This is a genomic window from Vibrio kyushuensis (assembly GCF_050337325.1).
In the GTDB taxonomy this organism is placed as follows: Bacteria; Pseudomonadota; Gammaproteobacteria; order Enterobacterales; family Vibrionaceae; genus Vibrio; species Vibrio kyushuensis.
Window position 1 is genome coordinate 57,672 of the sequence record NZ_JAKJSV010000013.1, and the last position, 44,741, is coordinate 102,412.

The following is a 44,741-nucleotide window of genomic DNA, read 5'->3' on the forward strand; positions in this document are numbered from 1 at the left end:
ACCACAGCCAAAATCTAACCCATGAGCGTTAGACGGGATTCTTTCTATTATAGGATTTGCAATTCGTGATAAAAATCGACGATACCCCTCATCACTCGGATCGTTCTCATGAAGATCATAGTGAGCTTTTTCTGCTTTTGCATCTAAGCGCTGAGTTGGGTCAACAAAAACCAATTCACATTCTCGACATTGTAAATAAGCTCGGCGCTTATCCTCAAAATAGTGTTGAGTGTCGTGATTGTGACATAAAGGACAGTTGTGCATGCGTTCATCCTCAAACAGGGATGCGAAACATACCAGAAAGTGAGATCCAAGTGGAGTGATATTGTGCAATTAAACGGCAGATCAGTGAAATAATGGGTTTTAAGAAGATAAAAAAGCGATAGGTTTCCCTATCGCTTTCAAAGTGCCAGTAAATGGCAAATTTGTCTGCACGCATATGGTGCTCAACTATCCTGTTGTTATTGATGCTTTCCCTGCAAAAATTTTGTTCTTCATCGTCCTGATGAATTTTAATAATCCTTTCGACATCCTGTATCTGGGCTATCCATTAGCCTGATCCTTTTCGACGTCTAATCCTAAGACAATTCAATCATCCTTATCTAGCCAGCTCCTAGCCCGCTACTATCCTTCGTCCAACTTTCAGGTATTCCTCACCTGCTTCCTTGGAGACCATCTTGGTCTAAGTTCCTATTCAGCTCCTTGCCGATGGGAGTAATTTACCGTGATTGGTAACAGAAACAACACCATAACTTCAAAGTTCACATCTAATATTCTGCAATAATTTACAATGTGCTAATTTTCAGCCACTTATAGCAACACTAGCTACAACTTCTGATTAAGGTATGGCAAATCTCTTACAAGACTCCGAGGAAAAAATGAATATAGCGCTTTTGTATAAGATCAGTATGGCTATCATTTAGATATGAAAAAGCCCTAGCATTTAGGCTAAGGCTTCTACGTACTGCTTTCTGTCAGCTAAAACAGATGCTCGAACAGGTGATCCGTTAGTGAAGACCACCGACGTATTGAGATAATACTTCAATATCGTCATCGGTAAGCTTTTTAGAGATATCACGCATCATCTCATTCATATCATTGTTACGTGTTCCATTACGGAACTTAATTAACTGAGCTTTAATATATTCTGCGTGTTGGCCAGAGACTTTTGGAAAGCCTGACAACTCAGTACCATTACCGCGAGGCCCGTGACATGCGATACAGGCAGTGATGCCTCGTTCGATATCTCCAGCGGCGTAAAGCGCCTTACCTTTTTCTACAACATTTTCAGGTGTTGTTTTCGCAGCAATAGGTAATGATGCATAGTAGGCAGACAAGTCAGCAATATCTTGATCGCTTAGAGCCATCGCCATACCACTCATCACAGGGTCCATACGACCTTGTTTACCACCACTAGTCATACCCAGTCGTAGATCTTTTAACTGCTTTTCTAGATACTTCGCATGTTGACCAGCAATACTTGGGTACATAGCTAGTTGGCTATTACCATCAGCGCCATGACAGGCACCACATGTTATTGATTTTGATTTACCAGCTTCGATGCTGCCTTGAGCCCATACTGTGCAGCTGGCTAAAAGACTCAAGATTAGCGCTAATTTTTTCATGACATTCCATTATAATTATAAAGCTTCCAGTACCACTCTGTGTTGCCACACGTGATATAATAGCCGATCATATGTCGAGCACAGTTATTTTACACAATTTCACAAAAAAGTAATCAATCGACTACACAAAGTCGAGATGGAGTTAACAGTGAGCGTAAAAATTCATTACCAAAACACGCATTTTATTACCAGTGCGCCAGATATTCGTCATTTACCAGAAGACGAAGGGATCGAAGTTGCGTTTGCAGGTCGCTCTAATGCTGGTAAATCTAGTTCCCTCAACACCTTAACGAATCAGAGAGGCTTAGCGAAAACAAGTAAAACGCCTGGTCGAACTCAGCTGATTAATTTATTTAAGGTTGATGAAGGTTGTCACATTGTTGATTTACCCGGCTATGGTTATGCTCAAGTTCCTCTGAAGTTGAAGGAGAAATGGCAGAAATCACTGGGTGAATACCTCCAATGCCGTAAGTCTCTCAAAGGCCTTGTGGTACTGATGGATATTCGTCATCCAATGAAAGATCTAGACCAACAGCTGATATATTGGGCAGTTGATAGCAATATTCCGGTGCAAGTACTACTGACAAAAGCTGATAAGCTAAAAAGTGGCGCTAGAAAAGCACAAGTGTTGAAGATACGTGAATCGTCTAAAGGATTTGGTGGCACGGTTAAAGTTGACGCATTTTCGTCACTAAAAGGGATCGGTGTTGACGTTCTACGTAGCACACTTGATGGCTGGTATGCCCCTGCTTTTGAAGTGACCGATGAAGAGCTTATCGACGTTGTCGATGAACAAGAGAGCGTCTCTGATAACGACTAAGTGAATCATTTAGTCGAAAAAACATCAAATTAAAGCCTTACTGTTGTGAGGCTTTTTTATGCTCGCTAATCAATGATACCTCGATTGAAGCAGACACAGCATCCGGAAAGAACCTTAAATTGCAGGCATAAAAATCCCCACCATCCTGGTGGGGCAACGGGAGAGAAAATATTACTCGTTATTATTATTCTATTAGCATCCTCTATCACTCGTCGTATTTCAACCACTTAACACCTGCCAACAGATGCACCTATGCATTCTCGCATGAAACATAAGCAGCTGATTTAAATCAATTAAAATGCAATAAGAAGCCAACAATATATGTCTTGTTTTTTTTGAGAAAATAATAGAAGTGTGAGTGGTATAAAATTACAACTAAGTTTAAAAAAATCAAAAGTAGATTGATTTATTTTAGGTAATTCAGTCACGGAAGAGGAAAATAAGTGCTGTTCAAAGAGAGATATATGGGTATTTAATTTTTTCTTTGCCACAAGAAAAAACGCCCCAGTCAAATACTGACTGGGGCGGCTGAATCAGCCTAATCCAATAACGTGAAACAAAAGGTCTGAAAGATAGAACATCTTACCTCTGTACCCTACGCAGACTAATGTACAACAATTGGTCAGAAATGAAAACTTTTTTTGTAGTTTATTTTCAGCTATTTTTGTTTTGCCTACAGTTTTAGAAATTGAATCATTTCTTTTTTTACTCGCACAAAAAAGCCAGCGTTTGTGCGCTGGCTCATATTATTGTTTGCTATTAGCTTAAAAAGTGTCTAATGAGCCTGATCCCAGTTGTCACCATGACCTGCTTCAGCGATTAACGGAACATCGAGATCCGCTGCTGATTCCATTAATTGTTGTACTTTACTTTCAATTTCGCCCAATACCGACTCTTCGACTTCAAGTACCAATTCATCGTGTACTTGCATCAGTAACTTAACGCGTCCTTCCCCATGAGACTCGATCCACTCATCGACAAGAAGCATCGCTTTCTTGATGATATCAGCAGCAGTACCTTGCATGGGTGCGTTAATCGCTGCGCGTTCAGCCGCTTTACGACGCATTCCATTACTCGACTTAATTTCCGGAAGATACAGACGACGCCCATAAATGGTTTCAACAAAGCCTTGTTCAGTCGCTGCGCTTCGCGTGTCTTCCATGTATTGCATCACACCAGGATAACGCTCGAAATAAGTATCCATATACTGCTGTGCTTCACCACGGGCAATGCCCAGTTGCTTAGCTAAGCCAAATGCGCTCATACCGTAGATAAGACCGAAGTTAACGGCTTTAGCTTGACGGCGCTGTTCGCCGCTGACTTCCTCAATAGGAACACCAATAATCTCTGCGGCAGTTGCTGCGTGGATATCTTTGCCTTGTTGGAAAGCTTCAAGTAGAGCCTTGTCACCAGAAAGATGCGCCATAATACGCAATTCAATTTGAGAGTAATCGACAGCAAGAATTTTGTAGCCATGCGGTGCCACAAATGCCTGACGAATGCGTCGGCCTTCCTCATTACGAATTGGGATATTCTGTAAGTTTGGATCAGTCGAAGACAAACGCCCTGTTGCTGTCACCGCTTGATGGTAAGACGTGTGGACACGACCTGTTTCTGCGTTAATCATCTTAGGCAGTTTATCGGTATACGTTGATTTGAGCTTCGCCAGACCGCGGTACTCCAAAATCAGTTTTGGCAATGGGTAATCCAGAGCTAGTTCTTGAAGTACTTCTTCATTGGTGGAAGCCGCCCCAGAAGGCGTTTTTTTAATAACGGGCAAGCCCATTTTTTCAAACAATATTGCTTGAAGCTGCTTTGGCGAACTTAAGTTAAATTCTTGTTCCGCAATTTCATACGCTTTTTTCTCTAGCTCATCGAGACGAGCCGCAATCTCTTGGGATTGAGTTCCAAGCATCATGTCATCGACTAATACGCCTGTTCTTTCAATGCGTGACAATACCGGTACTAGCGGCATCTCAATCTCTTCGTAGACTGTTTTAAATTGGCTATCTTTTGCTAACTGCTCCGCAAGGCGATTGTGCAAACGCAGCGTAACATCCGCATCTTCAGCAGCATAAGGCGAGGCTTGCTCAAGATCGATCTGATTAAAGGTTAACTGCTTTTTGCCTTTACCTGCAATTTGTTCAAACGAGATACAGCTATGCTGAAGAAAACGAAGTGCCAAGCTATCCATATTGTGCTTACCGCCTACGCTGTTAAATACGTAAGATGCGAGCATGGTATCGTGCTTGATACCTTTCATGTCAATATCATAACGAGCTAAAACACTAGCATCGTACTTTAGATTCTGGCCAACTTTTGCTTGATTGTTATCTTCTAAGATAGGTTTTAGCTGCTCTAGTACCCAGTCACGATCAAGCTGCTCTGGTGCATCTAAGTAATCGTGAGCTACAGGAACATAAGCGGCTACGCCTTCTTCAGTGGCAAACGATAAGCCAACCAAGTTAGCAACCATATAGTCTAAGCTGTCAGTCTCAGTATCAAAGGCAAATAGTTCTGCACCTTTTAACTTCTCTAGCCACGTTGAGAATGTCTCTTTATCTAAAATAGTTTCATAGAGACTGCGATCAATAGTGACTGCTGAAGTATCTAGCTCGCTTTCCGAAGATGTTGACGAAGTAGATTGACGCATTGCACCAGATTTTTCATCCGCTTGTACAACACCTGTTCCACCTTCTAGTAACTCATTTAACCAAGACTTAAAGACCATTTGTCCATATAGCTTAATTAGCTCATCAACATTAGGCTCAGACTTAACCAATGATTGCGGTGTCTCTTCTAATTCCACATCAAGCTTAATGGTTGCAAGCTTGTAAGACATGTCAGCGTTTTCTTTATTATCTACTAGCTTCTTAGCCATGGTTTTAGAACCACGGAAACCTAGAGCAGCAATGTCATCAAGATTGTCATAGATCTTTGTAATACTACCGAGACCTTGTAGTAGAGCCGTAGCTGTTTTGTCACCTACCCCAGGAACACCTGGAATGTTATCAACCTTGTCTCCCATTAGAGCCAAGTAATCGATGATCAACTCGGGTGGAATACCAAACTTTTCAATCACGCCTTCACGATCCATCACCACGTTCGTCATGGTATTGATCAGTGTGACATTCTCATCAACAAGTTGAGCCATATCTTTATCACCAGTACTGATCAGCACTGGCATGCCTGCGGCCGAAGCTTGAGACGACAACGTACCAATAACATCATCGGCTTCTACTCCGGGAATCGAGATCAGAGGCAAGCCCATTGCACGAATCATGTTATGCAGGGGCTCAATTTGGCAGCGCAGTTCATCCGGCATAGATGGACGATTTGCTTTGTACTCTGGATACATATCATCACGAAAAGTTTTACCTTTCGCATCAAAGATCACGGCAATACGCTCAGAAGAGAACTGACGCATCATACTGCGTAGCATGTTGACTACACCATAGATGGCATTAGTTGGAATATCTCCATTGGTCATCGAGTCTGGGTAAGCATGAAATGCGCGGTATAGATAAGAAGATCCATCAATAAGAATGAGCGGATTGTCGGGAATGCGAGCCATAGTCTTTTGTATCCAAAGAATTGCATTTAGTAAGATCTGCTTAGGATGCCATGACTATTAACATGAATCCATTTTAACTCTTCAATGGAGCTAACTCATTTTTAAAATTATTCAACTCAAAAACAACCAAACTGTGGATAACTCTGTTTATACTTTTATTTACCTCTTTGCTTACTTATAATAAAAAACACCATGCAACAAATTAAACCCTTGATTTAAAGTGAAATTTAAACAGATCGAATATTCCCACAACGATCCTCAAACGATCCAGCACTGTGGAAAAAAATAGCCAGTTTATTTTATTCACCGTAAATTGATCATAAATTGCAAGCAAAAAAAAGCGACATCTAAAAGATGTCGCCTAGCAAAACAAGGTTGAAGCTGAAAACAGAAATTCTGTTCAACTCTACCAGAAGCTATAAATTACACTGGAAGCAATGTGAGCAATGTCGTGTCAAAAAGAACTTGTGCAAGTTCGTCTCGTTCAATTCATTACCTTCAGCGTATTCGATTCTGGTAACGTCATGTCCTTATGAACTTTCTCTCATTCCCTAAGACAAGGTTAATAATAATGATTCTCATTTAATAATCAACACCTAAATGATAAAAATTCTCATTTAATTTATGTATGTCTTGAAAAACTCTCACTTTAGAGTAATGAAACCACTTATAAATCTCATAATTTCAACAAGATATGACCAAGTAGCCAAAATTCAAATACGAGAAGATTATTATTTTCGACTTCACTTTAATTGTTGAAACACTATGTACTGCTCTTTCTGATAGCAACAAAAAAGGCTAGCAAGTGCTAGCCCAGTTATTCGCTTCTTAAATCGTATTAGTCTTTATTAAGGTGTGTAGCCGCTTGAGCATTGTCAGACGCTAACCACTCAGCCACATCTTTAGCAAAGTAAGTTAAAATACCGTCTGCACCAGCGCGTTTAAAACACATTAATGACTCCAGTACCGTATCTCTTTCACTTAACCAGCCATTTTGAATTGCCGCTTTATGCATAGCGTACTCACCAGAAACTTGATACGCAAAGGTCGGCACTTGAAGTTCTGATTTAACACGGCGAACCACATCAAGATAAGGCATACCCGGCTTCACCATCACCATATCCGCACCTTCATTGATGTCCATCGCCACTTCTTGCAATGCTTCATCGCTGTTCGCAGGATCCATCTGGTAATTCTTTTTATTACCACCTTTCAGATTTGAAGATGATCCAACCGCGTCTCTAAATGGACCATAGTAGCTTGAAGCATACTTAGCAGAGTAAGCCATTATCTGAGTATGGATATACCCTGCTTCTTCTAATGCTTCGCGAATTTTACCAATGCGTCCATCCATCATATCTGAAGGAGCCACAACATCGGCGCCAGATTCTGCATGGGATAAGGCTTGTTTAATGAGAACCTCTGTCGTTTCATCATTAAGAACATAGCCGTCTTCATCAATAATGCCATCTTGACCATGCGTCGTGAACGGGTCTAAAGCAACATCAGTGATAACACCAATTTGTGGTATATGCTCTTTCAATAAACGAACCGCTCGTTGGACAAGCCCGTCTGAGCTGTAAGCTTCGGTAGCACATAAGCTTTTTGCATCTTGGTTAACAACAGGAAAAAGAGCAATTGCTGGAACGCCTAAATTAGCAAGGTACTGCGCTTCTTCAAGCATTAAATCGATCGAAAGGCGTTCAACACCCGGCATTGACTCAACACTCTCACGTCGATCTTTGCCCATCAGAATGAACATTGGATAGATCAAATCACTGACTGAAAGCTGATTTTCTGCCATTAAACGACGGCTAAATTCATGTTTACGCATACGGCGCATACGGCGGCCTGGGAACTGGCCTTGGATAGATACAGACACCTGATTCTCCTTGTCTGATGAAAATGCAAAGCAAAATCATATCACTCCTTGTGTCTGGCGCTAGCATCTATGAATAAAATTCCTAAAAATGACCAAAGGCTCACACTGCCGTATACTCAGAAAAATAATTCGGCACACAATCAAATGAGAAAATCATGATCGATACCCACGCCCACATTTACGCCAGCGAATTTGATGGTGACCGTGATGAAGTCGTGCAACGCGCTCTACAGCAAGGCATCAGAAATATTCTAATGCCCAATATCGACCTAGAGTCGATTGAGCCTATGCTAAAGACTCAAGCTGCTTATCCGGATATCTGTCGCTCTATGATGGGATTACACCCTTGCTATGTTGACGGCAATGTTAAAGAGACTTTAGCGACCATCCACTCTTGGTTTGAAAAACACAATTTTATCGCTGTCGGCGAAATAGGTATCGACCTCTACTGGGACAAAACCTTTAAAGCAGAGCAAGAGATGGCGTTTATAACCCAGCTAAACTGGGCTAAGGAGATGGATCTTCCGGTTGTTATCCACACGCGAGACTCAATAGAAGAGACACTTGGGCTGCTTAGCAAAGAACAAGATGGTTCTTTACGTGGTGTATTTCACTGTTTTGGCGGCAGTGTTGATGAAGCGAAAGCCATAAACGGCCTAGGCTTTCATTTGGGGTTAGGCGGCGTTTCAACATTTAAAAACGGCGGTATGGATAAAGTCATCCCACACCTAGACATGAACTATGTACTCCTTGAGACAGACTGCCCTTATCTAGCTCCTGTTCCACACCGAGGAAAACGTAATGAGCCTGCGTATACTCGGCTTGTTGGAGAAAGAGTCTCGCAACTTAGAGGCTTAGATTTAGAAGAAATAACAAGCATCACCAATAAAAACGCCAACTTACTGTTTTTACTGTGAATACTATCAATATAACACTTAAGAGTTACATACCACAAGTGTGATACTGATCCAAAGTATATGTTTAATGTGACATGACTTTCACATAAAATTGGGCGCATAATAACAAGTGAAGGCGTCAGTATGTGTAATCATAGTAATTATTATCAAAGGACTCACCGAACTTTTTGGCAAAAGTTATTTGGTGTTAAAGAAGTATATAAGTGCATCAATTGCGGTCATGTAATGACTGTAAGATAAAAAGCACGACTTCAAGGGCTTAAGTTAATAAGAAAAAAGGTTGGCAAATGCCAACCTTTTTCGTTTCATATTCAAACAGAATTAAGACTCTTCTTGCTCAGCCTCTTCTCTATCTTCATCCTTCTTCGTATAGAAACGAGCAAAGAAAAGACCGACTTCGAATAGTATACACATTGGAATCGCGAGTAACGTCTGAGAAATCAAATCAGGTGGGGTTAGCATCATGCCGACAACGAATGCACCAACTACAATATATGGGCGCTTTTCAGATAATGATTTCGGCGTTGTTGCCCCAGTCCAGCACAGTAAGATGATCGCGACAGGTACTTCAAACGCGATACCAAAAGCAAAGAACAGCGCGAGCACGAAATCTAGATAACTCGATATGTCTGTTGCGAACTCAACCCCACCCAATGAAATCGCGGTGAAGAAGCTGAATACTAACGGGAAAACCACAAAGTAAGCAAAAGCGACACCACAGTAAAAGAGCAATGAGCTTGAAAACAGCAAAGGCATAATCAAGCGTCGTTCATGCTTATACAAACCAGGTGCTACAAAAGCCCAAACTTGATACAAGATAAACGGTACTGCTATAAAAACAGAAGCAATCAGCGTCAGTTTTAGTGGAGTAAAGAACGGTGATGCAACGTCTGTTGCGATCATTGTTGCCCCTTCAGGAAGACGATCTACAAGGGGGGCGGAAACAAATTCGTAAATATAGTTAGAAAAATAGATCAAACCTAGAAAGATAATCAATATCGCAAGCATTGCTCGCAATAGGCGATTTCGTAATTCTAATAAGTGACTGATCAAAGGTTGAGTCTGCTCAACAGAAGCCATGTCAAACCTCTATGCTAAAACATCGAATAAACGATAAGATCAAAAAGGAGCCGCGCATAAGCAGCTCCTCGAATGCGAGACTATTCGGCTTTTTTATCTGCCGTGGTATCTTGTTTGTCAGTAACCGATTCAACAACCGCGTTATTTTGTGCGGGAGTTGCAGCTTTAACTGAATCAGAACTCTTTGTATTAGAGGCTTCTGACACTAAGCTTTCTGTACTCGTGCTACTGGCAAATGGTCGCTGGACGTCTTGCGCTGCTTGTTTAAGCTCTTCGACTGAAGATTTTAGCTCTGGAGAAAGATCTTCCATCCCCATCTGCTCTGCTTTTTTCAAGTTATCTTGCAACTCTTGAATCTTCAATTCATGAGTTAGCTCGTCTTTCACGCTGTTTGCCATGCTTTTCGCTGAACTAATAAATTTAGTAACACTACGAATCGCATGTGGCAAACGTTCAGGACCAAGAACAACAAGCCCTACAACAGATATCAATACCAGTTCCCAAAAACCGATATCAAACACTATCTATGCCTGCTCTTTGTCTTTCTTCGTTTCTGTAGATTGAGCATCAGCATTCACTGACTCTGCTTTGGTCTGCTCAATATTTTTTTGCTCAAAGTCTGCGTCTTTCTTCGCAGTCTCATCTTCGCTCATCGCTTTCTTAAAGCCTTTTACTGCACCGCCTAAATCACCACCAATGCCACGCAGTTTTTTTGTTCCAAATAACAATACAACGATCACAGCAATAATAAGAAGTTGCCAAATACTGATACCACCCATTCTATTTACCTCGGGTTATTATTTACGAAATTAATATAAGTTTACCGCCTATTGACGGTAAGCTCGCCAACTAAGCAACCAAAATGTGACACCACAAAGGCCGCTTGCTAAAGATAACTGCTCATACGGACTGTTAATTAAGATCGCTGAGCATACAATTAATGTTGCACCAACACCAAACAAAAACCGACCTGTTGCTTGCTGTCGCTTACTTTGACGGTACCCTTGATAAAAAGATTCCATCCTTTGATTCAGTGTATTTCCCTGCTTTAAGCTGTCATATAACAGTTCTGGTAACTCAGGTAGTTTCTCTGCCCAGAAAGGTGCACGATCTTTAACAGCGTTAATAACAGCTTGCGGGCCTACTTGCTGCATCATCCATTTTTCTAAAAATGGTTTCGCGGTTTCCCATAAATCCAACTGAGGGTAAAGCTGACGCCCTAACCCTTCGATGTACAATAATGTCTTTTGCAATAGAACCAGCTGAGGCTGTACTTCCATATTAAAACGACGCGCTGTATTGAATAGGTTAAGCAGCACATGACCAAAAGAGATTTCGCCCAAAGGCTTGGCAAAAATAGGCTCACACACAATACGAATGGCAAACTCAAATTCATCGACGTTGGTTTCACGTGGAACCCAACCTGAGTCGACGTGCAATTCTGCCACACGACGGTAGTCTCTATGGAAAAATGCCAGTAAATTTTCTGCAAGATATCGTTTGTCTTCGCTATTTAGCGTACCAACAATGCCACAATCTAACCCTATCCACTGTGGATTTTCAGGGTGATCATGTTGGACAAAAACATTGCCGGGGTGCATATCGGCGTGGAAGAAGCTATCGCGGAACACTTGTGTGAAGAAGACACTCACGCCACGTTCGGCCAATAGTTTCATATTGGTGCCATTCGCTTGCAGTGTTTCAATGTCTGAGACCTGAATACCATAAATACGCTCAGAAACCATGAGGCTTTCGCTACTAAAGTCAGGGATGACCTCCGGAACGTACAGCTCTTCACTACCTTCAAAATTTCGACGCAGTTGAATCGCATTCGCCGCTTCTCTGCGCAGATCGAGTTCGTCTAGGATGGTTTTTTCATATTCACGAACCACTTCAACAGGCTTTAATCGTCTTGCATCAGGTAGCGCTTTAGCAACAATACGAGCCATGCGATACATCAGCTTAATATCTGATTCAATTACGGCATGAATATCAGGACGAATGACCTTTAAGACAATTTCTCGGCCCGACTCTTTCAGCTTAGCAGTATGAACTTGAGCTATAGAGGCCGATGCGAGTGGCTCTATATCAAAATCAGTGAACCAATTCTCAATTGGACCACCAAGTGACTTCTCCATGTGGTGCTTTGCAAGAGCGCCATCAAATGGGGCAACTTGATCTTGCAGCAGCGCGAGCTGGTCAGCAATAAACGGAGGAAACAGATCACGACGTGTCGACATCATTTGACCAAACTTAATCCAAACAGGCCCAAGCTCTTGTAATGCCAAGCGAAGTCGTTCACCCAACTCTTTATCCGGGTGTTTATTCTTAATCCAAAACAACGCTTTTCTAGCAAGCAATGGCGTCTTAGTCAGCTTGTGTTCTGGCAGAAGTTCATCTAGGCCATATTCTAGCTGAACCTTAATAATTCGATATAAGCGCTTTAGCTCTGTTGGGGTCATGCTTTCTCTAACAATTTATTTAGTAGTGTTTCAATACGCTCAGCTTGAGAGGCAAGCTCTTCAACTTGGTCACAAAAGTAAGCAATCTCTAACGGTGGTGGCGTAATTTGCCACTCTTCCGTGATGACTTGAGCAAGATGAGACTGTTTTTTACACGCTTGTTTTTGAACAAAGCCAGAAAGGTCTTTTACGCTTTGTACCAAGCTATGCGCCACAACATCACCAGTTAAACGTGACAGCCACTCTTCAATGTCTGGCTTACAATCTTTCATCAGTTGGGCAAACTTTTGTGCCAGCTGGATATCACCTTGCAGATCGAGCTTATCTTGCTTAATCAGATCGGTGATGTTGGCTTGTTCTCGTAACTCAGGCAGGACAGAAAGATTAAGTGATAAATAACAATCCGCTTCACCTTCATAATCCGCCAACACATCAACTTGCTGACTGAATACAAAAGTCAGTGTTTTATTGAGCTCTTTAAGATGAACTTGGATCACCTGACCTTTTAAGCGCGTTAATCGACGGACGAGTTCAGGATCGTCTTGAATCAATCGATTAAACGAGGTTTCCACCACCGCTGTTACTAAGGGATCAAATGGCATAACTGTCCTTTCTTTATATCCGCTTTACCGTACTAAATGTATTGGCTGTAGTAACCGTTTTGATTAAAACTTATAGCCACGGTGTAGCGCGACGATGCCACCGGTCAAATTGTAGTAATTGGTTTTTTCAAACCCAGCGCCTTGCATCATCCCTTCTAATGTATCTTGATCAGGGTGCATACGAATAGACTCAGCTAAGTAACGGTAACTATCTGCATCGTTAGCGATCAACTCACCCATTTTTGGCAATAGGTGGAAAGAGTACGCATCATAAACTTTAGAGAGAGGCTCTAGAACAGGCTTTGAAAATTCAAGCACCAACAAACGACCGCCAGGTTTTAATACACGGTACATAGAGCGCAGTGCTTTGTCTTTATCGGTTACATTACGCAGGCAAAAGCTAATAGTAATGCAGTCGAAGTAGTCATCTGGGAACGGTAACTCTTCGGCATTGGCCTGTACATAGTGAACATTTCCAACGATACCGCTATCACGCAGCTTATCGCGACCAACGTTCAACATAGAGTTGTTGATATCAGCAAGAATGACATGACCTTTCTCACCGACAATACGAGAGAATTTAGCCGTTAAATCACCAGTACCACCACCAAGATCGAGAATACGCTGACCAGGACGAACGCCACTGCAATCAATCGTAAAGCGTTTCCATAATCGATGAACACCACCTGACATAAGGTCATTCATGATGTCGTACTTTGCCGCAACCGAATGGAATACTTCGGCAACCTTAGCCACTTTTTCTTCTTTGGCTACGGTTTCAAAACCAAAGTGAGTGGTTTCTGCGTCTTGTGTTGATGGATTTGATTCTAAAGCTGTATTTGATTGCACACTGGTGTCCGTCATTGTCATTCCTCATCTACAGTACTGTTAAATCGAGTACCGCGGGCGATTAGTTTACTTTATCCTCAAGCGGATGTCTTTCTACTAACGAGTCATTTTGTGCGACTTCCACCAAGTTACTTGAGATTGGCTTTTTAACCTCAACCCCTAGGGTTTTAAAGCTTTCAGCTTGCTTAATGACATTTCCTCGCCCTGTGGCTAATTTATTCATTGCCCCTTGATAACTTTGATTCGCTTTATCTAATGCAGCACCTAGCCCTTCCATGTCATCAACAAACAGACGAACCTTGTCATAAAGTTTACTGGCCCGATCAGCGATTAACTGTGCATTTTGGTTCTGCCTGTCATTGCGCCACAGATTGTCAATTGTGCGCAGTGCCACCAGCAGTGTCGTTGGGCTGACGATAATAATGTTTTGCTCCATCGCCTCTTTCACAAGGCTTGGGTCTGCTTGAATCGCGACTTGGAATGCCGGTTCGACAGGAATAAACATCAACACATAGTCGAGGCTCTGAATACCTTTGAGCTGATGGTAATCTTTTTGGCTTAATCCTTTTATATGCGCTCGAAGCGCGACAAGATGGTCGCTTAAGGCTTGAGCTTTATCTTGATCGTTTTCTGCATTGAAATAACGCTCAAATGCAATCAGCGCCATCTTCGAATCCACCACCACCTGTTTGTTGTGAGGTAAGTGAACAATCACATCCGGTTGGAATCGCTTACCCGCTTCATTTTGCAGGCTCACTTGAGTTTGGTATTCATGCCCTTCTCTTAAACCCGATTCGGCGAGTACTCGAGCAAGCACCACTTCACCCCAGTTACCTTGCTGTTTATTGTCGCCTTTCAGCGCTTGAGTCAGGTTCACCGCTTCTTTGGTCATCTGCTCATTAAGTCGCTGCAAGCTTTTAAGTTCATGCACAAGCGTATGACGCTCTTTGGCTTCCTGACTAAAGCTGTCATTGACCTGCTTCTTAAACCCTTCTAACTGCTCTTTCAGTGGTGACAGTAGCCCGTTCAAGCTCTGTTTATTTTGCTCATCAACCTTGGCGGTTTTGGCTTCAAACAGTTGGTTCGCTAAATGTTCAAACTGCTGCTTTAAACGCTCTTCAGCTTGCTCCAATAACTGAAGCTTTTCTGCACTGGCAATGTTTTGTTGCTCATGACGAGCTTCCTGCTCACGCAGCTGAGCTTCAAGTTGAGATTTCGCTTCTCTAACCTGAGTGACTTCATTAGCGTATTGCTGACGTTCTTGTTTCACTGTTTCAAAATGGCGTAGCTTCTCTAATACTGCCATCAACTTACCATGAGATTGTTTAAGCTCATGAGCAGACTGATCCCTAGCCACATCCATCTCATCAAGATCTTTTTGCGCTTGCTTTAGGGCACTGCTTAATTGGTTGTGTTGACTAAGGTGCAGCTGTTTTTCAGACTCGATCTGCTGCTCCAATCGCAAAGTGGTTAACTGCATCTTCTGTTTAACCCACCAACCGACAGCTGTTCCAGTGACGACTGCGCTCGATATTGAGCTAGCGAATAATGTTTGATGTTCAATAATCCATTGCATTAGATTGTGTTAACTCACTTTCTGACGATAAATATAATGGTATTTCGATACTGGATAAATGTCCAGTTTGTCGCTATTCGCATCCCCCGTTAGACTAAGCGCCTAAACCGCACGGATGTATCTATATTGTTCATAGATTAAAGAAGTGACGAACTGAATAAATGAAATAGGTAATGTATGAACGAACGTCGCGCCATTGGTTTTGGGTTATCTGCTGTTTTATTGTGGTCTACTGTTGCTACTGCTTTTAAGCTCACTCTCGCAGAGTTTACACCAATACAAATGCTCACCATTGCTAGTATGGTTTCTGCTCTCGCTTTAATCATGATCTGTTATTTCCAAGGTAAGCTTGGGCAACTCTCCACCACCTTTGTCTCAAATCCTTGGTACTACTTACTGCTTGGATTGATAAACCCACTCGCTTATTACCTAATCTTATTTAAAGCCTACGATTTGCTTCCAGCTTCTCAAGCGCAAGCGATCAACTACAGTTGGGCCATCACTCTGACCCTAATGGCTGCGGTTTTTCTAGGGCAAAAGATTCGTGGGAAAGATTGGATTGCTTGTGGCTTCAGTTACTTTGGCGTGATTGTCATTGCAACAAAGGGCGACCTATTAGGTTTAGACTTTGATAGCCCTATGGGTGTTGCTTTAGCTCTTTTATCAACACTACTTTGGGCAGGTTATTGGATTCTAAATGCCAAAAACAAAGCCGACCCTGTCGTGGGTGTCTTACTTGGATTTTTAGTCGCCATACCGTTTGCCATAGGTCTGAGTATTTATGAAGGCGAAAGCTGGAACCAAATAAGCCCCAAAGGTTGGTTAGCGGTTACTTACGTCGGTTTATTTGAAATGGGTATTACTTTTGTCCTGTGGCTTAGTGCTTTAAAGCTTACTGAAAATACAGCCAGAATCAGTAATCTAATTTTTGCTTCGCCTTTTATTTCACTGATGCTTCTTTCCACCATCATTGGCGAAGAGATTCATCCAACCACTCTAATTGGTTTGGTTTTGATTATTACTGGCTTGGTCATTCAACAAGTTAAGTGGGGAAAGAAGGCTCACCGTTCAGAGGCGTAGCCTTCAAATAAAAATTCACGTAATGAATCGTCTATAACCTAGCGTATTAGAACAACTGATACGCTAACTCACTTCCCTGTCCTCTAATTTCATCGACTTTATCTATTAGGTCTATATTTAGTGATAGAGCCTTACCTACAGGATGATTGGCGAGGTAGGCTTGTTTCTCATCAGCGCCTAGCATGGAATCCCATTTAAAATGAATATCACGAGCAAGATACAAAACACACGCTAACTTTTTAGAGTCAACCGCTTTCCCAGGGTGATTAACATTAGCAATCGCATCTATCATTTCGGGTGGGAACTGCCAAGCCTTAGCAAGTGCCGCGCCCAGTTGTTGCGAATCAGTCTCTAGTATCTCTCGTTGGACTTTAACAACGTTCTCACCCGCCTCAACTCGCGTGGTGATCTCCACTGCTTGTTCAGGGACCAGTGAGTGGATCATCAACTCTCCAATATTGTGCAGAACGCCTGTCGTGAAGGTTTCATTCGCATCCAATTTCACCGTTTTTGCAATGGCACTGGCAATGATGGAAACTTCAAATGTATTGGCCCAATAGTCTTTAAGGTTGAGTGTTTCGAGTTTCGGGAAGGTTGTCGATAAAATTGACGAGGATATTAATGTTCGAATAGCGCCGGCCCCAACTCGAACAATCGCATCATTGATGGTGGAAACCCCCTTAACACCGCCAAAGTGAGCAGAATTCGCCATTCTTAATACCCGCGCACTTAACACTTGGTCCATCGACATTTTGCGCGATAACTCCCCGAAATCGATCGTTTCTCGATTAACCATATCGAGTAGTTCTTGCAGCAAACTTTCAATTCGTGGAAGCTCGTTAATACGGGAAATCAGTGCGTGTTGGCCCATGAAGTCACTCCTTTGATCGACATTTGTCTTTCTTTAATATAGGTCAAAATCAGATGGTCAGAGCGACTTTGCTGCATAAGTTGAAATAATTCCCTCGCTATCCATAAGATTATCATCATCAATCATTCACATAACCAATATGGGTAGGCTACAAATTCATCAATAGTGATACACTGTGCAGATAACATTCGCGCTCATCTAAATAACAATAACTTACAACTGAGCAGTGATGGCCAATGAATATTCGAGAATAATTATGTTTCGCATTGCCTTACCTTTTTCTTATGTCGATCAGTGGAAAAACCTGTTAGAGCAACAAAGTGATACGTTTCATACCGCGCATCAACTTTACCAATACTCAACAAGTGACCAATGGAAGCCACTCTTCAATGACGAAACTAAATCGTACATTTTAAGTGATTGTTTAGAGATCTCAGAGAGCTTAAACCTTGAACGACTCAAGAGAAGTCACTCTCAATTAGGCTACCCAGACGCCACCAGCCTAAAACATCAAGTCGACCATAAGACATATTGGAGCACACCTGTCTGGCATACCGATGGAACTCTATTTGGCATTCTATTGACCACCAGTGTAAATAAGGTATCAGAGCAACTACCGCTTGATTTTTGGCTAAGTACACTCTCAGGAAAGGTGAGTCACGATCTAGCCTGCTTACAGCACTTGCATGGGCAACAGCTCCCCTCACTTCAAGAGTTTCTCGATGGGTTAGAAGATCATGCGTGGGTTAAAAACAACCAAGGTGAATACATTATTTGTAACCGTGCTGTTGAATCAGCATGGGGTCGGAATATCGAATCCATTATTGGGGCAGAAGACCACCAAATATTTGATAAAGAAATGGCAGAGAAGTTTCTTAGAGCGGATGATCACGTCATCAAAACAGGTCAGCAGCATATCGTAGAAGAGTGCTCAGGTATGAGCCAGACTAATGATGATATCTGGCTGGAAACAATCAAGTCTCCAGTAAAGAACCATCACGGTGAAATGCTCGGTGTGCTCGGGATGACCCGTAATGTAACTCGACGTAAAACAGTCGAAAATCAATTAAAAATCACGGCAAAAATATTCAACAACTCCTATGAAGGGATGATGATTACCGATCACCTTGGTAACCTCATTGAGGTCAATCGAGCATTTACCGAGATAACAGGTTACCACCCTGACGAAGTTCGTGGCAGAAACCCTCGATTATTGAAGTCAGGCCAGCAAGCCGCTCCCTTTTATAAACAGATGTGGCAGCACTTGAGCCAAACTGGGCAATGGAAAGGTGAGCTATCGAATAAGCGCAAAGACGGCACAATTTACCCACAAAAATCGACCATTACAGCGGTTCTGGGAAAAGATAACCAACCACTTAACTATCTTTGTGTCTTTGAAGATATCACCACACGCAAAGCGCATGAGCAGAAGCTTGAAAAGATGGCCTTTTATGATCTGCTAACAGACCTGCCAAATCGAACCCATTTAATCCAATTACTTGCACAACAGATTAAAAAATCTCAACCTTTCGCTACCCTATTTCTTGATATTGACCACTTCAAGCACATCAATGATAGTCTAGGTCACCATTGCGGTGATCAGGTTCTCATTGAGTTAGCACAACGATTGAAGTCTACAATGCACAGCAGTAATCACGTGGCACGAATTGGAGGCGATGAATTTGTCATTGTCGTGACAGACTTAAATCAGCCTCAATATTTAATGACCATGATTAATCAAACATTGAGCCTGTTTAATTCTCCTTTTTACCCTAATGATAGCCATCCGCTCCACCTATCCACCAGCATTGGTGTGTCGCGCTACCCGCAGGATGGTGAAGATACTGATACATTATTAAAGAACGCCGATACTGCAATGTACTTGGCGAAAAAGAATGGACGTAACGGATACGCGTTCTATTCACCAGAACTCACCGACGAATCAAAATCTCATGTGCGCTTTCATTCTGCCCTTCACCAAGCAATTAAAAATGAAGAGTTCCACTTGGCCTATCAGCCTCAATTCGATTTAACCAATGGACGCTTAACAGGGTTAGAAGCGTTACTGCGCTGGCATAACCCAGCCATAGGTAACGTACCACCCGATCAGTTTATTCCCATCGCGGAGAAGACGGGCCTTATCAATGAACTTGGTAACTGGGTAATCGAAACCGCCTGTAAACAAGGCAGGCAGTGGCTTGATAAGGGTTACCACTTCTCAAAGATCGCCGTTAATGTTTCAGCAATTCAATTGCAACAACGAGGCTTTACTCAAACCCTTCAAGCTATTTTGGAACGCACACAGTTTCCTGCTCAATATTTGGAAGTTGAAATTACAGAAGGCTTCTTAATGCGTGACCCAGCTCTTGCTACTCATGACTTGAATCAGCTAAAAGCACTCGGGATTGAAGTTTCATTGGATGACTTTGGAACCGGCTACTCTTCACTCTCTTATTTGAAAGGGCTTCCTTTGGATAAGATAAAAGTAGATCGCTCATTTATTCACGATATACCACAAGACAGTGATAGTGTTGCCATTGTCAGCGCTATTATTGCCATGGCAAAAAGCTTATCTTTGACGGTGATTGCTGAAGGGATTGAATGCCAACAACAGCAAAAGCAGTTATTGGATCTAGGGTGTTCTTTAGGTCAAGGGTTTCATTTAAGCCGCCCACTCAGCCCGCATTTAGCAGAGCATAACAGCACTCTAATCAATCACTTTACCAATATGAATACATCAATGGGTTAATACTCCTATAACGCTTTAACTAGCCTCATTTTGTGATAGCTCTTTCTTGATTTTGTAAAAGGTGGTTTTTCCGATTTCCACCTTTTCCATAATCTCTCTCGGTTTCTTACCATTGATGATCATCGCCTCTATTAGCGTTTTAGCTTCATTGCAAGTTGGCTTTCGCCCTTTATACTTACCCTCTGCTTTCGCTTTTGCAATGCCTTCTCGCTGACGACACCTAGTGATTTCACGTTCAAACCGGGCAATAGAATCAAACACGGATATCATTTCTAACCCCTGTGGTGTCGTAGTATCTAACCCAAGATCATTCACTCTCAATCCAACATTTTTCGCTTGGAGTTCTTTCTGAATCTGGCAAAAATCGGCAACTGAGTTCGCTAGGTGCTCTAGTTTGGTGACTAGAATCGCATCTCCATCCCCACAAAAGTCGATACATACTCTTAGCGTTTTTCTGCTAGATGCTGTCGCTATTTCCTCGACAAAAATGCTATCGCAACCCAAAGAGTCAAGATCTTCAGTCACCGTTTCCAGTTCTTCTTGCTGTGTGATAACCGATGCTCGCGCGTATCCAATTAGCATGGCTTTACCTTTGGTCAGCTAGGTTAGATACTTAAACATTAGTCGAGAACAGTTCATAGATACAAAAAACAGCTCTAAATGAACTGTTTTTTGCGTTGAATAGCATTTACCCCGGTTTATTTAGGGTGAGATTAAAGCGGAGATATTAGAGTAAAGAATCTAAAAATTAAACCCACTGTCCTGCTACGAAGCCACTCGACCACGCCCACTGGAAGTTATAACCACCCAACCAACCCGATACATCCATCACCTCTCCAACGAAATACAGCCCAGAAACGTTCTTACATTCCATCGTTTTTGAAGAAAGTTGATCGGTATCGACACCACCTAACGTTACTTCGGCCGTTCGATACCCTTCGGTTCCATTTGGTGCTACTTTCCACTGCTCTAGTAGAGCAACGACCGCTTCAAGTTCCTTTTGATTAAATTGCTTTAATGGTTTATCCGTCAGCTCTTTGCGATCAATAAGGACTTCAAGTAAACGCTTAGGCAGTACTTTAGCTAACGTGTTCTTTAAGCTCTGGTTAGGGTGTTGTTCTTTTGCTTGTTCTAGTAATTGCTCAACATCAGCGTTAGGAACTAGGTTGATGGAAACGCTTTGTCCTGCTTTCCAAAATGAAGACACTTGTAGAATTGACGGGCCCGAGAGACCACGGTGAGTAAACAAAAGAGCTTCTTTAAACAACGTACCATCTTGTGTCGTCACCTCAGCAGGAACCGCGATGCCTGATAGTGATGCCAAATCGTCTTTATCTTTATTGTGTAGCGTGAAGGGAACAAGTCCTGCCGATGTAGGTACAATAGACAATCCAAACTGCTCGGCAAGTTTATAACCAAATGGGGTTGCTCCCAGCTTTGGCATCGACAATCCACCTGTTGCAACCACCAACGATTGACACTCTATTGCATCGCCATTCACTTTGAGCGTAAATCCAGAATCTAGTTTCTCAATATCAGTAATTTCGCCTTGGTAGCGCTGAGTCACACTCTCTAACTTACACTCATCAAGCAGCATGCTAACAATTTGCTTAGCGCTGTCTTGGCAAAACAGTTGGCCATGCTCGCGCTCTTCAAAGTCGATACCGTATTTACTCACCAATGAGATAAAGTCCCAATTGGTGTATTGAGACAGTGCAGATTTTACGAAGTGTGGATTACGGCAAAGGAAGTTATTGGCCGTTACGTCGTAGTTAGTAAAGTTACAGCGACCACCACCAGAAATCAGGATCTTACGACCCGGCTTTTTTGCATGATCAACCAATAATACTTTTCGTCCTCTTTTGCCCGCTTCAGCAGCACACATTAATCCAGCTGCGCCCGCGCCAATAATAACGACATCAAATTGGTTACTCATGAAAATGCTCTTCTTTCTGTTACGTAAAAATAAAAAAGGATGCGCAAAAGCACATCCTTAGTGAAGGTATAGCATTCTAACTCCAAAAAGGCGCATTGCCAATTTGAAGCGATGAGTTCATTAAATAACGAGTCTAGTCCGCGGGATTAAACCATAAAGGCAATCAGCAACGTCACGCTTAATAAACCAGAAGAGAGGATAAATAGTTCCCTAACTCTGTCACACTTACCTGTAAACACAGGATCGTGGTGATGGTGATACTCTTTGGTTTTTAAATAACTATAAAGACGCACCTGCTTGGTCATATTTCCATGGGTGGTAAAGAACCCCCCACCATCGACCTGTTGATACAGCAGCGGATGAGCTTCTCGCATAATGTAGATTAATGAACGCAGCGCGGTTAGATATCGAGCCATATTGATGCACGTTACTAACAATAGCGCTAATAAAATAGTGTCTCCACTGATCATCTTCTCCTCCCTACACCTTCTACCAGAGCCCGGAAAGAAAAGACGATTCAGTGAACAGTCTTTTTGCTGATTTTACGCAGCAGGGGCGTCCATAATAGAAGATGAACCTTCTTTAGCTAGCACAGCTAGGTCTTTGTCGATAAAGAACAGTGCCTTACCATCTTCACCAACCAACTCAAGCTTATCTAAGATCCCTTTAAATAACTTCTCTTCCTCGTGCTGTTCCGCAACGTACCACTGCAAGAAGTTAAACGTTGAGTAATCTTGGTTTGTAAAAGCAACATGCGCGAGTTTGTTGATCTTTTGAGTAATCATTTGCTCATGTTCATAAGTCAAACGAAACACATCACCTAAACTTTCAAACTCGTGCTGTGGCGCTTCAATTGCACCTAGAATTGGCATTGAACCTGTTTCACTAACATAGGTAAAAAGGCGCTGCATATGTTGCATTTCTTCTACGGCATGAGCTCTAAGAAACTCAGCTGCACCTTCGAATCCTTTGTCTTCACACCAAGCACTCATTTGTAAGTATAGGTTGGATGAGAAAAATTCTAGATTTATTTGCTCATTCAATTGTTCAACCATGGCTTGTGGTAACATTTTTTTCTCCTAATTCAGTTATCTAACTGTTTTTACTAATCTGTCAAACAAACCATAACATGAACATTACTCAATGTGGATCTGAGATCACTCTGGCAAAAAAGCTCTCTGTCAGATGCTAAAGTAATACTATCTACCTCAATAAGGAGCGAGCCAAATGAGCTATCAACATATCTTAGTCGCGGTTGACCTCTCTGATGACAGTAAGTTGCTGGTCGATAAAGCTGTCGCACTTGCTAGGCCTCTGGAAGCTAACCTCTCTTTTATTCATATCGATGTAAATTATGCCGAGCTATACACTGGGCTTATCGATATCAATCTCGCAGAGACCCAACATCAAGCTATGGAAGCCTCTCAACAGCAACTACAACAGTTTGCCGATCACGCACAGTATCCAATCAAACATACTTTGGTTGGCAGCGGTGATTTAAGTAATGAACTGTGCGATACGATTAATGAACACAGCATTGATCTGGTTGTCTGTGGGCATCACCAAGACTTTTGGAGCAAACTGCTCTCTTCAACTCGTCAGCTAATCAATAGCTCTCCGGTTGATATGTTAGTCGTGCCGCTTAAAGAGTAATGAAGACATTTCGCTTAAAAGTGCGTTCCGTCGACATCTCTGTATAGGGACGGATAATTAGGTTAGACTGCGGTTACTTTATTGATAACGAATCTTATTTATGTTTTATCTATCCGCAGTTACCCTACTTTGGGCATTTTCATTTAGCTTGATCGGTGTTTATCTTGCCGGTCAGGTTGATTCGTGGTTTTCGGTGTTAATGCGTGTGGCATTGGCAAGCTTGGTCTTTATTCCTTTCACTAAGTTCCGTGGCGTTCCCAATAAACTGAAATTGAAGTTAATGATCATTGGCGGCATTCAGTTAGGTTTAATGTACTGCTTCTACTATCAATCCTTCTTGCTGCTTTCGGTTCCTGAAGTTTTGCTTTTCACCGTTTTTACACCCATTTATGTCACGCTTATCTACGATCTGTTAAAGCGTCGTTTTTCACCATGGTACTTAGTCACGGCAGCTATAGCGGTATCGGGAGCGGCATTTATTAAGTTTGCAGGGATAAATGAAAGCTTTCTCTTCGGGTTCTTAGTAGTGCAAGGCGCTAACCTCTGTTTTGCGATTGGCCAAGTTGGCTATAAATACCTAATGGAGCAGGAAGAGATAACGCTGCCACAGCACTCTATTTTCGGTTACTTCTATTTTGGTGCTCTTTGTGTCGCTACCGTTGCCTTCCTTTTAATGGGTAATATCGCCAATCTTCCGACCACGTCTCTGCAATGGGGTGTGTTGGTTTATCTTGGTATTATCGCATCCGGCGTCGGTTATTTTGCGTGGAACAAAGGCGCATGTCTCGTCAACGCTGGTGCACTCGCAGTGATGAATAATATCTTAGTTCCGGCAGGGCTTATCGTGAATCTTGTTATTTGGAATAGAGATGTAGACTTGATTAGCCTCTCTATTGGCGGAGCGATTATCTTACTGTCGCTCTGGGTCAATGAGACTTGGGTAAAAAATCGCGTAGCTCAGCAGTATCAGTCGAATACGTAATACTAGCGAAATCGACCTGAAGTCTATGTGCTGTAATCTATCCACAAAAATGCTCACTAACTAGTGAGCATTTTTATGTGGGTTAAACCTGTCGATTGATCATCAATATTAGTCACTCATTGATGCCAATACATACACATCAAATCGATTCTTCTTCGTTTCGATCGCCATGCTCGGTTTTTTCTCACCAAGCCACGGGGCATAATCCGGGCGCTTAACCACAACCCTTTTACTGGCAAGAGCTAACGCAGGTGTTATCAGATCATCGGCATCATTATCTGCCCCTACAAGTGATTGAAAAACTCGCATCTCTTTTTTAACCAGTGCCGACTTTTTCTTATTTTCAGGGTGCGGATACATTGGATCTAAGTAGACGATATCAGGTTGTTCAAAGCTCTCATCTTGGCTAAGTTTATCGAGCGCATCATGACTTGATGCATGGATAAGTGACATTCTTTCCCCCACCCACGATCCTATTTCAGGATCCTGTTTGGCTCTTACTAATCCATCATCAAGTAGTGCCGCGACCACAGGGTGACGTTCCACCATCTGAACGCGACAACCTAAGGATGCCAGTACAAACGCATCACGGCCAAGCCCTGCTGTTGCATCAAGAACGGTTGGGGTTACGCCTTTATTGAGCCCTGCTGCCTTGGCAATGGACTGCCCTTTACCACCACCAAACTTACGACGATGCCCGACAGCGCCACCAACCAGATCCACATATATCGCGCCAAGTTTAGGCTCGTCTAATTTACGTAGCTCTAAATGCTCTTCAGTGAGTACCAATGCAAAAACGCTAGTAGAGTCATGTGTTAGACCCCAACGTTTAGCAAGGTTATCGAGAGTATCTTGCTGTGACAGGGCTTCGCAAATCAATTGTAGCTGCAACGTGGGCTCCAGAAATAAGTTAGTTGGTATCAACGACGGCAGAAGTCTACCTGCTTTTGCTAGTGCATCCTAATTTTCTGAGCTTTCTCTGTTATCTAAGCACAGCAAGCAATATACGATTTATCAGCCATTAATATCATGGCTTTCTGATTTTAGTATTTGAGTAATGAATTCATCGAGTGGCATCGGTTTACCAATCGCATAGCCTTGGCCGTAATCAACACCAAGCTCTATCAAGCGATCGATGATGTTGTTGTTTTCGACAAATTCAGCGACCGTTTTTTTGCCCATTTGCTTGGCGAGATCGTTGATTGAACGAACCATCACATAGTCCATTTCATTTACGTCTATGTCACGTACAAATAGTCCATCAATTTTAACAATGTCCACTGGAAGTTTCTTCAAATAACCGAATGAAGATAGACCTGAGCCAAAGTCATCTAATGCGATCACGCAGCCTAACGCTTTTAACTTGGTAAAAACTTCAATGGATTGATCCATATTATTCATCGCAGCGGTTTCAGTTATTTCAAAGCAGAATTTTTCACAAGAGACAGGTGTGCGCTCCAATGCCGATAATAAGAAATCAACGAACTCGTGGTTACCTATAGATTGACCAGATAGGTTTATTGAACACGCGCTAACTTGGCTGCTCTCCTCCGGGTGCTCTTCCAACCAATTTAGTACTTGTGTGACTACCTGCTTATCAATGAGGTGAGCTATATTATAACGTTCAGATGCTGGGATAAATATTGCAGGAGAAATGTATTCACCTTCCTGGTTTCGAATACGACAGAGTATTTCAAAGTGCAGTTTAGAACTGGCACCATCAAACCCTAAAATTCTCTGTGCAAATAGTTCGATTCGGTCATGCTCGAGTGCTCCATGAACTAAATTAACACACTCCATCTCTAGCGCACGATGCTTCACTTCTTTGTCATCAATGAGATAAAGATTGTATCGATTCCGTCCTTCTTCCTTCGCAACATGGCAAGCGGTATCAGCCTGTGCATGAACCATTTGCGGCGAAGCAGCAGTATGATCGATTAATCGGATACCGATAGAACATGTTAATTTCAAACGGATGTGGTCCCATAAGAAGGCCTGCTCACCAAGTGTGCCTATGATGCTGCGACAAAGCTTTATTGCATCTAATTCAGTGCAATCCCTTAGTAAGATGGCAAACTCATCAGCCCCCATTCGAGCTAATATCGCGTTATAAGGCAATACATGCTCAAGCATACTCGCAGTAAACTGAATGGCAGCATCGCCCGCTTCATGCCCTGCAGTATCATTGAGTACTTTAAGTTGGTCTATATCGAGATAAAGCATCGCATGTGAACGTAGATGGCTTTCTACCTCTTTGAGCGCTTTTTCCAATTCTAATTCGAAGTGATTACGATTATAAGTATTGGTCAGCAGGTCGAATCGAGCTTGATACTCAAGTTGGTCAGCCAGTTTTCTCATCTCTGAAATATCCTCACCGACAATGAGCAGCAGCCCTGACTCAACCATAGAGCGAATATTTTCCCGCACACAAATAACCGAGCCATCTGCATGTTTATATTCAATTTCTCTACGCCAAACACCTTTCATTGCTTGGTTGGGTTGCAATAATACTTGCCTTGCTGAAAGCGAGTCCGACTTAAGGTAAAGCTTGCCTAATTTATGCCCGAGCAATTCATTTGATGAATACCCCAATAACTGCTCAGTAAAACGATTGACCTGCTGAACTCGGTTGTTTTCATCAAGCGTAATCATCATGACTGGTTGCTGGTCATAATAGTGGCTAAGCTTAGCTTCTCGTTGGAATAGCTTATCTTCAGTGATCTTTCGGGTTGTTATATCCCGAGCTTCAAGCAGGTATTTAGGGGCTTTATCTTCAAGCTTATTCAGCGGCTTCAATGATAACTCTAGAACCAAAACCCCATGATCTCGATGCCAGATTTCTCCTTCAATTCGCTTTGCCAACAAGCTCTTTTCATCAGTAAAGTACTGCTGGATTTGATCTGCCACGAGTGTGTGCCAGTGTTTGTGGTACCAGATTGGTTTATCAAGTTGGTAGGATTGATCGTAGATTAAACTTTGTAGTTTGCTGTTGCTTGAGATAAGCCGACCATGCGTATCCAAAATACCAATGTAGTGATAGCTTTGATCAAATATGGCCTCAAGCATCAGTTGACTCTCTTGAGCGCTCTGACGACTGGCTTTCAGTTTATTAAGGTAATAAACCAAAGATAGAATCACCGCGAGCATTCCAAGCAACAAAGAGACTAATAGCTTAAGCTCGCGATTATATAATTCGGTATTAAAGGTAGGATTATTAAGAGATGCTATTCTTTGCTCTGCAAATGTGGTCGGGTTACTGTCACTAACAACCGCTGCATCTAGTTTATCCAACCTAGGTTGAAAAAAATCAATATTATGAGGTGTCGATTTAAATGAACTAACCGAGTTCATTTCTACTGCTTGAACATAGCCTGACACAACCGCTACGAATGTTAGCAAAAAGAGATAGATACGCACTCAAGTTGTCTCATAATGTAAACTATTGCTTATAGTATCATCGCAGTTGATAAAATATACTAGCTTTCAAACCGTTTACTTTCTCTTAACTTAATAACCTACAAGGCAAATGCGTCATGCAACAAGCAAAACTTGATGACCTCGATAGAGCGATATTAAAAACCTTAATGGAAGATGCTCGTAAGCCTTATGCTGAGATGGCAAAGAGTTTTGACGTAAGCCCCGCCACCATTCATGTTCGAATTGAGAAGATGAAATCCGCTGAGATTATTCAAGGTACTGAGGTGATAGTAAACACTAAAAAGCTAGGCTACGACGTATGCTGCTTTATTGGAATTAACTTGAATGCCGCGAGAGATTATCACTCCGCCATTGCAAAGCTAAATGCGCTCGAAGAGGTTGTTGAAGCTTATTACACGACTGGGGCTTACAATATTTTCGTGAAGTTAATGTGTAAATCAATTGAAGAACTTCAGTTTGTTTTAATCGACAAGTTACAAGCGATTGATGAGGTTCAATCAACAGAAACACTTATCTCGCTACAAAACCCAATCAATCGAAACGTAAATCCATAATAAAAATGGCCTCATTGAATGAGGCCATTTTTATTCTAATATCGCGTTTAGAATCAGTTAACGATTCAAATACTCTTTTAGCTCTTCTGGTGAAATGCCCTGCTCTGCGAGCTGTTTCGCCAGTATATCAACCTGTTCACCTTTTCTTGATTCAATCACTTGTTGAAACTGAAAGATGATATCGCGCAATACATCAACAGGAACTTGCTTCGCGGCACTACGAATACGCTCACCACTTTGGTTACCCATCTCGTTGAGAAGTTTACCAAACATGACTTTTTCTGGTGCTTCTTCCAGCTGTTCTAGAATTCGCGCCATTTCGTACGTTGTCATCGACATTATTGTTGAGTATCCACTGCGTAATATTTTTAATATGAGAGGCTAAATATACACCTGTTTCATCTCTAATAATACACCATATTAAATATGTTATATCTACACCCGTATTTCATGCCATTTATAGCCAATCTTTGAGCATAGAACGACTAGACTAGGTGCTGTTAACCACATAAGTAAGGTGATTAGCATTTCAGGTTGAAGTGATAGTCTTTGCGTTACACCGACCACTAGTCCTGCTCCACTCATTTGAAATAGCCCGAGTAAAGCGGCGGCGGTTCCAGCTTTATCACCAAATGGAGCGAGAGCTTTGCCCGCTGCTGCACCTAACACCCAAGCAAAGCCAATTGAAGAAACAAAGATAGGTAACATGAAAGCTAATGCTGTTTGTTGACTTTGAAGTGCCAGCATCATCACACCAGCTACATTAAGCATAACGACACCAATAATGATCGTCATTCTAGTACCTAGTTTTTCCATACACTTTGGCGCGGTCATACATGCAATAATATTGAATACCGCATTGATACCAAACCAAAAAGTGAACTCGTCCATCGACAAGCCATAGCGGTCCATCAATACACCTGGTGCAGAAGTTACATACGCCAGTATCACCGCCATTGAAAACATACAAAGAGAAGCATGGAAAATGAACATCGGATTCTTTAATACTTGCGCATAGCGGCTAGGCTTAAACACCGCTTCCGTTGTTTTGGCAGGGTTCGTTTCTTTATGGTTGAAGAATAGAATGATCCACACGACCAATGCAAAGATAGCCATGAAAGAGAAGTTCGAACGCCAACCAAATTGTTGGGTAAGCCAGCTTCCCAGTATTGGAGCAAGTGCAGGAATAAAGCAGATGGCGCCATTGAGGTAGCTGATCATTTTCCCACTTTTTTGCGCTCCAAATAGATCGCGAACAGTCGCAAAGGCAGCTACTGCGGTCGCACATGCGCCCAAGCCTTGTAGTAGCCTTGCTATTAGCATCCACTCAATGGTTTGTGCAGCCCACGCCAAGCAAGCACTCAAACCGTAGATACCAACACCGACCAATGCAACTGTTCGACGCCCGTGTTTGTCTGCCAAAGGACCAGCGAATAACTGCCCAACACCCATAGCAAACAAGAACCAAGTAATGGTGTCTTGTACTCTAGTTTGTTCCACGTGAAACGTTTCAGACATGAGCGGTAAAGCAGGTAAATAGATATCGATGGCCAACGGACTAAACAGCACTAACATCGTTAGTATTGCCATTTGTAACTTACTTGGAGTATCGAGTTGGGATGTGTTCACTGCATGTACCGTTTCTATTCTAGAGTTGGCAAGAGTTTAGCGCACGCATGTTATTCGATATAATGGTATATACTCATAGCAGTTATTCTAATTTGGAAAATCACAGTGTCCGTAGAAGCTTTGTCTCGTATTGATTTGAATTTGTTGGTTTGTCTCAACGTGTTAATTGAAGAGCGCAGTGTGACGAGAACCGCGCATAGATTGTGTTTAAGCCAATCTGCCGTGAGTAAATCTCTGTCTAAACTAAGAGAGCAGTTTGATGACCCACTCTTTATCAGAACTTCTCATGGTTTAAAACCAACGCCCAAATCTACATTTCTAAAACCAAAGCTAGAAGTGTTGGTTAATCAACTTGAATTGATTACCCAGCCCGAAGAGTTTTCTCCAAGTTCGAGTGAGTACCGATTCCATATCGCAGCCGTTGAGAGTGTTTATCCACTGATATTACCTCATTTCCTTCCTGCTATATTTCAGCACGGGCCAAATTTGAATATCTCAACTCACCCTTGGACAGACCAAACATTCAAACGCTTACAACTCGGTGAACTCGACTTGGGGATCACAGGACGTGATATTGATATCAACGATGCCAAGTTAACAATGCTTCCGCCAGAAGATATTTGTGAACAAGAAATCTATCGTGATGCACAAATGTGTGTGCTTCGTAAAAACCACCCAGCACTCAAAAGTAATTGGACGCTTGAGAGTTATCTGTCTCTACGTCACGTACAAGTAAGGTGCGACGGGAATGATCGTTGGCTACTCGATTACCGATTGGCAGATATCGGTGCAGAACGAGACATCGCCATTACTGTCCCTGATTTTAATAGCGCCGCGAGCTTATGTACCTATACCGATTTTATTTTTACAGCACCTAGCCATTTTACTCATTTGGTTGCAAAGCAGATGGATTTGGTTGTGCTTCCCTTACCAATGGAGTTCCCTCCAATGGCTTATACCTTATTCTGGCACCGTGATAGAGAAAACGACCCCGCACTTACTTGGTTAAGAAATATAATAAAGCAGAAGACACTTCACCTGAGATAATTTGCAGGTAGAAGGTAAAAGGAGTAGCTTATTTAACTTTGCTACACAATGAGTAGCAGGCTGAAGCTGTAGGACAATACAATAAGGACAATTTGATGCATCAATCTATTTCAGAACGTGTTCAAGCCATTAGAGCTTGGCTGACCAAACATAATTATGACGCTATTATCATCCCTCACGAAGATGAATATCTTGGTGAGTATATCCCCGCTCATAATGAACGCCTACATTGGCTAACTGGATTTACTGGCTCTGCAGGTTGTGCTGTCGTCACCCAAACGAAAGCCGCTATATTCGTTGATGGTCGTTATACCGTTCAAGTTAGAAAACAGGTCCCTGAATCTGTTTTTGAATATCGCCATTTGATTGAAGAGCCTGCGCTTGATTGGGTATCACAAACCCTTCCTGCAAATAGTAAAGTCGCTTTTGACCCTCGTATGCATACAGGCTCGTGGTTAACCTCCGCGCAGGTAAAGTTATCAGCACGTTATGATTTATCTGCTATCACCTCTAACCCTATTGATGCGCTATGGAGTGACCGTCCGAATGCTGAACTATCTTCCGCCAGATTAATGGGGAATGACTTTGTCGGTCAGTCTAGTGCATCGAAACGAGATTTGGTTGCCCAACTAATCCACAACCAAAGTGCAGATTGTGCGTTGATTACCGCCCTTGATTCGATTGGTTGGCTGTTGAATATTCGTGGTCTTGATGTCTCTAGGTTGCCGGTTCTACTATCACATGCCATCTTACATACAGATTCTAGCGTCGACTTCTTTATCGACCCGACGAGACTGCCCGCAGAATTCGAGGCACATGTCGGCAATGATGTGAGAGTTCGCCATCCCGAGGAATTGGAAACGGTTCTATCAACGATGACCGGTAAAAAGATCATTGTTGACCCTGCCACGAGTAATGCTTGGTTCACTCTACAGCTACAAAATAATGGTGCGAGTTTGATCAGCTCAGCCGACCCATGCCTATTGCCTAAAGCACAAAAGAACACGACTGAAATTGCAGGAATGAAAGCAAGCCATGTTCGAGATGGTGTCGCTATGGTTAAGTTTTTGTCTTGGTTTGATAAACAAGTTGAACAAGGGTTATTACTTAATGAAGCAGAGTTGTCTGATCAACTTCAATTTTTTAGAGAGCAAGACCCGAGCTTAGTTGATTTAAGCTTTGACACTATTTCAGCGGCTGCGACTAATGCAGCGATGTGCCATTACAATCATGAAAATGAGCCACAACCGACTTCATTAGCGATGAACTCACTTTACTTAGTGGATTCAGGTGGTCAGTATCCAGATGGTACGACCGATATCACCAGAACGGTTGCCATTGGCCAACCATCTGATGAGATGATAAAACAATTTACTCTGGTACTAAAGGGGCATATTGGCATTGCTCGTGCTCGTTTCCCTGCTGGTACTTGCGGTTTCCAAATCGATGCTTTGGCTCGTCAACACCTATGGGCGGAAGGCTATGATTATGATCACGGAACCGGTCACGGTGTTGGGCACTTCCTAAGTGTTCACGAAGGTCCACAAAGTATCTCTAAAAGGCAGATCAACGTACCGCTTATGAAAGGAATGGTTCTATCTAACGAGCCAGGCTATTACCGTGCAGATGCTTTTGGCATTCGAATAGAGAACCTAGAGTTAGTGACTGAGATTGAAACTAACGGCGACTTCCCTGTACTTACATTTGAATCGTTAACGCGTTGTCCAATCGACTACCGAAATATTAATGTCGATATGCTTACTCGCCCTGAGCTTACTTGGCTAAACGAGTACCATCAGAAAGTTTGGGATGCACTAAGCCCTCTAGTCGAAGGCGATGTTAGGGATTGGTTGAAGAGCGCAACACAAGCTTTATCCCACACTTAGTACATTGAACTAGCTATAGCTGTTATACAAAAAGGGCTACGAAATCGTAGCCCTTTTTTATGTTTCACGTGAAACATCTATTTATAAAGTTCAATCTACCCTGAGTAGCCGCTGTGCCAATCCTTCCAAACCGGGTCGAAACCTTTTTGTTTAATCATATCGGCTACCATGGTTGCGCTTCGTTCATCACTAATTTCAAACTGTTCTAGTTCAACATCTTCCAGAGCATAGCCACCAGGCTGTGTTTTCGAAGCTGCTGACATCGTTGTAATTCCAAGTGGAAGGACATTATCTCTAAACAACGCTGATTCGCGAGTCGATAAGGAGAGTTCAACCTCAGGGTTTAATAATCGATAAGCACAGATAAGTTGGACCAATTGCCTATCTGACATAACCGACTTAGGTTGTAATCCCCCTTCACAAGGGCGTAAGCGTGGAAAAGATATCGAATAACGCGTTTTCCAATAAGTACGCTCTAGGTAATCAAGGTGACTAGCTGTAAAAAAACAGTCAGTACGCCAATCCTCCAACCCAATTAGTGCACCAATGCCAATTTTATCAATCCCGGCCTTCGCTAAACGATCTGGTGTCTCAAGTCGATAATTGAAATCCATCTTATTGCCACGAAGATGATGTTGAGCGTAGGTAGAAGGGTGATAGGTTTCTTGGTAAACCATAACCGCATCCAAGCCTAGCTCTTTTAGTTCTTGATACTCTTCTTGCTCTAATGGCTGAACTTCCATCGCTAAATAGCTGAACTTGCTTTTGATTGAAGGAAGCACTTGACGAAAATACCTCATCCCCACTTTTGTTTCGTGTTCGCCTGTAACCAACAATACGCTATCGAAACCCATCGACTTAATCGCAGAGACTTCCGCCGATATCTCATCATTGTTAAGCGTTCTTCTCTTAATCCGGTTTTCCATCGAAAAACCGCAATAAGTACATGCGTTAGCACAGAGGTTCGATAAATACAGCGGTATGTAAAGCCCAATCGTGTTCCCAAACCTTTGTCTAGTAAGTGCCAAAGATCGTTGCGCCATTTGCTCTAAGTAAGGTTCTGCTGCTGGCGAAATGAGTGCCTTAAAATCCTCTAGATTGAGCTTACTCTTTCTAAGCGAGCGCTCTACATCTGATGATGTTTTACTGTTGATCGATAGAGTAACATCATCCCAATCAAGACGATTGAAGGTGTTCAAAAAACTCATGACAACTCCTAATCGTTAAATAACATCATCAAGAAATGAAGTTAATGGGCTCGATGCTACTGCTTGAGAAGACGCTGTCGCTAAGCCAGATAGATAAGCTGTCCTACCCGCTTGTACTGCATACTTAAGTGCTATTGCCATATCTACAGGGTTTTGAGAGGAAGCTATAGCGGTGTTCACCAATACGGCATCTGCGCCAAGTTCCATTGCAAATGCAGCGTGTGATGGCGCACCAATGCCTGCATCAACTACTACGGGAACATTTGCTTGATCGATAATGATTTCTAGGAAGTCTTTACTCACTACGCCTTTGTTCGAGCCGATTGGGGCACCTAACGGCATTACTGCTGCACAGCCTACTTCTTCCAAGCGTTTACATAGAACAGGGTCCGCATGACAATATGGCAGTACAACAAATCCATCTTTTACTAGCTGTTCTGCCGCTAACAGTGTTTCAATCGGATCTGGCATTAGATATTTTGGATCAGGGTGAATCTCTAACTTCAACCAATTGGTTCCAATCGCTTCACGCGCCAAATGGGCAGCAAAAATTGCGTCCTTCGCGTTTTTAGCTCCGGAGGTATTTGGCAACAGGTTGACACCTGCGTGTATAATTGGAGCGAGTATATCGTCTTGCTCACTATTAACGTCGACACGCTTTAAAGCCATTGTCGCCAATTGAGAGCCGGATGCCTTAATCGACTCAATCATCGACTCTTTGTTAGAAAACTTTCCGGTGCCTGTAAATAGGCGAGAGTCAAAACTCTTACCGCCAATGACCAATTTGTCATTTGATCTCATCATTATTAACCTCCTGCAAATGCTTGGAACAGTGAAATAGAATCACCACTTTTGAGTGATGTTGTCGTCCACTTGCTTTTAGCCACAATGGTATTGTTAATCGAGAAAACACAGCCTTGCTCTGGAAGGCTAAGAACCTTGATCACGTCAATTAGGGTGGAGCCTGAAGCGATTTTTTGACTAGCACCATTAATTTCAATTTCTATTGAACTCACGAAGCTACCTCACTCTCTTTATTGTTAATTTTTTCGCTAGATAATTCATTCGGTTTGGAGCCACAAATCTTGCAAGTTGCGTCCCTCGATAGCGATAGGTTTTGCCACGTCATAGTACTTCCATCAAAAATTTGAAGTACTTCCGTTGCGCACTTGAATTCACCAAGCGCAAGCTTTTGGATGCTGGCTAATGCTTGAAGGTTTCCTATTGTTCCAACAACAGGTCCTATTATTCCCATATCAGCACAACGCTTAGATTCCGTGTGCTCATCTGCAGGATACAGACATTGATAACACGCACTTGAGTCATCGAAGCTAAATACGATGAACTGTCCCTGCCAACCAATAGCAGCACCAGAAACGAGAGGCTTTCTATTTACTGAACACACTCTATTGATCAGATGTCGACTCTCAAAGTTATCCGTACAATCCAGAACCAAATCGGCCAAGCTAACCTCTAATGCTAATTGTTCTTCCTTCAACTGATAGTCGATTGCCCTAACTCTGCAATCACTATTTAAAAAACCAATTTGATTACGCATAGAACGAGCTTTGTTAGAGCCTATATCTTCTTCACGGTAGATAACTTGCCTTTGAAGGTTACTACTTTCGACAACATCGTCATCAACAATAACTAAGCTCCCTACTCCTGCAGCAGCAAGAAATAATGAAACCGAACTACCTAAACCACCGCACCCTATGATGAGCACTTGGGACTTCAGTAAATTAGTTTGCCCCTCATCACCAAAATCGGGAAGGCATACTTGTCTTTGATAGCGAAGGAATTGCTTATCTGAAAGCATCTTCAGACTCCATTGATATATCATTAAGGCTAGGGTTTAAAGTTATCTCTGCTGGGCTCCAGAGATCTTTCATTAACTCGCTGAAAGGACGAATAGCAGCTTCAGTATCTTCAGCCAAAGTAATAGCACGTACGACAGCAAGACTTGAAACCCCACATTCCCAAACACGGTTTGCTGTGGAATGATCAATCCCCCCAATGGCAACCGTTGGATATCCATCTTTCAAATCGGTATAAGGAATGGTATCTATCAATGATTGGTACAATGCCAAACGCAACAAACCTTGAGGCTTAGATGGCATCTTTTTGGTGGTTGTTGGGAATATATGCCCTAGTGCAATGTAGCTAGGATTAACCTGCACGATACGCAAGAGTTCATAGTAACCGTGTGTTGATAGCCCAAGTTTAATATTTGCAGTTGAGAGCTGGTGTAAATTAGACTCCTCGATATCCTCTTGACCTAAGTGAACACCAAAAGCTTTATGTTTTATCGCTAGTTGCCAATAATCATTGATAAAAACTTGAGCCCCATACTGCTCACCCAGCGCGATTGACTCGATGATCTGTTTCTCAAGATCGGATTGTTTGGGGTTCTTAATACGCAATTGAATAGTGCTGATTCCAAGAGGAAGAAGCTTTCTAATCCAACGAACATCATCAACAACAGGGTAAAGACCTAAGCTACTCTTCTCCAACTCTGGAAATGAAATTTTAGAGTCCTGATTCAACCACCCAACTTTAATGTCCAGTCGAGAATCATCAAGAATTGGAATTGGGAAACAACGAAAATCTTTGGGCCATGTTTCACGTGAAACATCATTCGACACAGCTGCTCTCGCAATAACAAAGCTGTCTTCAACTGGAAAATCCAATGCTAATACAGTAAGAACCCAGGCTAAGTGAAGATGATTATCATCAACTTGGTCAACATAACGAATAGCCTTATTGTTACTAGATGGCAGATAAACACAAAGGGACGACCATGCATCAATAAATTGCTCGCCATCGATGATTCCAATAACAGCCAACGAAGAATCACGACCAAGGCCCTCACGCGCACTGGAAACTGTATTAGTGGTGCCATACTGAAGCGTAAGTTCACTAGGTTCTATATGAGCGACAGTACTCGTTAGCTGCTCTGAAGCACCACAAACATTAACCCGATATGGATTCGATTCACCGATGAGAACGAACTGCTGAGTTGTGCTTACGCCCAACTCAACATGATGAATGCCAAATCCCTCTTTTTTTGCTGCTAGTAAACAACGCTGAATCAAACCAGTCAGTTCAATATAGCTAGATGGGATAAGAATCTTCATTTTTAGCCTTCTGTTTCTACTTGTTTTTCACCAACAGCCGGATGGTACAACTCTGACCCGGTAGCCAGAAATTCTTGAGACTTCTTACGCATACCCTCTAGAGGATCATCTAGCATCTTAATTTCAATGGCCTGATCTGCTGCAACCTGTTCTGAGTTTTTCGCGTACTCACGAACTTCCTGAGAGATTTTCATTGAGCAGAATTTTGGACCACACATAGAACAAAAGTGCGCTACTTTACCAGATTCTTGAGGTAAAGTTTCATCGTGGAATGCTTTTGCTGTTTCTGGATCTAGTGATAAGTTGAACTGATCTTCCCATCGGAATTCGAAACGTGCTTTTGACAAAGCATTATCACGGATTTGAGATCCAGGGTGACCTTTCGCCAAGTCAGCAGCGTGAGCTGCCAACTTATAAGTGATAAGGCCGGTCTTTACATCTTCTTTGTTAGGAAGCCCCAAGTGCTCTTTTGGCGTAACGTAACAAAGCATCGCACAACCGTACCAACCGATCAGAGCCGCGCCAATACCAGATGTAATATGATCGTAACCAGGTGCTATATCTGTTGTTAATGGACCAAGGGTATAGAATGGTGCTTCATGACAATGCTCAAGTTGCTCATCCATGTTTTCTTTAATCATATGCATTGGTACGTGACCAGGGCCTTCAATGATTACTTGAACATCGTATTCCCAAGCGACTTTCGTTAATTCGCCAAGAGTACGAAGTTCAGCAAATTGAGCTTCATCGTTCGCATCAGCAATAGATCCTGGACGTAAGCCATCACCTAACGATAGTGCTACATCGTACTTTGCACAGATTTCACAGATTTCTCGGAAGTGTGTATATAAGAAGCTTTCTTGGTGATGAGCAAGACACCACTTAGCAATGATTGAACCACCACGAGAAACAATGCCAGTAACACGTTTAGCCGTCATTGGTACGTAACGGAGTAGTAAACCAGCGTGAATAGTAAAGTAATCTACGCCCTGTTCAGCTTGCTCAATTAGCGTATCGCGCATAACCTCCCAGTTCAGGTTCTCAGCGACACCATTCACTTTCTCTAGCGCTTGATACATTGGAACTGTACCGATAGGAACTGGACTATTACGAAGAATCCACTCTCGAGTTTCGTGAATGTTACGACCTGTTGAAAGGTCCATTACTGTATCGCCACCCCACCGAGTTGACCATACTAGTTTCTCTACTTCCTCTTCAATCGATGAGCTAACAGAAGAGTTTCCGATATTTGCATTCACTTTTACCAAAAAGTTACGGCCAATAATCATCGGCTCTGCTTCTGGGTGGTTTATATTTGAAGGGATAATTGCGCGCCCTTCAGCAACTTCTTTACGAACGAATTCAGGTGTTATCTCTTTCGGCAAGTTTGCACCGAAATTGTGGCCTGGGTGCTGGTGATTCAGTTGCTCGTCTGCAAATTTTTGGCGACCCATGTTCTCACGGATAGCGATGTACTCCATCTCAGGAGTGATAATGCCTTTACGTGCATAATGGAGCTGAGTAACGCAGCAGCCATCTTTCGCACGGCGGATTTCAGGTAAATTACCATAACGAAGATCGTCTAATGTATCGTCTTCTAGGCGTTCTTTAGAAAATGCTGAGCTCACTCCATCTAGTGGTTGAGTATCATTTCTTTCGACAATCCAGTCATGCCTTAGCTTTGGTAGGCCACTGTATAAATCGATTGTATGAGTAGGGTCAGTATAAACACCAGATGTATCGTAGACGTGAATTGGTTCGTTAGGCTCAAGTATTGGTGCATCTTTACTGCCACCGACCAAACTATCTGCCAATGAGATTTCACGCATTGGAACTCGAATGTCGCTTCGAGAGCCTTCAATATAAACTTTATTTGAATTTGGATATGGTTCGACAGACAAAGAATCAATGAAATTCTTGGCTTCGAGTCTTGATTGTTTACGGTTCGACATAGCATTCTTCCTTATTATAATCATGGATAAAAATGCTTGGCGGATAAGATGCTACAAGAGGAATCGACTCTATGGATAGAGACGATTGAAGGATAGAAAACGAGAATGGATCTGGTTTGATATCTTTCTCTTGTTTCCTTCGCAGGTATTAGCCTGATCAGGTTCAACGGATCCCGAATTAACGGTCTCAGCCTTATGGCACTCCGACAAGTAGAAAGTAGTATATGTAATCAGTTTGTTGAATCCAAGCTAAAGTGATTAATTTTTAGCTAGTATTAAATAAAACTAGTTTTTAATCATCAATTGGAAACCAATCCAAGCTGCGGTAATACTCAGAACAACATTGAGTAATACATTCAAGCCCATCTTAAAAAAAGCGCCCTGCTGCATCAGTAAAACGTTATCCATAGAGAAAGTTGAAAACGTAGTTAAGGCACCGAGAAATCCAAGACCGATTATTTGTCTCCAAGGTTCGGTCGGTAAACTCCCATTTTCGAATGCAGCAATTAACACACCCATCGCTAATGAGCCTACGATGTTAACGGTTAATGTTCCATACGGAAAACCACGACCAAACATAGCTGCACAAAACTCAGTGACGAGATAGCGTGAACAGGCACCGAACGCACCACCAAGTGCGATAAAACCGAGAATTGATAATTGTCCCATGACATGTCCTTTAAACCACAATGACGTAATTGTATGCTCTATTCTTCGAAAAACTAGATCTACTTGAATAAATTACCGAAATAACTAAGCAACTTAGCTTCCATTCTAATATGGATTCAAAATGTTACAGGAGTCACTTTTACTATAGATTACTGTTGTTGAGGAGCAATATGAAAGACTTTAGGACGTAACGACACTAATTAGTCTTCAACACTAAATGAATCACTTAGCGACTTATAGGAAGGGTTACGAAAGGTTATAGACCGAGATAGCACGATCTCCAACAAGCGCTATTTGAATATTGGGGGATTTAGTAGCTTGATTCTTAATCATATAAAGGCCAGAAAGCAAAAAGGCTCCAGCATTTCTGCTAGAGCCTTAATATGGCAGGGGTGGAGAGATTCGAACTCCCAACACGCGGATTTGGAATCCGCTGCTCTGCCAATTGGAGCTACACCCCTAAAATTTTTATACTTCAGATTCAAAAAAACCTCGCATTTGCGAGGTTCTCTGAATAAGTGGCGGAGTGGACGGGACTCGAACCCGCGACCCCCGGCGTGACAGGCCGGTATTCTAACCAACTGAACTACCACTCCGCAGTGGCATACTTGCAAAGCAAGTGTCCATCTGTTTTTAGGTCTTGACCTAAAAACGATATTTAAAGCCTGGCGATGTCCTACTCTCACATGGGGAAACCCCACACTACCATCGGCGCTACTGCGTTTCACTTCTGAGTTCGGCATGGRATCAGGTGGGTCCGCAACGCTATGGTCGCCAAGCAAATTCTAAAATTCGGAAAACTGATTAATAAAAGTTCTATCTACACATTCAAATATGTTCTTGCTTTGAGTCCAATCAAAACCCCTTGGGTGTTGTATGGTTAAGCCTCACGGGCAATTAGTACAGGTTAGCTCAATGCCTCACAGCACTTACACACCCTGCCTATCAACGTTCTAGTCTTGAACAACCCTTAAGGGCACTTAAAGTGCCAGGGAAGACTCATCTCAGGGCTCGCTTCGCGCTTAGATGCTTTCAGCGCTTATCGATTCCGAACTTAGCTACCGGGCAATGCCACTGGCGTGACAACCCGAACACCAGAGGTTCGTCCACTCCGGTCCTCTCGTACTAGGAGCAGCCCCCTTCAATCTTCCAACGCCCACGGCAGATAGGGACCGAACTGTCTCACGACGTTCTAAACCCAGCTCGCGTACCACTTTAAATGGCGAACAGCCATACCCTTGGGACCGACTTCAGCCCCAGGATGTGATGAGCCGACATCGAGGTGCCAAACACCGCCGTCGATATGAACTCTTGGGCGGTATCAGCCTGTTATCCCCGGAGTACCTTTTATCCGTTGAGCGATGGCCCTTCCATTCAGAACCACCGGATCACTATGACCTGCTTTCGCACCTGCTCGAATTGTCATTCTCGCAGTCAAGCGGGCTTATGCCATTGCACTAACCACACGATGTCCAACCGTGTTTAGCCCACCTTCGTGCTCCTCCGTTACTCTTTGGGAGGAGACCGCCCCAGTCAAACTACCCACCAGGCACTGTCCGCAAYCCCGATAAGGGRCCAACGTTAGAACATCAAACGTACAAGGGTGGTATTTCAAGGTTGACTCCACTCCATCTAGCGACGAAGTTTCAAAGTCTCCCACCTATCCTACACATGTAGGTTCAATGTTCAGTGCCAAGCTGTAGTAAAGGTTCACGGGGTCTTTCCGTCTAGCCGCGGGTACACTGCATCTTCACAGCGATTTCAATTTCACTGAGTCTCGGGTGGAGACAGCGTGGCCATCATTACGCCATTCGTGCAGGTCGGAACTTACCCGACAAGGAATTTCGCTACCTTAGGACCGTTATAGTTACGGCCGCCGTTTACCGGGGCTTCGATCAAGAGCTTCGACCGAAGTCTAACCCCATCAATTAACCTTCCGGCACCGGGCAGGCGTCACACCGTATACGTCATCTTACGATTTTGCACAGTGCTGTGTTTTTAATAAACAGTTGCAGCCACCTGGTATCTGCGACTCCTAGTAGCTCCATCCGCAAGGGACTTCACCGCCAAGAGCGTACCTTCTCCCGAAGTTACGGTACCATTTTGCCTAGTTCCTTCACCCGAGTTCTCTCAAGCGCCTTGGTATTCTCTACCCGACCACCTGTGTCGGTTTGGGGTACGATTTCTTATAATCTGAAGCTTAGAGGCTTTTCCTGGAAGCATGGCATCAATGACTTCACTACCGTAGTAGCTCGACATCGTATCTCAGCGTTGAATGAARRWCCGGATTTACCTAAWYYTTCCGCCTACGTACTTGAACCTGGACAACCGTCGCCAGGCCCATCTAGCCTTCTCCGTCCCCCCATCGCAATTATAAGAAGTACGGGAATATTAACCCGTTTCCCATCGACTACGCCTTTCGGCCTCGCCTTAGGGGTCGACTTACCCTGCCCCGATTAACGTTGGACAGGAACCCTTGGTCTTCCGGCGAGGGGGTTTTTCACCCCCTTTATCGTTACTCATGTCAGCATTCGCACTTCTGATACGTCCAGCAGCCCTTACAGACCACCTTCAACCGCTTACAGAACGCTCCCCTACCCCACATACTAAAAGTACGTAGCCGCAGCTTCGGTGTATAGCTTAGCCCCGTTACATCTTCCGCGCAGGCCGACTCGACTAGTGAGCTATTACGCTTTCTTTAAATGATGGCTGCTTCTAAGCCAACATCCTAGCTGTCTAAGCCTTCCCACATCGTTTCCCACTTAGCTATACTTTGGGACCTTAGCTGGCGGTCTGGGTTGTTTCCCTCTCCACGACGGACGTTAGCACCCGCCGTGTGTCTCCCGGATAGTACTTACTGGTATTCGGAGTTTGCAAAGGGTTGGTAAGTCGGGATGACCCCCTAGCCTTAACAGTGCTCTACCCCCAGTAGTATTCGTCCGAGGCGCTACCTAAATAGCTTTCGGGGAGAACCAGCTATCTCCAGGTTTGATTGGCCTTTCACCCCTAGCCACAAGTCATCCGCTAATTTTTCAACATTAGTCGGTTCGGTCCTCCAGTTGATGTTACTCAACCTTCAACCTGCCCATGGCTAGATCACCTGGTTTCGGGTCTAATCCTAGCAACTGTTCGCCCAGTTAAGACTCGGTTTCCCTACGGCTCCCCTAAAYGGTTAACCTTGCTACTAAAATTAAGTCGCTGACCCATTATACAAAAGGTACGCAGTCACAGAACAAGTCTGCTCCTACTGCTTGTACGTACACGGTTTCAGGTTCTATTTCACTCCCCTCACAGGGGTTCTTTTCGCCTTTCCCTCACGGTACTGGTTCACTATCGGTCAGTCAGTAGTATTTAGCCTTGGAGGATGGTCCCCCCATATTCAGACAGGATATCACGTGTCCCGCCCTACTCGATTTCACTGATTATGATGTGTCGGTTACGGGGCTATCACCCTGTATCGCGAGACTTTCCAGACTCTTCACCTGCATCATTAAAAGCTTAAGGGCTAATCCAATTTCGCTCGCCGCTACTTTCGGAATCTCGGTTGATTTCTACTCCTCCGGGTACTTAGATGTTTCAGTTCCCCGGGTTCGCCTCGTTRYGCTATGTATTCACRYAACGATACGTGCTTATGCACGTGGGTTTCCCCATTCAGAAATCCCAGACTCAAAAGGTTATTACTACCTAATCTGGGCTTATCGCAAGTTATTACGTCTTTCATCGCCTCTGACTGCCAAGGCATCCACCGTGTACGCTTAGTCACTTAACCATACAACCCCAAAAGGTTTCTGTATGGCAACTAACCAAGGTGTAAACTCGTTGTCTCATTATTTGAATGAGCGAGACAACATTTCGATTTTGCCGGACTCAAATATTAAACAATCACAACCGAAGTTRTGRTGTTTCCAAGAACACTTGAATGTGTGTTGGTACCTARWTGATTAAATCATCTAGGATTTGAGAACTTTTATTTTGAACAACAACCGATCAAAGTCGTTGTTCGTCAGCTTTCCAAATTGTTAAAGAGCGAGTGTTTACTTTTTCAAGTTAAATCACTTTCTAAAGACTTTCGTCGACAARAATCCGAACCAAATCCGCTATTGTGAATTGGTTTGGAAGTCAACATCCAAAAGTTTTTAGAGAGTGGTGGGCGATACCGGGCTCGAACCAGTGACCCCCTGCTTGTAAGGCAGGTGCTCTCCCAACTGAGCTAATCGCCCACATTTAGTTTTAATTCCTCTGTGGAGAAGAATGGTGGAGCTATGCGGGATCGAACCGCAGACCTCCTGCGTGCAAGGCAGGCGCTCTCCCAGCTGAGCTATAGCCCCAATTTTTTTTATTTCCTTGGGAGGAAATGGTGGGTCGTGCAGGATTCGAACCTGCGACCAATTGATTAAAAGTCAACTGCTCTACCAGCTGAGCTAACGACCCAATGGTATCCCGTAGGGGAGTCGAACCCCTGTTACCGCCGTGAAAGGGCGGTGTCCTAGGCCTCTAGACGAACGGGACACTGCATTTATTTTCACTTAAAAAGCGAAAGTAAACTGTCGAAACATCTTGGGA

Annotated in this window: 36 protein-coding genes, 6 tRNA genes, 2 rRNA genes, 1 pseudogene and 1 riboswitch (1 of these 46 only partly in view); of the genes and pseudogenes, 9 read left to right on the top strand and 36 right to left on the bottom strand. The window is 43.0% G+C overall.

What is annotated here, in order from left to right:
- A protein-coding gene (locus tag L4D20_RS21840) for a class I SAM-dependent methyltransferase (RefSeq protein ID WP_428803704.1) crosses the window boundary here: on the bottom strand, positions 1-264 show its beginning. It extends 375 nt beyond the left edge of the window; 264 of the gene's 639 nt are visible here — the first part of the coding sequence; the start codon lies at positions 262-264; its stop codon lies off the left edge, out of view.
- A 743-nt stretch (positions 265-1,007) separates the two neighbouring features.
- Complete coding sequence (locus L4D20_RS21845; RefSeq protein WP_428803705.1) at positions 1,008-1,625, bottom strand: c-type cytochrome; 618 nt, start codon at positions 1,623-1,625, stop codon at positions 1,008-1,010.
- 148 nt (positions 1,626-1,773) lie between these two features.
- Here L4D20_RS21845 and yihA point away from each other — a divergent pair, with 148 nt between their 5' ends.
- Positions 1,774-2,445 carry a ribosome biogenesis GTP-binding protein YihA/YsxC gene (yihA, locus tag L4D20_RS21850; RefSeq protein ID WP_428803706.1) on the top strand — a complete coding sequence of 224 codons (672 nt, stop codon included), beginning with the start codon at positions 1,774-1,776 and terminating at the stop codon, positions 2,443-2,445.
- A gap of 533 nt (positions 2,446-2,978) precedes the next feature.
- Here the strand turns inward: yihA and spfP are convergent.
- The 3 genes from spfP to hemB all read right to left on the bottom strand — a co-directional run bounded on the left by spfP (position 2,979) and on the right by hemB (position 7,901).
- Positions 2,979-3,026 (bottom strand): small protein SpfP, encoded by a 48-nt coding sequence (spfP, locus tag L4D20_RS24295; protein WP_438356636.1) that lies wholly within the window; start codon positions 3,024-3,026, stop codon positions 2,979-2,981.
- Positions 3,027-3,220: 194 nt separating this feature from the next.
- Positions 3,221-6,019 carry a DNA polymerase I gene (gene polA, locus L4D20_RS21855; protein ID WP_428803707.1) on the bottom strand — a complete coding sequence of 933 codons (2,799 nt, stop codon included), beginning with the start codon at positions 6,017-6,019 and terminating at the stop codon, positions 3,221-3,223.
- Between the two features lie 838 nt (positions 6,020-6,857).
- A complete protein-coding gene (hemB, locus tag L4D20_RS21860) occupies positions 6,858-7,901 on the bottom strand; it encodes a porphobilinogen synthase (RefSeq protein WP_428803708.1) in 1,044 nt (347 codons plus the stop codon).
- Positions 7,902-8,056: 155 nt separating this feature from the next.
- Between hemB and L4D20_RS21865 the strand changes: the two genes are divergently transcribed.
- The gene (locus tag L4D20_RS21865; RefSeq protein WP_428803709.1) at positions 8,057-8,818 is read left to right on the top strand and encodes a TatD family hydrolase; all 762 of its coding nucleotides are present in this window, start codon (positions 8,057-8,059) and stop codon (positions 8,816-8,818) included.
- A gap of 321 nt (positions 8,819-9,139) precedes the next feature.
- Here the strand turns inward: L4D20_RS21865 and tatC are convergent, their stop codons facing one another.
- The 7 genes from tatC to rmuC all read right to left on the bottom strand — a co-directional run bounded on the left by tatC (position 9,140) and on the right by rmuC (position 15,387).
- Entirely contained in the window at positions 9,140-9,898 is a 759-nt protein-coding gene (gene tatC, locus L4D20_RS21870; protein WP_428803710.1) for a twin-arginine translocase subunit TatC, read from the bottom strand.
- 80 nt (positions 9,899-9,978) lie between these two features.
- Positions 9,979-10,419: a Sec-independent protein translocase protein TatB gene (tatB, locus tag L4D20_RS21875; protein WP_428803711.1), complete on the bottom strand. Its 441-nt coding sequence runs from the start codon at positions 10,417-10,419 to the stop codon at positions 9,979-9,981.
- Between the two features lie 3 nt (positions 10,420-10,422).
- Entirely contained in the window at positions 10,423-10,677 is a 255-nt protein-coding gene (tatA, locus tag L4D20_RS21880) for a Sec-independent protein translocase subunit TatA (RefSeq protein WP_428803712.1), read from the bottom strand.
- A 48-nt stretch (positions 10,678-10,725) separates the two neighbouring features.
- Positions 10,726-12,360: a ubiquinone biosynthesis regulatory protein kinase UbiB gene (gene ubiB / locus L4D20_RS21885; RefSeq protein WP_428803713.1), complete on the bottom strand. Its 1,635-nt coding sequence runs from the start codon at positions 12,358-12,360 to the stop codon at positions 10,726-10,728.
- Positions 12,357-12,962 (bottom strand): ubiquinone biosynthesis accessory factor UbiJ, encoded by a 606-nt coding sequence (locus L4D20_RS21890; protein WP_428803714.1) that lies wholly within the window; start codon positions 12,960-12,962, stop codon positions 12,357-12,359. The genes ubiB and L4D20_RS21890 overlap by 4 nt, the downstream gene beginning before the upstream one ends.
- 63 nt (positions 12,963-13,025) lie before the next feature.
- A complete protein-coding gene (gene ubiE, locus L4D20_RS21895) occupies positions 13,026-13,826 on the bottom strand; it encodes a bifunctional demethylmenaquinone methyltransferase/2-methoxy-6-polyprenyl-1,4-benzoquinol methylase UbiE (protein WP_428803715.1) in 801 nt (266 codons plus the stop codon).
- Between the two features lie 46 nt (positions 13,827-13,872).
- The gene (rmuC, locus tag L4D20_RS21900) at positions 13,873-15,387 is read right to left on the bottom strand and encodes a DNA recombination protein RmuC (protein WP_428803716.1); all 1,515 of its coding nucleotides are present in this window, start codon (positions 15,385-15,387) and stop codon (positions 13,873-13,875) included.
- 177 nt (positions 15,388-15,564) lie between these two features.
- On the opposite strand from rmuC, the gene L4D20_RS21905 reads away from it, so the two are divergent.
- On the top strand, positions 15,565-16,467 hold the full coding sequence (locus L4D20_RS21905) for a DMT family transporter (protein ID WP_428803717.1): 903 nt from the start codon (positions 15,565-15,567) through the stop codon (positions 16,465-16,467).
- Between the two features lie 46 nt (positions 16,468-16,513).
- Here the strand turns inward: L4D20_RS21905 and L4D20_RS21910 are convergent, their stop codons facing one another.
- Entirely contained in the window at positions 16,514-17,338 is an 825-nt protein-coding gene (locus L4D20_RS21910) for an HDOD domain-containing protein (RefSeq protein WP_428803718.1), read from the bottom strand.
- A 256-nt stretch (positions 17,339-17,594) separates the two neighbouring features.
- On the opposite strand from L4D20_RS21910, the gene L4D20_RS21915 reads away from it, so the two are divergent.
- Complete coding sequence (locus L4D20_RS21915) at positions 17,595-20,087, top strand: putative bifunctional diguanylate cyclase/phosphodiesterase (protein ID WP_428803719.1); 2,493 nt, start codon at positions 17,595-17,597, stop codon at positions 20,085-20,087.
- Between the two features lie 15 nt (positions 20,088-20,102).
- Here the strand turns inward: L4D20_RS21915 and L4D20_RS21920 are convergent, their stop codons facing one another.
- The 4 genes from L4D20_RS21920 to ftnA form a co-directional block, all read right to left on the bottom strand.
- Positions 20,103-20,669, bottom strand: a complete 567-nt coding sequence (locus tag L4D20_RS21920; protein ID WP_428803720.1) for a recombinase family protein — start codon at positions 20,667-20,669, stop codon at positions 20,103-20,105.
- A 166-nt stretch (positions 20,670-20,835) separates the two neighbouring features.
- Positions 20,836-22,023, bottom strand: coding sequence for a BaiN/RdsA family NAD(P)/FAD-dependent oxidoreductase (locus L4D20_RS21925; protein ID WP_428803721.1), 1,188 nt, complete (start codon positions 22,021-22,023; stop codon positions 20,836-20,838).
- A 146-nt stretch (positions 22,024-22,169) separates the two neighbouring features.
- Positions 22,170-22,493: a universal stress protein UspB gene (gene uspB / locus L4D20_RS21930; protein ID WP_428803722.1), complete on the bottom strand. Its 324-nt coding sequence runs from the start codon at positions 22,491-22,493 to the stop codon at positions 22,170-22,172.
- Between the two features lie 72 nt (positions 22,494-22,565).
- Entirely contained in the window at positions 22,566-23,093 is a 528-nt protein-coding gene (gene ftnA / locus L4D20_RS21935) for a non-heme ferritin (RefSeq protein WP_428803723.1), read from the bottom strand.
- Between the two features lie 157 nt (positions 23,094-23,250).
- Here ftnA and uspA point away from each other — a divergent pair, with 157 nt between their 5' ends.
- Together uspA and L4D20_RS21945 are read left to right on the top strand one after the other, a co-directional pair.
- A complete protein-coding gene (uspA, locus tag L4D20_RS21940; RefSeq protein WP_428803724.1) occupies positions 23,251-23,676 on the top strand; it encodes a universal stress protein UspA in 426 nt (141 codons plus the stop codon).
- A gap of 100 nt (positions 23,677-23,776) precedes the next feature.
- Positions 23,777-24,658, top strand: a complete 882-nt coding sequence (locus L4D20_RS21945; protein ID WP_428803725.1) for a carboxylate/amino acid/amine transporter — start codon at positions 23,777-23,779, stop codon at positions 24,656-24,658.
- A 108-nt stretch (positions 24,659-24,766) separates the two neighbouring features.
- Here the strand turns inward: L4D20_RS21945 and L4D20_RS21950 are convergent, their stop codons facing one another.
- Entirely contained in the window at positions 24,767-25,549 is a 783-nt protein-coding gene (locus L4D20_RS21950; RefSeq protein ID WP_428803726.1) for a class I SAM-dependent methyltransferase, read from the bottom strand.
- Positions 25,550-25,672: 123 nt separating this feature from the next.
- Positions 25,673-27,943 (bottom strand): annotated as a pseudogene (locus tag L4D20_RS21955) (sensor domain-containing protein); the annotation flags it as partial.
- A gap of 248 nt (positions 27,944-28,191) precedes the next feature.
- Here L4D20_RS21955 and asnC point away from each other — a divergent pair.
- The gene (gene asnC, locus L4D20_RS21960; RefSeq protein WP_428803727.1) at positions 28,192-28,650 is read left to right on the top strand and encodes a transcriptional regulator AsnC; all 459 of its coding nucleotides are present in this window, start codon (positions 28,192-28,194) and stop codon (positions 28,648-28,650) included.
- Positions 28,651-28,707: 57 nt separating this feature from the next.
- Here the strand turns inward: asnC and tsrA are convergent, their stop codons facing one another.
- Both tsrA and L4D20_RS21970 read right to left on the bottom strand, forming a co-directional pair.
- Complete coding sequence (tsrA, locus tag L4D20_RS21965) at positions 28,708-28,989, bottom strand: H-NS-like global regulator TsrA (RefSeq protein ID WP_428803728.1); 282 nt, start codon at positions 28,987-28,989, stop codon at positions 28,708-28,710.
- 96 nt (positions 28,990-29,085) lie between these two features.
- Positions 29,086-30,240 (bottom strand): multidrug effflux MFS transporter, encoded by a 1,155-nt coding sequence (locus tag L4D20_RS21970; RefSeq protein WP_428803738.1) that lies wholly within the window; start codon positions 30,238-30,240, stop codon positions 29,086-29,088.
- Positions 30,241-30,384: 144 nt separating this feature from the next.
- On the opposite strand from L4D20_RS21970, the gene L4D20_RS21975 reads away from it, so the two are divergent.
- Both L4D20_RS21975 and L4D20_RS21980 read left to right on the top strand, forming a co-directional pair.
- A complete protein-coding gene (locus tag L4D20_RS21975) occupies positions 30,385-31,326 on the top strand; it encodes a LysR family transcriptional regulator (RefSeq protein ID WP_428803729.1) in 942 nt (313 codons plus the stop codon).
- 95 nt (positions 31,327-31,421) lie between these two features.
- A complete protein-coding gene (locus tag L4D20_RS21980) occupies positions 31,422-33,212 on the top strand; it encodes an aminopeptidase P family protein (protein ID WP_428803730.1) in 1,791 nt (596 codons plus the stop codon).
- Between the two features lie 95 nt (positions 33,213-33,307).
- On the opposite strand, the gene thiH is transcribed toward L4D20_RS21980, so the two are convergent.
- The 15 genes from thiH to L4D20_RS22055 form a co-directional block, all read right to left on the bottom strand.
- Positions 33,308-34,420: a 2-iminoacetate synthase ThiH gene (thiH, locus tag L4D20_RS21985; RefSeq protein WP_428803731.1), complete on the bottom strand. Its 1,113-nt coding sequence runs from the start codon at positions 34,418-34,420 to the stop codon at positions 33,308-33,310.
- Between the two features lie 15 nt (positions 34,421-34,435).
- Entirely contained in the window at positions 34,436-35,224 is a 789-nt protein-coding gene (locus L4D20_RS21990; RefSeq protein ID WP_428803732.1) for a thiazole synthase, read from the bottom strand.
- Between the two features lie 2 nt (positions 35,225-35,226).
- Positions 35,227-35,436: a sulfur carrier protein ThiS gene (thiS, locus tag L4D20_RS21995; RefSeq protein ID WP_428803733.1), complete on the bottom strand. Its 210-nt coding sequence runs from the start codon at positions 35,434-35,436 to the stop codon at positions 35,227-35,229.
- The gene (locus L4D20_RS22000) at positions 35,433-36,239 is read right to left on the bottom strand and encodes a HesA/MoeB/ThiF family protein (RefSeq protein WP_428803734.1); all 807 of its coding nucleotides are present in this window, start codon (positions 36,237-36,239) and stop codon (positions 35,433-35,435) included. The genes thiS and L4D20_RS22000 overlap by 4 nt, the downstream gene beginning before the upstream one ends.
- Entirely contained in the window at positions 36,226-37,557 is a 1,332-nt protein-coding gene (locus tag L4D20_RS22005; protein ID WP_428803735.1) for a thiamine phosphate synthase, read from the bottom strand. The genes L4D20_RS22000 and L4D20_RS22005 overlap by 14 nt, the downstream gene beginning before the upstream one ends.
- Positions 37,558-37,559: 2 nt before the next feature.
- Positions 37,560-39,509, bottom strand: a complete 1,950-nt coding sequence (thiC, locus tag L4D20_RS22010) for a phosphomethylpyrimidine synthase ThiC (protein WP_428803736.1) — start codon at positions 39,507-39,509, stop codon at positions 37,560-37,562.
- A gap of 117 nt (positions 39,510-39,626) precedes the next feature.
- A riboswitch (TPP riboswitch) is annotated at positions 39,627-39,725 on the bottom strand.
- 69 nt (positions 39,726-39,794) lie between these two features.
- Entirely contained in the window at positions 39,795-40,178 is a 384-nt protein-coding gene (gene crcB, locus L4D20_RS22015; RefSeq protein ID WP_428803737.1) for a fluoride efflux transporter CrcB, read from the bottom strand.
- A 384-nt stretch (positions 40,179-40,562) separates the two neighbouring features.
- A tRNA-Trp gene (locus L4D20_RS22020) sits at positions 40,563-40,639 on the bottom strand.
- Between the two features lie 58 nt (positions 40,640-40,697).
- Positions 40,698-40,774 (bottom strand) — tRNA-Asp (locus L4D20_RS22025).
- Positions 40,775-40,841: 67 nt separating this feature from the next.
- Positions 40,842-40,957, bottom strand: a 5S ribosomal RNA gene (gene rrf / locus L4D20_RS22030).
- A 97-nt stretch (positions 40,958-41,054) separates the two neighbouring features.
- Positions 41,055-43,947, bottom strand: a 23S ribosomal RNA gene (locus tag L4D20_RS22035).
- Positions 43,948-44,322: 375 nt separating this feature from the next.
- Positions 44,323-44,398, bottom strand: a tRNA-Val gene (locus L4D20_RS22040).
- Between the two features lie 32 nt (positions 44,399-44,430).
- Positions 44,431-44,506, bottom strand: a tRNA-Ala gene (locus L4D20_RS22045).
- A gap of 27 nt (positions 44,507-44,533) precedes the next feature.
- Positions 44,534-44,609: transfer RNA gene (locus L4D20_RS22050), tRNA-Lys, on the bottom strand.
- A gap of 2 nt (positions 44,610-44,611) precedes the next feature.
- Positions 44,612-44,687, bottom strand: a tRNA-Glu gene (locus L4D20_RS22055).
- Positions 44,688-44,741 lie beyond the last annotated feature (54 nt).

Bases quoted from the DNA above. Each gene is read 5' to 3' on its own strand.
- thiH (WP_428803731.1), bottom strand. From the start codon at position 34,420: ATGAGTTTTTTGAACACCTTCAATCGTCTTGATTGGGATGATGTTACT.
- uspA (WP_428803724.1), top strand. From the start codon at position 23,251: ATGAGCTATCAACATATCTTAGTCGCGGTTGACCTCTCTGATGACAGT.
- L4D20_RS21980 (WP_428803730.1), top strand. From the start codon at position 31,422: ATGCATCAATCTATTTCAGAACGTGTTCAAGCCATTAGAGCTTGGCTG.
- tatA (WP_428803712.1), bottom strand. From the start codon at position 10,677: ATGGGTGGTATCAGTATTTGGCAACTTCTTATTATTGCTGTGATCGTT.
- crcB (WP_428803737.1), bottom strand. From the start codon at position 40,178: ATGGGACAATTATCAATTCTCGGTTTTATCGCACTTGGTGGTGCGTTC.
- L4D20_RS21920 (WP_428803720.1), bottom strand. From the start codon at position 20,669: ATGCTAATTGGATACGCGCGAGCATCGGTTATCACACAGCAAGAAGAA.
- L4D20_RS21910 (WP_428803718.1), bottom strand. From the start codon at position 17,338: ATGGGCCAACACGCACTGATTTCCCGTATTAACGAGCTTCCACGAATT.
- L4D20_RS21945 (WP_428803725.1), top strand. From the start codon at position 23,777: ATGTTTTATCTATCCGCAGTTACCCTACTTTGGGCATTTTCATTTAGC.
- L4D20_RS22005 (WP_428803735.1), bottom strand. From the start codon at position 37,557: ATGAAGATTCTTATCCCATCTAGCTATATTGAACTGACTGGTTTGATT.
- L4D20_RS21990 (WP_428803732.1), bottom strand. From the start codon at position 35,224: ATGATGAGATCAAATGACAAATTGGTCATTGGCGGTAAGAGTTTTGAC.
- L4D20_RS21915 (WP_428803719.1), top strand. From the start codon at position 17,595: ATGTTTCGCATTGCCTTACCTTTTTCTTATGTCGATCAGTGGAAAAAC.
- thiC (WP_428803736.1), bottom strand. From the start codon at position 39,509: ATGTCGAACCGTAAACAATCAAGACTCGAAGCCAAGAATTTCATTGAT.
- L4D20_RS21925 (WP_428803721.1), bottom strand. From the start codon at position 22,023: ATGAGTAACCAATTTGATGTCGTTATTATTGGCGCGGGCGCAGCTGGA.
- L4D20_RS21865 (WP_428803709.1), top strand. From the start codon at position 8,057: ATGATCGATACCCACGCCCACATTTACGCCAGCGAATTTGATGGTGAC.
- rmuC (WP_428803716.1), bottom strand. From the start codon at position 15,387: ATGCAATGGATTATTGAACATCAAACATTATTCGCTAGCTCAATATCG.
- polA (WP_428803707.1), bottom strand. From the start codon at position 6,019: ATGGCTCGCATTCCCGACAATCCGCTCATTCTTATTGATGGATCTTCT.
- uspB (WP_428803722.1), bottom strand. From the start codon at position 22,493: ATGATCAGTGGAGACACTATTTTATTAGCGCTATTGTTAGTAACGTGC.
- ftnA (WP_428803723.1), bottom strand. From the start codon at position 23,093: ATGTTACCACAAGCCATGGTTGAACAATTGAATGAGCAAATAAATCTA.
- ubiB (WP_428803713.1), bottom strand. From the start codon at position 12,360: ATGACCCCAACAGAGCTAAAGCGCTTATATCGAATTATTAAGGTTCAG.
- L4D20_RS21905 (WP_428803717.1), top strand. From the start codon at position 15,565: ATGAACGAACGTCGCGCCATTGGTTTTGGGTTATCTGCTGTTTTATTG.
- tatC (WP_428803710.1), bottom strand. From the start codon at position 9,898: ATGGCTTCTGTTGAGCAGACTCAACCTTTGATCAGTCACTTATTAGAA.
- asnC (WP_428803727.1), top strand. From the start codon at position 28,192: ATGCAACAAGCAAAACTTGATGACCTCGATAGAGCGATATTAAAAACC.
- L4D20_RS22000 (WP_428803734.1), bottom strand. From the start codon at position 36,239: ATGCTTTCAGATAAGCAATTCCTTCGCTATCAAAGACAAGTATGCCTT.
- L4D20_RS21970 (WP_428803738.1), bottom strand. From the start codon at position 30,240: ATGGCAATACTAACGATGTTAGTGCTGTTTAGTCCGTTGGCCATCGAT.
- ubiE (WP_428803715.1), bottom strand. From the start codon at position 13,826: ATGACGGACACCAGTGTGCAATCAAATACAGCTTTAGAATCAAATCCA.
- L4D20_RS21845 (WP_428803705.1), bottom strand. From the start codon at position 1,625: ATGAAAAAATTAGCGCTAATCTTGAGTCTTTTAGCCAGCTGCACAGTA.
- tsrA (WP_428803728.1), bottom strand. From the start codon at position 28,989: ATGTCGATGACAACGTACGAAATGGCGCGAATTCTAGAACAGCTGGAA.
- L4D20_RS21890 (WP_428803714.1), bottom strand. From the start codon at position 12,962: ATGCCATTTGATCCCTTAGTAACAGCGGTGGTGGAAACCTCGTTTAAT.